The sequence below is a fragment of the Flavobacterium rhizosphaerae genome, assembly GCF_046000445.1.
GTDB lineage: Bacteria > Bacteroidota > Bacteroidia > Flavobacteriales > Flavobacteriaceae > Flavobacterium > Flavobacterium rhizosphaerae.
This window is the reverse complement of the sequence record NZ_JBELPZ010000001.1, coordinates 1-57,671: the sequence shown is the minus strand read 5'-3', so window position 1 is coordinate 57,671 and position 57,671 is coordinate 1. Positions and strand designations below refer to the sequence as shown.

The following is a 57,671-nucleotide window of genomic DNA, read 5'->3' as shown; positions in this document are numbered from 1 at the left end:
AATTGGTAAGCCATGCCATAGATCGTTTACGTAAGTATAAAATATCACAAATACCTGTGGTAGATACTACAGGCATTGTAGGCTCGCTAGATGAAACAGATCTTTTCAGGAGTTTTATTGCCGATAAAAATATAGCTGATAAACCTGTGAAAGAAGTTATGGGTAAGCCATATCCTATAGTTAAGGCTGGTACTTCTGTAGATGAAATATCAAAATTGTTCAGTAAAGATAACCAGGCGGTATTGGTACACCTGAGTGAGGATAAATACCATATTATTACCAAACATGATATTATAAGTTCAATGAAATAAAAAATATTAAAAGGGCCGTAAGGCTCTTTTTTTATGATAAAAGCCTTTACGCTATAGATTTTTGAAGGCATATAAGTACATCTGCATTGTGCCTGTATGGTTGATGCTATAATTGTTTATTGCTATAGTTTTTTAGCTTATAAATAAAATGGCTGCCGAGAGGCAGCCATTTTTAGTTAAAATAGTATTAGTAAAAATTAATTCTTTATAATTTTTATCGTTTTAACAGCATTTGCTGTTTTAATCCTTACCATGTAATTTCCTTCAGAAAGCTGGGATAAATCTAATTCAACTTCATCAGCGTTAAAGCTATTGCTATAAACTTCCTGCCCAAGCATATTGAATACAGAAACATCTTCTATTTGATTTTGGCCTGATATAGTAAGTGTACTAATAACCGGGTTTGGATAATACCTAAACTTATCTGCTGCAAAATCATCTCTGTTTAATACAAGATTAGCCGTTACTGCCAAAGCTTCGCTGGCACACTCTCCTACAGTTTGTGTAACATAGTAGGTAGTTCCGTCAACAAGTACAGTGGTCTCAGGTAAAGCATTCGTCAATTCAGCATCAGTATACCACATTAAGTTATCACCTGTTACATCAAGGTCTGCTAATGTCTGGCCTGCTGTAAAGTCTTGTTCAGTATCTCCTACAGGAACTGTAATTCCTGCACAAGGATCAGTTACAGTTACCGTTATGGCTAAAGCTTCACTTATACATGTGGCTACAGTTTGTGTTACATAATAAGTAGCACCGTCAACTGCCACGGTAGTAGCATCAACTTCAGTAGTCAATTCTGCATCAGTATACCATGTCAGGTTATCGCCTTCAACCTCAAGGTCAGCAAGTGTCTGGCCTAAACTTAATTCCTGTTCAGTATCACCTGTAGGTGCTGTAACTCCTGCACAAGGGTCAGTCACAGTTACTGTAACAGCAAGGGCGTCGCTTTCGCAGGCAACTTCAGTTTGTGTTACATAATAAGTAGCGCCGTCAACTGCTGTTGTAGTATCAGGTATTTCATTTGTTAGTTCCGCATCAGAATACCATGTAAGATTATCGCCATCAACTTCAAGGTCGGCAAGCGTTTCACCAAGAAGCAAGTCCTGAGTCATTTCTCCATCAGGGGCTTCCACATCACAAGGTTCAGCATATGCTGCAATATCAAATGCGCCAAAAACACCGTTATAGCCCCAGGTCCTTACGTAAATTACAGAACCAGGATCAAGATCAGAAAGCTCTAATAGTGAGAAGTTGCCTTCGCCGTCATCAGCATCACATTCTAGTGATGTTAAATCACCACAAGTGCCGGTATATGCTGCAAGCCCGGTATCTTCTATATCTTCATCTCCATTGCTTCTTGTTTCCAGTGTTAGTTCACCTGTTGGTGGCACCACAACCGTAAACCAGATATCTTTACCGTTTGTATCAAAGTTATATGCATCACAAGATGGTGTTTCATCGTCATCATTGTGCGAAGCGCCAGCGTTTGTAGTAGCTACTGCGGCACTTTCAAAATCAAGGCCTACTGTAAGTGCTATAGCATTTGCACACTCATCATTTGCCGGCGGCGGCGGGAATGTACCTATGCAAATAGTAAAGTTTTGGTTTGAAGAACTGCCGTAGCTATATACCCTTAAGTAATATGTTTCTCCAATAGTAAGTCCGTTTACGGTATTGCTGTCGGCATCAGAACAAAGCAGGCTGCTGAAATTACCACAGCTTCCGCTTAATACCTGAAAATACATATCAGTGCTTGTGCCAATCATAGCCTCAACATCTGATAAGGTTATTAGGTGTGATGTTGCACCGGCAACAAAAGAGAACCACACATCATCATCAGGGTTTCCAGAACAAGGATCAGCTTCCATAGATTCAGTAGCTGATAGTGTAGTTCCTGCAATAGTGTTTGTACATTCTAAATCATCATTCACAGTAATAGCAATGGCACCTGTACAATCATCATTTACAGGCGGTGGCGGTGGCGTACCTACGCAGATAGTAAAAGTATCCATTGAGGTAGCTCCATAACTATAAACCCTTACATAATAAGTGTTTCCCGTCGTGAGTCCACTCGCAATTGCACTGTTCGGGTCAGAACAAAGCAAGCTGGTTGTTGTGCCACAGCTTCCGCTTAATACCTGAAAATACATATCGGTACTAGAGCCTATTACTGCAGCAACATCAGAAATTGTAATAGTATGCGCATTATTAGTGGCTACAAAAGAGAACCATACATCATCATCAGGAGTACCATAACATGGGTCTGCTGCCATAGACTGCGTAGCACCGGCAGTAGTAGCCTGTGTACTATTAGTGCAAGTAAGGTCTGGGTTAACTGTAAGTGCAATTGCACCAGAACAATCATCATTTGCTGGCGGAGGAGGAAAACTACCTACACAAATATCAAAAGTCTGACTTGATGTACTACCATAGCTGTAAACCCGTATAAGATAAGTTTCCCCAACTGTTAGTCCCTGAGCAGTATTAATATTAGGATCAGAACAAAGCAGGCTGGTTGTAGCACCGCAGCTTCCGCTTAATACCTGAAAATACATATCGGTACCTGAGCCTGATACAGCGGTAACATTAGAAAGCTTTATTTGATGCGAGGTCGCAGTAGCCACAAAAGAGTACCATACATCGTCATTAGGTGTTCCATAACATGGGTCTGCTGCCATAGATTGCGAGGCATATTGTGTAGTGCCTGATGTAATATTGGTACAGCTCAAGTCGCTGTTTACAGTAAGTGCTACAGCACCGCTACACTCATCATTTGCTGGTGGTGGCGGTGGCGTACCTATACAAATATTAAAAGTCTGGCTGGATGTAGTACCATAACTATAAACCCTTACCAAATACGTTTCACCTATTGTTAGCCCTCCAACATTATTAGTGTTAGGGTCTGAACACAGGAGGCTGTTGGTATTGCCACAGCTTCCGCTTAATACCTGAAAATACATATCCGTACTTGTTCCTGCAACTGCAGTAATATCAGAAAGCGTAACGTTATGTACTGTGCTTGTTGCCACAAAAGAGTACCATACATCATCATTAGGATTTCCGTAGCATGGAGCCGGAGCCATAGTGTAACTTGCATTTAATGTAGTGCCAGCTGTAACATTAGTACAGCTTAAGTCATTATTTACGGTAAGTGCTACGGCAGCAGCACACTCATCGTTTGCAGGACCTGCAGGCGGTGTACTAACACAGATATTAAAATTATTTACAGATGAAGAACCGTAGCTGTAAACCCTTACAAAATACGCTTCGCCAATAGTAAGGCCTCCTACAGATAGTGAGTTAGGGTCTGAACATGCTTTGCTTACTGTATTACCACACGTGCCGCTTAGTACCTGGAAGTACATATCGGTACTTGTGCCTGCCACTGCAGTAATATCAGAAATTGTAATAGTGTGGGCTACTGCAGTTGCTACGAAAGAAAACCACACGTCGTCATCAGGTGTTCCATTACATGGTGCAGCTTCCATTGACTGGGAAGCGCCTGCTGTTGTCCCTGCTGTTACATTAGCACAAGAAGTGTCAGGGTTAACAGTAAGCGCAATTGCATTAGCGCAGTTGTCATTTGCCGGTGCAGCAGGCAAACTACCTATACAAACATCAAAGGTTTGTCTTGAAGAGGTATAGTAGCTATATACACGTAATAAATATGTATTGCCAACTGTTAAACCTGATGCAAGATTAGAGTTAGGGTCTGAACATAAAAGGCTGGTAGTACTGCCACAAGTACCGTCAAGCACTTGAAAATACATATCAGTGCTTGTTCCTTGTACAGCAACAACATTAGAAATAGTTATTTGCTGGGTAGTACTTTGTGCTACAAAGCTAAACCATACATCATCATTTGGTGTTCCAGAACATGGTGCTGCAGCCATAGATTCGGTTGCATTAACAGTGGTACCAGATGTTACAGAAGTACATGTAAGGTTGCTGTTTACTGTAATGGGTATTGCACCACTACAATCATCATTTGCTGGTGCCTGCGCATAAGAATCTGCACAAACACTTAGTGACAATATAAAAAACAATGCTTGGAAACATCGTAATGATGCTTTCAAATAATTGTCACCAATAAATAAAGTATTGTTCATCATAAGATAATAATTAGATAATATTACACGTAAATGTAATTATACAAATGTTAAGTTCATAACAAGTGTGGTGTGTAATGTTATATTATTTATATTTTGTGATGTTAAATGATCTTTTTTTATATTAAAAAACAAATTATTTATATGGTTTTTTGTGTAAAAAAAGTATATATAAAAAATTTAATGTTAAACTATTAGTTAAAAATATAAAAGTTATATATTGATTAATGCATCTCAATGCAATTAGGGCAGATAATATTTTTTAACAGGATAAAGCTGTAAGGTTTATTATTTTTGTTTCTCAAAATTTCTTATGAAAGAAGATTTACTTCATTATATATGGCAATTTAAAAAGTTTGCTGTAAAAGAACTGAAAACCGTGCAGGGGGATTTAGTAGAGATTATTACAGTTGGGCAATACCTGCAGCAACAAGGCCCGGATTTTTTTAATGCTCAAATTAGTATTGGCGGCCAAAAATGGGCCGGAAACGTAGAGATACACATTAATTCGTCTGACTGGTATGTACATCACCATGAAACCGACAAAAATTATGATAGTGTAATACTCCATGTGGTATGGGAGCATGATGTAGAAGTGCTGCGCAGTAATAACTCTGAACTACCCGTGCTGGAGTTAAAGAAGTATGTTGATACAAAACTACTTGAAAGCTATAGCAAACTTGCAGCTTCAAAATCATGGATATATTGTGAGAAAGAGTTGAATAGCCTCAATTCTTTTGTGGTTGATAACTGGAAAGAGCGTTTATTTTTTGAACGCCTTGAGCGTAAGGCAAAACCTGTTTTAGAATTGGCAGATGCCACAAATAATGATTGGGAGGCGGTGTTGTTTTGTTTTTTGGCGCGCAATTTTGGGCTTAATAGCAACGGAGAGGCATTTTTTGCGTTGGCTAAATCAGTTCCGTTTTCTATAATACGTAAAGAAAGCCATAACCCGGAACATATTGAAGCTTTACTCTTTGGCAGGGCTGGTTTATTGGATGGGGATTTTGAGGAGAACTATCCTAAAGCCCTACAGGCACATTATGCTTACCTAAAGCATAAATATACCTTTGATGTGTATCATCCTGTTCCGGTTGAATTTTTCAGGCACCGCCCGGATAATTTCCCAAGCATAAGGCTTTCGCAACTTGCTATGTTATACAATACCGTGCAAAACTTATTTTCAAAAATAATAGCAGCACAAACCCCGGATCAAATATATGATGTTTTTAAAACACAGGTGTCGCCCTATTGGATAAACCATTACCGCTTTGATAAGGTTAGCCCGCCAAAGCGTAAGCCGCTTTCGGTATCTTTTATCAATTTACTGATTATAAATACTATTGTGCCTTTTAAATTTGCTTACGCCAAGAATAGGGGCAAACAAAATCACGAAGAACTTTTAGGGCTTATGCAGGCCCTTGCGCCGGAAAAAAACACTGTTATAGATAAGTTTAGATATTTTAATATGCAGGTTAATTCTGCTTATGACAGCCAGGCACTACTGCAGCTTAAAAAAGAATACTGCGATAACAAACAATGTATGAAATGTGCTTTTGGCCTAGAAATTATTAAGAATTAAGTATATTATTTTTACCTTTGGTTTTCATTATTCTATAATAATAAAACTAGTTTTATATGTCTTTTATTACCAAAATAAGGCATTTTTTTGAGCGTAATGGCTTTGAGGTGGCGCAACGCCTTGCAGACAGGCTTGGTATGCGGGCCACAAATGTACGTTTGTTTTTTATTTACATTAGTTTTGTTACGGCAGGGCTATGGTTTGGGGTATACCTGACTTTAGCATTTTGGCTGAAACTCAAAGATATGATATATACCAAGCGCAGTTCTGTATTTGACCTTTAGCAGCGTATGAAAGCATTCCGGTTTTTTTACCGTTTTACAAAAGGCCAGCAAAAAGGTATTTTAGCGCTGTTTTCTATAATTATTATTTTTCAGGCGGGATATTATGTTATTTCACGAAATACTATTGTAAATCCTGTTTCAGTTCAAGCCGAAGAATGGCTGTCTTTACAGGCAATTATAGATTCACTTAAACAACAAGCGGTTGTTGGTATTGTAGAAGATACTGTAGCGTATACGACAAATAAAGCTGTTGTTTATCCATTCAACCCAAATTATATTACCGATTATAAAGCTTATGTACTGGGGCTTTCTTCAGAAGAATTTGCAAAATTACAGGTTTACAGGGATGAAGGCAAATTTATAGAATCTGCGGAAGATTTTAAGAGGGTTACCGGTGTGCATGATACACTGTTAACTAAAATATCACCGTTTTTTAAATTTCCTGATTGGGTTGAATATAAACACAGGGCGGAAGAAGCCCGCGCGGCTTACGAAAAACTGGTTACACTGCCTATAGATATTAATGAGGCTGTAGAAGAAGACCTGGTATATGTTAATGGCATCGGGCCCGTTTCTGCAAAAAAAATACTGCGCCGAAGGGCACAGCTTGGTGCTTATGTAAGCATGGAGCAGTTGGAAGAGTTTAAATTTTCTGATAATGCTGTTAAAGGCCTTAAAGAACGTTTTGCCATAAAAGGCAGGCCTGATATAAAAAGACTCAATATCAACACGGCAACGGCGGAACAATTAAGCAATTTTCCGTATTTTAATGAAGCTGCTGTTGAGGTTATACTAAAGCGCCGTCTGGATGGTAAAATCACTGATTTTGATGAATTATCAGAAATAAACATTTTTAATGATAAAAAATCAAAAATAATTCGCTTATATTTGGAATATTAAAATTATAAGTATGGATTTTGAATATATGGAGGCCGATAACATTGTAGCGGCTTCAGTTAAAGACTTTGCAGAACAGTATATACGCCCACATATAAACGAGTGGGATGAAAAGCAGCATTTTCCGGTAGATTTATTTAAAAAACTCGGAGAAATGGGTTTTATGGGTGTTTTAGTGCCCGAAGCCTATGGTGGATCGGGTATGGATTATAATGAATATATCAATGTAATTGAAGAAATATCTAAAGTAGACCCTTCTATAGGGTTATCTGTTGCCGCGCATAATTCGCTTTGCACTAACCATATTCTTATGTTTGGTAATGAAGAACAAAAATCACGCTGGCTGCCGGAACTTGCATCCGCAAGATATATTGGTGCTTGGGGTCTTACTGAACATAATACCGGTAGTGATGCTGGAGGTATGAATACAACCGCTGTAAAAGATGGTGACCACTGGATATTAAAAGGGGCTAAAAACTTTATTACACATGCTATATCCGGCAATATTGCCGTAGTAATTGTGCGTACCGGAGATAAGGGAGATTCGCGGGGCATGACTGCTTTTGTTGTAGAAAAAGGTACACCCGGCTTTGCCAGTGGAAAAAAAGAAGACAAGCTGGGTATGCGCGCCAGTGAAACGGCCGAGCTTATATTTACAGATTGCCGCATACCCGATGCCAACCGACTTGGAGAGGTTGGAGAAGGATTTATACAGGCTATGAAGGTATTAGATGGGGGACGCATTAGTATAGGGGCATTATCTCTGGGTATTGCTAAAGGTGCTTATGAGGCGGCGCTAAAATATAGTAAAGAGCGTCATCAGTTTGGGAAAGCTATAAGCAGTTTTCAGGGTATAAGCTTTAAACTTGCCGATATGGCTACAGAAATAGAAGCCAGTGAGCTCTTGCTGCGCAAGGCAGCCTGGTTAAAAAACAATAATAAACCTGTAACTACAATAGGGGCTATGGCAAAAATGTATGCCAGCGAAGCCTGTGTGCGTATTGCTAATGAGGCGGTACAAATTCATGGAGGGTATGGGTATATAAAAGATTACCCAGTAGAGAAGTTTTACCGTGATGCAAAACTGTGTACTATAGGAGAAGGTACTACAGAAATTCAGAAAGTGGTAATATCACGTAATCTATTGAAGGACTAATATTTAAATAGTAAATACAACTTTTAAGCCTTACAGTAACATGTAAGGTTTTTTTTTGATTATTTATTAACACTATAACGATGTAGTAGTTGTTTTGGTTATTGAATGTAAAATTTTTGATATAGTATTTTATAAATTAGATAAAAATCAAACCTTTTAATTATGAAATACTTATTTTACTCAGTAGTTTTAAGTCTTGGGTTTTGCAGCTGTACCACCGATGCAGAAATTCAGGATGAAACACAACCGCAACAACAGGTGCCGGCACAAAGCGGCCCATATAACGCTACGCGTTCGGCAGGGGGCAAAGTAATGATGCAGGCTTTTTATTGGGATTGCCCCGGTGGCGGCACCTGGTGGAATACCATTAAAGGCAAAGCACCCTCTTGGGCATCTGCCGGTATAGATGCAATATGGTTGCCCCCGGCAACAAAAGGCTCCAGCGGGGGCTACTCTATGGGATATGACCCTTTTGATTATTTTGATTTTGGTAATTATAATCAAATGGGTAATACCGAAACCCGTTTTGGCTCTAAAACAGAGTTGCAGAGCCTTATTGCTACAGCGCATAGTAATGACCTTAGTGTTATTGCCGATATTGTGATAAACCATTGTAGTGGCGGGGCTTCAGAATATAACCCGTTTACGGGAGGTAATACCTATACTAACTTCCAGCCGGCTTCGGGTTTATTTAACCGCTCTTATTATGATTTTCATCCAAACGACTACCATAGTAATGATGCCGGTACTTTTGGAGGATACCCGGATATGTGCCATGATAAATTATATGTGCAAAACTGGCTGTATAACAACAGTAATTCCATTGCTAAATACTATAAAAACACTATGGGTTTTGATGGTTGGCGCTTTGATATGGTTAAAGGCTTTGATCCATGGGTGGTAAAAAATTTTAAAAATGCCGTAGGCGGTTTTACAGTTGGGGAGTATTGGGATGGAAACGCTGCTACGCTTGAAAGTTGGGCAAATGGTGCAGAAGCAAGCGCGTTTGATTTTGCCTGCTATTATAAAATGCGCGATGCCCTTGCTAATAACGATCTTACACAGCTTAACGGAGATATGTTGTTAAAGCGCAATGCTTACAGGGCAGTTACCTTTGTAGCCAATCATGATACTGACGAAATTTATAATAACAAATTACTGGCGTATGCTTTTATACTTACCCATGAAGGTTATCCTTGCATATTTTACAGGGATTATGAGGAATGGCTGGATAAAAATAAACTCAACAACCTGATATGGGTGCATAACACCCTGGCAAGTGGCAGTACCACTTACCTTTATGCCGATGCTGATGAGTATGTGGCACGCCGAAACGGCAGCCCGGGCCTTATAGTGTATATAAATAATAGTAACACCTGGCAGGAACGCTGGGTGGATACCAACTGGGCCAACACGGTAATAAAAGATTATACCGGCAGTAGCGGGTGGGAGCCAACCACTCAAAACGATACCTGGGTTAAGGTTGAAGCGCCACCACACGGCTATACAGTATGGTCTGTAAAATAATAAGTTATTGTTTGCAGGGTTTAAAAAATATATCTATGTTTGCACCCCAAACGAAAGGAGGTGTTAGACTATGTTAATTATACCAATTAAAGACGGAGAAAATATTGATAGGGCGCTAAAACGTTACAAACGTAAATTTGACAGGACCGGGACGGTACGTCAGCTTAGGGCACGTCAACAATTTACAAAACCATCAGTAGTCAGAAGGACTGAGATACAGAAAGCGGCTTATATCCAAGGATTAAGAGACGCTGCTGAAAACTAATATATTTCAGTAAATCATATTGAACCGTTAGCAGTAAAAGTATAACTTTGCTGCTAATGGTTTTTTTATGCCTGATACTAAACAATCATACAGCGACTATATGTTGAAAGAGAAAAACTATTCCCTTTTAACCCTGCGTGCTTATACTGATGATGTGGCTGCCTTTGAAAGGTTTATCAAAGAGCGTGATGAAGGGGCTGAACTTTTAGAGGTAAATTACAGCCAGGTGCGTAGCTGGATTGTGCACCTTGTAGAAACAGGGCTTTCTAACAGGTCGGTTAACCGTAAAGTATCTTCGCTTAAATCCTTTTACCGTTTTTTGCTAAAGGTCAGGCAAATTGAAGTAAATCCACTGCAAAAACATAAGGCGCTTAAAACAGAAAAAAAGGTGCAGGTGCCTTTTAGTGAAAAAGAATTACGCGATGTAATTGACTATAATTCTTTTCCGGATGATTTTGAAGGCGTACGCAACAGGCTTATTATAGAACTTTTTTATACTACAGGCATGCGCCGTGCCGAACTTATTAATTTAAAAATGTCAGGTTACCAGGGTAAAACCCTTAAAGTTTTAGGTAAACGTAATAAAGAACGTATTATGCCCTTGCTTGATTGCACTATATTGTTAATAGATAAATACTTACAGTATAGGGCAGCGCTACAACAGCTACACGATGCTGATATGTTAATTTTAGGCAACGGTGGAAAAAAACTTAGCGAAAGCTTTGTGTACAGGTTAATAAATAGTTACTTTAGTGTTATCTCTGTAAAGGTGAAAAAGAGTCCGCATGTGTTGCGGCATACTTTTGCAACACATCTTTTAAATAACGGAGCCGATTTAAATTCAGTAAAGGAATTGCTGGGCCATGCAAGTTTGTCGTCTACCCAGGTTTATACACATAGTAGCCTTGCAGAACTGCAGGCAGTATATAAGGGGGCGCATCCGCGGAGCCAGGGTAATTCCTGAAATGTTCAACCTAAATTATTTTTATTATGAAAGTAAATGTTCATGCAGTCAACTTTGCAGTTGACAGAAAACTTGTTGGCTATGTTCAGGGCAGATTGGATAAGCTTGAAAAGTACTATGACAGGGTGGTTTACTCCGATGTTTTTTTTAAACTGGATAATACCAGTAATAAAGAAAATAAAATTGCAGAAATCAAAATCAATGTACCCGGCGATGAGTTTATTGTGAAAAAGCAGTGCAAAACATTTGAGCAAGCTGTAGAGCTTGCGGCAGATTCAATGGAACGTTTACTTATGAAAAGAAAGCAAAAAATCAGGGCAAGTTCTTAGAAAGAAAAAATTTTCAGGAAAATGTTTTGATTAAAGAATAAAATCTATACATTTGCAGTCCGTTAGAAATAACGGGCTTTTTTGTTGTAAACGCCGGTGTAGCTCAGCTGGCTAGAGCAGCTGATTTGTAATCAGCAGGTCGTGGGTTCGAGTCCCTCTATCGGCTCAAGTGAAGCGTTTTTTTGTAACATACTGAAATTAAGGCGGGGAGATACTCAAGCGGCCAACGAGGGCAGACTGTAAATCTGCTGACTATGTCTTCGCAGGTTCGAATCCTGCTCTCCCCACAAGGTTTCAAGTTGTAGGTTTTGTTTATTGAAATCGGTAATTTGAGGCTGAGAATTCAAAAGCCGGTGTAGCTCAGGGGTAGAGTGCTTCCTTGGTAAGGAAGAGGTCACGGGTTCAAATCCCGTCATTGGCTCAAGTTTTTGAAAAATTTTTGAACACTAATTATATAACTAAGATTAAATTATTAAATCATGGCAAAGGAAACATTTGATCGTTCCAAACCCCACTTGAATATTGGTACTATTGGACACGTTGACCACGGAAAAACTACCCTTACTGCAGCTATTACTAAGGTGTTGGCTGACGCAGGTCTTTCTGAAGCAAGATCATTTGATCAAATTGATAATGCTCCTGAAGAAAAAGAAAGGGGTATTACTATTAATACTTCTCACGTAGAGTATGCTACTGCAAAACGTCACTATGCTCACGTTGACTGTCCTGGTCACGCGGATTATGTGAAGAACATGGTTACCGGTGCTGCCCAGATGGACGGTGCTATACTTGTGGTTGCTGCGACAGACGGTCCTATGCCACAAACACGTGAACACATCCTTCTTGGTCGTCAGGTAGGTGTGCCTCGTATTGTTGTTTTTATGAATAAAGTAGATATGGTTGATGATGCTGAGCTTCTTGAGCTAGTTGAGATGGAAATCCGTGACCTGCTTTCTTTCTATCAGTATGATGGTGATAATGGTCCTGTTATCCAGGGTTCTGCTCTTGGTGCTCTTAACGGTGAGCAAAAATGGGTTGATACTGTAATGCAGCTTATGGATGCAGTTGATGAGTGGATTGAAGAGCCTGTACGTGACAGGGAGAAACCATTCCTTATGCCGATAGAAGACGTATTTACAATTACTGGTCGTGGTACTGTTGCTACAGGCCGTATAGAAACTGGTGTTGCTAACACTGGAGATCCTGTTGAAATTATTGGTATGGGTGCTGATAAGCTTACCTCTACTATTACAGGTGTTGAGATGTTCCGTAAAATCCTTGATAGGGGTGAAGCTGGTGATAACGTAGGTATTCTTCTACGTGGTATAGATAAAGCTGATATCCGTCGTGGTATGGTTATCTGTAAACCAGGTACTGTTAAACCACATGCTAAATTTAAAGCTGAGGTTTACATCCTTAAAAAAGAAGAAGGTGGACGTCACACTCCATTCCACAACAACTACCGTCCTCAGTTCTATGTTCGTACAACTGACGTAACTGGTACAATTTCTCTACCTTCAGGTGTTGAGATGGTTATGCCTGGTGATAACCTTACTATTGAGGTTGAACTACATAGCCCGATTGCACTTAGCGTTGGTCTTCGTTTCGCTATCCGCGAAGGTGGCCGTACAGTTGGTGCTGGTCAGGTAACTGAAATATTAGACTAATTTTTTATAAGATAAAAAGCCAGCCGGGCATGCTATGTATGTCTGCTGGCTTTTAAATAAACGGGTGTAGTTCAAGGGTAGAATAGCGGTCTCCAAAACCGTTGATGGGAGTTCGAATCTCTCCACCCGTGCAAAAAAGAGAAATACAATGGCAAAGATTACCAATTACGTATCGGATGCTTTTACAGAACTAAAAGAAAATGTTACCTGGCCAGAGTGGGCCGAGGTGCAGCGCCTTACTATTATAGTGGCGGTGTTCTCTATACTATTTGCTCTCATAACTTTTGGTGTAGACAGAGGCTTTGAGGTAATTGTTGCCAGGATATACAGTACTTTGTTAAACAGTTAATTTTATTTGAAATGACAGACAACAATGTCAAAAAATGGTATGTGGTCAGGGCGGTAAGCGGTCAGGAAAATAAAGTTAAAAACTACATTGAAACTGAAATCGGCAGGCTTGGCATGTCAGATTATATATCGCAGGTGCTTGTGCCTACTGAAAAAGTAGTACAGGTACGCGATGGAAAAAAAATAAGCAAGGATAAAGTTTATTTTCCCGGTTATGTAATGATAGAAGCTAATTTAACCGGTGAAGTTCCGCATATTATAAAATCTATAACGGGTGTTATAGGTTTTTTAGGTGAAACTAAAGGTGGAGATCCTGTGCCTTTGCGTCAAAGCGAGGTAAACCGTATGCTGGGTAAAGTAGATGAACTTTCGGTTAAAACTGATAATGTTTCTATACCTTTTAACCTTGGCGAAACTGTAAAAGTTATAGACGGGCCTTTTAATGGCTTTAACGGTACAGTAGAAAAAGTTAATGAAGAAAAGCGTAAGCTGGAGGTAATGGTGAAAATTTTTGGAAGAAAAACACCGCTTGAACTCAGTTTTATGCAGGTTGAAAAAGTATAATTTTTGTTACACTTATTATAAAAATCACATCCTCGCTTCCAATTGGAGAATGTGCTAATCTTTTAAAGAAATGGCTAAAGAAATTAGTAAAGTAGTTAAACTACAAGTTAAGGGAGGTGCTGCGAATCCGTCGCCACCGGTTGGACCTGCTTTGGGAGCTGCTGGGGTTAACATTATGGAGTTCTGTAAGCAATTTAATGCCAGAACCCAAGATAAACCCGGCAAAGTTTTACCGGTACAAATTACCGTGTACAAAGACAAGTCTTTCGATTTTGTTGTTAAAACGCCGCCTGCTGCTGTTCAATTACTGGAGGCTGCTAAGCTTAAGGGAGGCTCTGGAGAGCCAAACCGTAAGAAAGTAGCAAGTGTTACCTGGGATCAGATCAAGGCTATAGCCGAAGATAAAATGGCTGACCTGAATGCTTTTACGCCTGAAAAGGCTATGAGTATGGTAGCAGGTACTGCACGATCTATGGGTATAACTGTATCAGGAGACGCTCCTTTTTAATTGTAAAAAGACAAGGAAATGGCAAAATTGACAAAGAAACAAAAAGAAGCTGCTTCTAAAATTGAAAAGAATAAACTGTATAGTCTGAAAGATGCTTCAGAGCTATTAAAAACAGTTGCTTCTGCTAAATTTGACGAATCAGTAGATATTGCAGTGCGCCTGGGTGTAGATCCAAGGAAAGCAAACCAGATGGTAAGGGGTGTGGTAACACTACCTCACGGTACAGGTAAAGATGTAAAAGTGCTTGCACTTGTTACTCCTGATAAAGAGGCTGATGCTAAAGCTGCAGGTGCAGACTATGTAGGCTTAGATGAATACCTTCAAAAAATTAAAGATGGCTGGACAGATGTTGATGTAATTATCACTATGCCTGCTGTTATGGGTAAGCTTGGCCCTCTTGGTAGGATATTAGGTCCCCGTGGCCTTATGCCAAACCCTAAAACCGGTACAGTAACTATGGATGTGGCTAAAGCCGTTCAGGAAGTTAAAGCCGGTAAAATAGATTTTAAAGTTGATAAAACGGGTATCGTTCATGCAGGTATAGGAAAAGTATCTTTTGATGCTGATAAGATAGCAGAGAACGCTCACGAAATTATCCAAACATTAATTAAAATGAAACCAGTTGCGGCAAAAGGTACTTATATAAAAGGTATTCACCTATCAAGCACCATGAGCCCTGCTATTGCTTTAGACCCTAAAGCGGTATAATTGGTAGTTAAAAATTTTTTATTATGACTAAGGAAGAAAAATCAAGGGTTATTGAAGATTTAGCTGCACAGTTAGCCGGTACAAATGTTGTTTATGTAACAGATATTTCGGGACTTAATGCAGAAAGTACTTCTAACTTAAGAAGGGCTTGCTTTAAAGCGGGCATCAAACTTGAGGTTGTAAAAAACACACTGCTTGAAAAAGCAATGAATGGTGTTGAAAACAACTATGGTGAGTTACCTTCTATATTAAAAGGAAGTACTTCTATAATGATTTCAGAAAACGGTAATGCCCCTGCAAAAATTATACAGGAGTTCCGTAAAAAATCTGATAAACCTGTACTTAAAGGAGCTTACATCCACGAAGCAGTATTTATTGGAGATAACCAGATTGAGGCACTTGTTGCCCTTAAATCTAAAGATGAAGTTATTGGCGATATCATCGGCTTACTTCAGTCTCCTGCCAAAAATGTTGTTTCTGCCCTTAAATCAGGTGGTGGCAAAATTGCTGGTATCATTAAAACATTATCCGAGAGAGAAGGATAATCATTGCGCGTACGCACTAAATAAATTATATATTACAAACTTGTTAAAACGATAGAAAAAATGGCAGATTTGAAACAATTCGCAGAACAACTTGTTAACTTAACAGTAAAAGAAGTTAATGAACTTGCAACAATATTAAAAGAGGAGTATGGCATTGAGCCTGCAGCTGCAGCTGTTGCTGTTGCTGGTCCTGCTGCCGGTGGTGGTGCTGGTGAGGCTGCTGCTGAGCAAACTGAATTCACTGTAGTACTTAAAGAAGCTGGTGCTTCTAAACTTGCAGTAGTTAAAGCCGTTAAAGAACTTACAGGTCTTGGACTTAAAGAAGCTAAAGATCTAGTTGACGGTGCTCCTGCCAATGTTAAGGAAGGCGTTTCTAAAGATGAGGCTGAAGGTCTTAAAAAATCTTTAGAAGAAGCCGGTGCTACTGTTGAGCTTAAGTAAGCTCCTTCCGGTTAAAAAAACCAGGTTTAGGCCTTGAGAAGTACTCTCAAAGGCCTAAACCATTTTTCGTATAATAACATTTGTACGTTCCTTTTTACATTTTTTTAATCAAAATTTTGTCCATTGATGATAACAAATCAGACTGAAAGATTAAATTTTGCCTCAACAAAAAACATCCCGAGCTACCCGGATTTCCTGGATATACAGGTAAAATCTTTTAGGGATTTCTTCCAGCTCGAAACCAAATCGGATGAAAGAGGCAACGAAGGTCTTTATAACACCTTCATGGAAAACTTTCCGATTACTGATACCCGCAATCAGTTTGTATTGGAGTTCCTTGATTACTTTGTTGACCCACCACGATATACAATTGAAGAGTGTATTGACAGGGGGCTTACTTACAGCGTACCTTTAAAAGCCAGGTTGAAGCTGTATTGTACTGACCCCGAGCATGAAGATTTTGAAACAATTGTGCAGGATGTTTACCTGGGAACCATCCCATACATGACACCAAGTGGTACTTTTGTTATCAATGGGGCAGAGCGTGTGGTTGTATCACAGCTTCACAGGTCGCCCGGTGTTTTCTTTGGCCAGTCGTTCCACGCTAACGGAACCAAACTGTATTCGGCCAGGGTTATTCCATTCAAAGGTTCATGGATTGAGTTTGCTACTGACATTAACAGTGTTATGTATGCTTATATAGACAGGAAGAAAAAACTTCCTGTAACTACGCTTTTCCGTGCTATTGGTTATGAAAGAGATAAAGACATCCTTGAAATATTTGACCTTGCCGAAGAAATAAAGGTTTCTAAAACCGGACTTAAAAAATATATTGGCAGAAGGCTTGCTGCACGTGTGCTAAACACATGGCATGAAGATTTTGTTGATGAGGATACAGGAGAAGTAGTATCAATAGAGCGTAATGAAATTATATTAGACAGGGATACCATTATTGATAAAGACAATGTGGAGGAAATTCTTGATGCTAATGTAAAAACTATATTATTGCACAAAGAGGATAATAACCAGGCAGATTATGCCATTATCCACAATACGCTGCAAAAAGATCCTACCAACTCTGAAAAAGAAGCCGTAGAACATATTTACCGCCAGTTGCGTAATGCCGAACCGCCAGATGAGGAAACCGCACGTGGTATTATAGATAAACTGTTCTTCTCAGACCAGCGTTACAACCTTGGAGATGTTGGACGTTACAGAATGAACAAAAAACTTGGCCTTGATATTGCTATGGAAAAGCAGGTGCTTACCAAAGAAGATATCATTACCATAGTTAAATATTTAATTGAGCTTATTAACTCTAAAGCAGAGATTGATGATATTGACCACCTTTCTAACCGTAGGGTAAGAACTGTGGGCGAGCAACTTTCTGCGCAATTTGGTGTAGGGCTTGCCCGTATGGCACGTACCATCCGTGAGCGTATGAATGTAAGGGATAACGAGGTGTTTACCCCGATTGACCTTATTAATGCTAAAACATTATCATCGGTTATTAATTCATTCTTTGGTACCAACCAGCTTTCACAGTTTATGGACCAAACGAACCCGCTTGCAGAGATTACACATAAAAGGAGGCTATCAGCATTAGGACCAGGTGGTCTTTCAAGGGAGCGTGCAGGTTTCGAGGTTCGAGACGTTCACTATACCCACTACGGGCGCCTTTGCCCGATTGAAACGCCTGAAGGGCCAAACATTGGTCTTATTTCTTCTCTTGGTGTATATGCCAAAGTAAACGGTATGGGCTTTATTGAAACCCCTTACCGGAAAGTAACCAATGGTAAAGTAGATTTAGAGAGTACCCCTATTTACCTTAGCGCAGAAGAAGAAGAAGGTAAGATGATTGCCCAGGCAAATATTGCTATGGATGATGACGGTACTATTACGGCAGACAGGGTTATTGCCCGTGAGGAAGGCGACTTCCCAGTGGTAGAGCCTTCTGTGGTAGATTATACAGACGTTGCACCTAACCAGATTGCTTCTATCTCGGCTTCACTTATCCCGTTCCTTGAACATGATGATGCGAACCGTGCGCTGATGGGAAGTAACATGATGCGCCAGGCCGTACCATTGTTACGTCCTGAAGCACCAATTGTAGGTACTGGTCTTGAGCGTCAGGTAGCGTCAGACTCTCGTGTGCTTATTAATGCCGAAGGGCATGGTACCGTTGAGTATGTAGATGCTAATAAAATTACTATAAAGTATGACAGGACTGACCGTGAAAGGACAGTAAGTTTTGACCCGGACGAGAAAACATACCAGCTTATCAAGTTTCGTAAAACCAACCAGAGCACCAGCATTAACCTTAAGCCTATTGTACGCAAAGGCGACAGGGTGCAACCGGGCCAGGTACTTTGTGAAGGTTATGCTACACAAAATGGTGAACTTGCTCTGGGTCGTAACCTTTTAGTGGCATTTATGCCATGGAAAGGGTATAACTTTGAGGATGCAATTGTTATCTCAGAAAAAGTGGTGCGCGATGATATCTTCACCTCTATACATATAGATGACTATTCGCTTGAAGTAAGGGATACTAAACTGGGTAATGAGGAACTTACCAACGATATACCAAACGTATCTGAAGAAGCTACAAGAGAGCTTGATGAAAACGGTATGATTCGTATTGGTGCCGAGGTTAAACCCGGCGATATCCTTATCGGTAAAATTACTCCTAAAGGAGAAAGTGACCCAACTCCGGAAGAAAAACTGCTTCGCGCCATATTTGGTGACAAGGCAGGTGATGTTAAAGATGCTTCATTAAAAGCATCTCCATCGCTAAACGGTGTGGTTCTTGATAAAAAACTTTTTGCGCGTGCTGTGAAAGATAAGCGTAAGCGTACTAAAGATAAAGATGATTTGAGCAAGCTTGAACTTGAGTTTGAAGTGAAATTTAACGAGCTTAAAGAAAAGCTTATTGATAAGCTGTTCAACATCATTAACGGAAAAACATCTCAGGGTGTTATGAATGACCTGGGTGAGGAAGTATTGCCCAAAGGCAAGAAATATACCCAGAAAATGTTATATGCAGTTGAGGATTTTGCACACCTTACCAAAGGGCAGTGGACTACAGATGATGAGACCAATGCTATGGTGAATGACCTTATCCACAACTATAAAATTAAGCTTAATGACCTGCAGGGGGCGCTAAGGAGAGAGAAATTCACCATTACGGTGGGTGATGAACTACCAAGCGGTATTCTTAAACTTGCCAAAGTTTACATTGCTAAAAAACGTAAACTAAAAGTGGGTGATAAAATGGCAGGACGCCACGGTAACAAAGGTATTGTTGCCAGGATTGTACGCCAGGAGGATATGCCGTTCTTAGAAGACGGAACGCCTGTTGACATTGTGCTTAACCCGCTGGGTGTACCTTCTCGTATGAACATTGGGCAGATATATGAAACCGTGCTTGGATGGGCAGGTATGAATTTAGGCAAGAAATTTGCAACACCTATTTTTGATGGTGCAAGCCTTGATTCTATCAACAGCCTTACAGATGAAGCAGGCATACCGCGTTTTGGCCATACATACCTGTATGATGGTGGTACGGGAGACCGTTTTCACCAGCCGGCAACCGTTGGTGTTATTTACATGCTTAAACTGGGCCACATGGTTGATGATAAAATGCACGCACGTTCTATCGGTCCGTACTCACTTATTACGCAACAGCCTCTTGGAGGTAAGGCACAGTTTGGTGGCCAGCGTTTTGGTGAAATGGAGGTGTGGGCGCTTGAAGCCTACGGTGCATCAAGCACACTTAGGGAAATACTGACTGTTAAATCGGATGACGTAATAGGAAGGGCTAAAACTTATGAAGCGATTGTTAAAGGTGAAACCATGCCAGAACCTGGCCTGCCGGAATCTTTCAACGTATTAATGCATGAGCTTAAAGGCCTTGGCCTTGACATCAGGTTAGAAGAATAAATTTTTTCTGTGGGAATGGCGTTTTTCGCCATTCCCTTCTATACTTTTCAATAAATTGGTAGATTATATATCATGACGAGATTAAAAGATAAAAATACCGTAAAAAGATTCAACAAGATTTCTATAGGGCTTGCATCGCCCGAGGCTATCCTGGCAGAATCAAGAGGTGAGGTGTTAAAGCCTGAAACCATTAACTATCGTACTCACAAACCAGAAAGGGACGGCCTTTTTTGCGAGCGTATTTTTGGTCCTGTAAAGGATTTTGAATGTGCCTGCGGTAAATATAAAAGGATTAGGTATAAAGGAATTGTTTGTGACCGATGCGGTGTTGAAGTTACTGAAAAGAAAGTACGCCGTGACAGGGTGGGCCACATTAACCTTGTGGTGCCCATTGCCCATATATGGTATTTCCGCTCACTACCAAACAAAATAGGTTACCTGCTTGGACTTCCTTCTAAAAAGCTGGACATGATCATATACTATGAAAGGTATGTGGTTATACAGCCAGGTATTGCCAAAGGCCCTGATGGAGAAGCGTTAAAAGAACTTGATTTTCTTACTGAAGAGGAATATATAAACATTGCAGACAGCCTGCCAATGGAAAACCAGTATCTTGATGATACTGATCCTAATAAATTTATCGCCAAAATGGGTGCTGAATGTATTATGGACTTATTGGCCAGAACTGATCTTGATGCGCTTTCGTATAAACTGCGTCACAGTGCTAACACTGAAACCTCCAAACAACGTAAAACTGAAGCTCTTAAAAGGCTGCAGGTTGTAGAGTCGTTCCGTGAAAGCAATATTGGTAAAGAAAACAGGCCGGAATGGATGATACTTAAAGTAATTCCTGTTATTCCGCCAGAACTTCGCCCATTGGTGCCGCTTGATGGTGGACGTTTTGCCACGTCTGACCTTAATGACCTTTACAGGAGGGTTATAATCCGTAATAACCGCCTTAAAAGGCTTATGGAGATTAAAGCTCCGGAGGTTATCCTTCGTAACGAAAAGCGTATGCTACAGGAATCTGTAGATTCACTTTTTGATAATACAAGGAAAGCTTCTGCTGTTAAAACAGAAAGCAACAGGCCGCTTAAATCACTTTCAGATTCATTAAAAGGTAAACAAGGACGTTTCCGTCAGAACTTACTTGGTAAACGTGTTGACTACTCGGCGCGTTCGGTAATTGTTGTTGGGCCAGAAATGAAATTGTTTGAATGCGGTTTGCCAAAAGATATGGCTGCCGAACTGTACAAACCGTTTGTTATCCGTAAGCTTATAGAACGCGGAATCGTTAAAACGGTAAAATCGGCTAAAAAGATAATTGATAAAAAAGAGCCTGTAGTTTGGGATATTCTTGAAAATGTAATTAAAGGACACCCGGTATTACTAAACAGGGCCCCAACCCTTCACAGGCTGGGTATACAGGCATTTCAGCCAAAACTTATTGAAGGTAAAGCAATTCAGTTACACCCATTAGTGTGTACGGCGTTTAATGCCGACTTTGATGGTGACCAGATGGCAGTACACCTTCCGCTTGGGCCAGAGGCTATATTAGAGGCACAGCTTTTAATGCTTGCTTCTCACAATATACTTAACCCGGCAAACGGTGCGCCTATTACCGTACCTTCTCAGGACATGGTACTTGGGCTTTATTATATGACAAAAGAGCGCCTTTCTACCGACACGCTTAAAATTCCAGGCGAAGGCCTTACATTTTATTCGGCAGAAGAAGTTAATATTGCTATTAATGAGAACAAGCTGCACCTTAATGCCCGCGTTAAAATACGTGCTAAAGACTTTAATGAAAACGGAGAGCTGGTTTGGAAAATAATTCAGACAACAGCCGGTAGGGTATTATTTAATGAAGTTGTGCCGGAAAAGGCAGGATATATTAATGAAGTACTAACCAAAAAGTCGTTAAGAGACATTATAGGCAGGATATTAGGCGCTACAGATGTGCCTACTACTGCCGCTTTTCTTGACGGTATAAAAGATATGGGGTACCGCTTTGCATTCCGCGGTGGTCTTTCCTTCAGCCTTGGGGATATTATTATCCCTGAAAGGAAGCAGGAACTTATTGCCGATGCTAACGAACAGGTTGAAGGTATTACCATGAACTATAACATGGGGCTTATTACCAACAACGAGCGTTACAACCAGGTAATTGACGTGTGGACCTCTACCAACGCATTGCTTACAGAGCTTGCCATGAAAAACATCCGCGAAGACCAACAGGGCTTTAACTCGGTGTTTATGATGCTTGACTCCGGAGCGAGGGGTAGTAAAGAGCAGATCCGTCAGCTTACCGGTATGCGTGGTTTGATGGCTAAGCCTAAAAAATCAACTGCAGGTGGCGGTGAGATTATTGAGAACCCGATTCTTTCTAACTTTAAAGAAGGCCTTTCGATTCTTGAATACTTTATCTCTACCCACGGTGCACGTAAAGGTCTTGCGGATACAGCCCTTAAAACGGCCGATGCCGGTTACCTTACCAGGAGGCTTCATGATGTTTCTCAGGATGTAATTGTAAACTCTGTGGACTGTGGTACACTTAGGGGTATTGAGGTTACAGCGCTTAAAAAGAATGAGGAGATTGTTGAAAGCCTTGGAGAAAGAATTTTGGGCCGTGTAACGCTTCAGGATGTTATTAACCCGCTTACCAATACCGTAATTGTAGCTGCCGGAGAACAAATAACCGAGGCCGAGGTAAAAGCTATTAACGCTGCCCCTATAGAGAGTGTAGAAGTACGTTCGCCATTAACTTGTGAGGCTAAAAAAGGTATATGTGCCAAATGTTACGGACGTAACCTTGCTACCGGTAAAATGACCCAAAAAGGTGAGGCAGTAGGTGTAATTGCTGCACAGTCTATTGGTGAGCCTGGTACACAGCTTACATTGCGTACCTTCCACGTGGGTGGTACTGCAGGTAACATTTCTGAAGAGTCAAGCATTGTTACCAAGTTTAAAGGAAGGCTTGAGATAGAAGACCTTAAAACGGTTAAAGGTGAAGATAACGATGGCAACTCTGTTGATATTGTTATATCACGTTCTACCGAACTTAAACTTGTAGATGAAAATACAGGTATTGTACTTAATACACACAACATACCTTACGGTTCAAGTTTTTACGTAAAAGATGGGCAGGTTGTAGACCAGGGCACAGTTATATGTAAATGGGACCCGTATAATGGTGTAATTATCTCTGAGTTTACCGGTAAGATAGCTTATGAAGATATTGAACAGGGACAGAGCTTTATTGTAGAAATTGACGAACAGACAGGTTTCCAGGAAAAAGTAATTTCTGAATCAAGAAATAAAAAACTTATTCCAACCCTGTTAATATATGGTAGTGACGGAGAGCTTATCCGTTCTTATAACCTGCCGGTGGGTGCACACCTTATGGTTGATAACGGTGAGAAAATTAAGTCAGGTAAAGTACTGGTTAAAATACCAAGACGTTCATCTAAAGCAGGTGATATTACCGGTGGTTTACCAAGGATTACCGAACTTCTTGAAGCACGTAACCCAAGTAACCCTGCCGTAGTTTCTGAAATTGACGGTGTGGTATCATTCGGTAAAATTAAGAGGGGTAACCGCGAGATTATTATCGAATCTAAATTTGGTGAAATTAAGAAGTATCTTGTAAAACTTTCTAACCAGATATTAGTTCAGGAAAATGATTATGTAAAAGCAGGTTTACCGCTTTCTGATGGTGCTATTACTCCAGAGGATATTTTGAGGATACAAGGGCCAAGCGCTGTACAGCAGTACCTTGTAAACGAAATTCAGGAGGTATACCGTCTTCAGGGTGTGAAGATTAATGATAAGCACTTTGAAGTTGTTATCCGCCAGATGATGCGTAAGGTACAAATTCAGGATCCGGGTGATACCCTGTTCCTTGAAGGCCAGCTTGCACATACCTCAGACTTTATTGAGGAAAATGACAAACTATATGGTATGAAGGTGGTTGAAGATGAAGGAGATTCTGCAAACCTTAAAGCGGGCCAGATTATTACGCCACGCCAGTTAAGGGATGAAAACTCTATACTGAAACGTAATGACCAAAACCCAGTAGTAGCAAGAGATGTAGTTCCGGCAACGGCTACACCTATACTTCAGGGTATTACCAGGGCTTCACTTCAAACTAAGTCGTTCATTTCGGCAGCATCATTCCAAGAAACTACAAAAGTACTTAATGAAGCCGCTGTAGCCGGTAAAGTAGATACACTTGAAGGTCTTAAAGAAAATGTTATTGTAGGTCACCGTATTCCGGCTGGTACTGGTATGAGGGATTATGATGACATACTTGTAGGCTCTAAAGATGAGTATAATGAATTATTAACACCTGAAAGGGAATATAATTATTAATAGTAATGAGTGACCAAAAGCAGCAACCGGGACAAATAAATATTGAACTGGATGAGAAAACAGCCGAAGGTACCTATTGCAATCTGGCCATCATCAACCACTCTGCTTCAGAGTTTGTGGTAGATTTTGTAGCCGTAATGCCCGGGGTACCAAAAGCTAAAGTAAAGTCGCGCATTGTATTAACGCCCCAGCATGCCAAGCGCCTGCTGAAGGCTTTAGGCGAAAACATCCACCGCTTTGAGGCTGCACATGGCCCCATAAGCGATACGGAACAACCGCCGTTACCTTTAAACTTTGGGCCTACAGGACAGGCTTAAATATAATACCCGAAAAGCCCCGCCATTGAGCGGGGCTTTTTTGTTTACAATTGGTTGCCGTATGTTTAATGCGTTGAAAATAAGTTGATAAATACCTATAGTTAGGGATTGCTAAATATAATTTACTAATATAACTTTAGTACCGTTTTCAGCATTTTGGTAACCATTAAATACAATATTATATGTTCGGGTCTAATACTCTTGAAATTGTTATCGGGTTAATTGTAATTTTTATCCTGATAAGCACTATATGCTCTGCCATTCGCGAAGGCATTGAGTCTATATTAAAAACACGCGCTGCATACCTTGAACAGGGCATTCGTCAACTCCTTAATGATAAGACCGGTACCCGGCTTGCCAAAGATTTTTTTAATCATCCGCTTATATCGGGGCTTTTTAACGGATCATATACCCCGGGTAGCGGCTGGGATAAAGCTAATGTGCTAGCCAATGGTAAAAGCCTGCCTTCATATATTCCGTCTAAAAACTTTGCAAGGGCATTAATGGATATAGCGGCCAAAGGGGCCGATATGGATGTAAATAATGGCAGCACCTCTCCTATAGTATCTTTAGCCAGCATTAGGGAAAATATTTCCAAGATAGAAAACCCTGATGTGCAAAGGGTAATTTTAAATGCTATAGATATAGCCCAGGGCGATCTTAATAAAGCACAACAAGCGCTTGAAAGCTGGTTTAACAGCGCTATGGACCGCGTATCGGGCTGGTATAAACGTTCTACCCAATGGATTATATTGGTCATTACTCTTTTTGTAGCGGTTGGTTTAAATGTAAACTCTATAGCTATTATAAATTACCTCAATAAAAATGACACCGCCCGCAAAGTATTGCTTGAAAAAGCCGAACAGCTTAATACTGCTAATATGGCTGCAAATGGCGCACCGTTAGACTATGAAAAAGCACAGGAATACCTTGATGAAATGAAACTGCCCATTGGATGGGATATCTATGGAAAGAAAGGCGACACAGGCGGGAAAAAATTTACGCTTACGTTTACGGTGATATTAGGGTGGCTTATTACGGCATTAGCGGCAACACTGGGTACACCTTATTGGTTTGACCTGTTAAACAAGGTAATGGTTATCCGTTCTACTGTAAAGCCGCATGAAAAAAGCCTTGAAGAGGCCTCGCAGGATGCACAGCCGCCAGCGCCCAAAAAAGTATATGTAACGCCGCAGGAATATGAAAATCCGCCAAGTGGGGGCGGTGGCAGCGGCATTTCAAATGCAGTAACTGCACAAGCGCAGAGTCATGATGATATTGATGGCTGTGGGGTTGCTTTTAATGATATAACGCCGGATGAAGACCTTCCGGAAGCGAAAGGAGGAGTGGCATAATGGCGTACTCACTAATCTGGCTGTCAGATGTCCTGAAGGATGCGGGCCTTAAAGTTGCCGAGTGCCAGGGATGGAAAACCAGCGGTGTAGGCGAAATGGTAAGGGTAGAAGGGGTGATGTGCCACCATACTGCTACTACCAATAAAAATGGCAATATGCCATCATTAAACACTATTATAAACGGCAGGCCGGATTTGCGTGGGCCATTATCACAACTTGGCCTGGGCAGGGACGGCACATTTTATATAATAGCAGCCGGACGTTGCAACCATGCTGGCCGTGGCGAATGGAATGGTGTTAGCGGGGGCAATAGCCATTTTATAGGCATTGAAGCCGAAAACATGGGTACAGGCCAGGAACCCTGGCCGGAAGTACAAATGGATGCGTACAGGCGGGGCGTTGCTGCCATATTAAAGAAAATAGGCAAGGGTGTTGAGGCCTGTGCCGGGCACAAAGAGTATGCACAGCCTGCCGGGCGAAAACCCGACCCTAATTTTGATATGGATGCTTTCCGTGCAGAAGTGGGGCGTATTATGCGTGGTGAAAACAATGCGGTACTCATACCTGCTGAAGAGTGTGTAGCAGTAAACCCGCGCGCTACCCTAAGGCGCGGTATAGCCAATGATGCTGCTTTGGTTAAAATAGTACAAAGCAAAGTAGGCGCTGTGGCAGACGGCTTTTTCGGCCCCAAAACCGAAGCTAAAGTAAGGGAGTTCCAAAGGTTACATGGCGCGGTACCCGATGGTATAGTAGGCCCTAAAACATGGAAATTGATTGATAGTAATTAAATAATTGCAATAGCATTGCCCTGAGGCCCATATAGTGAATGTTCTCCTGTAAAAACATAACATTCTCCCCTTAAGCCAGCTTTTGAGGCAGTTATGGCAGGTAATATTTTATTGATTTGATTAGCTGTTTATACTAATATACAAAGTTTAGCATAAAGGTGTTTTCCGCATCCCGTAAAATTTATGTAACTTTGATGTTCCAAAAAAACAACAGCTTTACTTCCAGAAATGTCCAGTATTATTCAGCTTCTTCCAGACCATGTTGCCAACCAGATAGCCGCCGGCGAGGTAGTGCAACGGCCTGCCTCTGTAGTAAAAGAACTATTGGAAAACGCTGTTGATGCCCGTGCTACAGATATTAAACTGATTGTAAAAGATGCGGGTAAAACCCTTATACAGGTTATAGATAATGGTGTGGGTATGAATGTTACCGATGCCCGCCTGTGTTTTGAACGCCATGCTACCAGTAAAATTCGCCATGCAGAAGATTTGTTTGCCCTGCACACCAAAGGTTTTCGTGGTGAGGCATTAGCTTCTATCGCGGCTATTGCCCATGTAGAAATGAAAACAAAGCAAGATCAGGATGAGCTGGGCACGCATATAGTAGTTGAAGGAAGTAAATTTGCAAGCCAGGATGTAGCCGTATTGCCTAAGGGCACATCATTTTCGGTTAAAAATCTTTTTTTTAATATACCTGCCCGGCGTAACTTTTTAAAGAGTGATACGGTAGAATTTCGCCATATTGTTGATGAGTTTGAGCGTGTAGCGCTGGCACACCCCAATATTGGTTTTGTGCTGTACCATAATGGCAGTGAAATGTTTAACCTGCCTATGGGTAATATGAGGCAGCGTATTGTAGGTATTTTTGGTTCGCGTACTAATGAAAAACTGGTTCCCGTAAAAGAAAGCACCGAAATAGTGGCTATAGAAGGTTTTGTAACCAAGCCGGAGTTTGCTAAAAAGAGCAGGGGCGAGCAGTTTTTTTTTGTAAACAACCGTTTTATAAAAAGCGGCTACCTGCACCATGCCGTTATGGCGGCCTATGAGGGCTTGCTGAAAGACGGTTGCCAGCCCGGCTATTATATTTACCTTGATGTACCGCCACATACTATAGATATAAATATTCATCCTACAAAAACTGAGATCAAGTTTGATGATGAGCATGCATTGTATGCCATTTTACGTTCGTCTATAAAACACAGCCTGGGGCAGTTTAACGTAGCACCGGTGCTTGATTTTGAACGCGATGCCAACCTTGATACGCCCTATGATTATCAAAAACGCGAAGCGGTAGTGCCCAATGTAGAAGTAGACCGCAATTTTAACCCCTTTGCTGATGAAGCAATCAAAGGGACAGCAACAGCATCACGCCCGGCAGGGAGTAGTGGCGGGTTTGGTAATACGCACTTTAAGCGCGAACGGCAACCGGCTTGGGAGAGCCTTTATATTGGTACAAACCCTGCTTCGGAAGAAATTGCCGATATTAACTTTGAATCGGAGGAAGTAACAGGTTCGCTTTTTAATGATAATGAAGTTGAAGATACCGACTATAAAACCTATCAGATACACCGTAAATATTTAGTAAGCCCTATAAAATCAGGCCTTTTGGTAATAGACCAGAAACGGGCACACCAGCGGATACTATATGAGCAGTTTTTGCGTAATATTACAGTACAGCACGGCGCAAGCCAGCAATTGCTGTTTCCGTTAGTGCTGCATTATAATAAAACCGAGCTTGACCTGATACGCGAAATGAAGGAAGCCCTGCAAAATACAGGTTTTGTTTTCGCTGAAATAAATGATGACCATATTGTGGTAAACGGGCTGCCGGTTAATGTACCGGAGAGTGAGGTTTCTATATTGCTTGAAGAGCTTATAAGCGACCTGCAACAGGAAGTGCCGGGCAGTAGTTTTAGCCAGAGTGACCGTATAGCCAAATCTATGGCGCGCAGCCTTGCAGTAAAAACAGGAACAGCACTTTCGGGCAAAGAACAGGAAAACATGGTTAATGCACTTTTTGCCTGTAAAGAGCCTGATGTATCACCTTTTAACAAACCAACTTTCATTACGGTAAGTGTGGAAGACCTCGATAAACGTTTTGCTATATGATGCGTATTACAGATACTGTTAAGCAGTTAATTATAATTAATATAATTTTTTTTATAGGTACTTATATAATTGGCACCCCCATAGCCTATAAATACCTTGCACTGCACTATCCCCAAAATCCTGATTTTAAATTTTGGCAAATAATTACCCACATGTTTATGCATGGGGGTATACCCCATATTCTTTTCAACATGCTTGGATTATGGATGTTTGGTAGTCCGCTTGAACATTTTTGGGGTACAAAAAAGTTTTTATTCTTTTATTTTTCCTGTGGTTTGGGCGCTGCGGCACTTCACCTTGCGGTAAGCTATTTTTCTTTTGAGCATACATTAAATATGTTGGTCGAGAACGGGTTTAACAAGCAGGATGTCCTCAATACGCTTAATAGGGGCATGTTTGACCAGAGATGGTTAGAATATATATCAGAAAGTCAACTATCACCATATTTTGCGCCTATGCTAGGCGCCTCGGGTGCTATATATGGTATAATTGTTGCTTTTGCCTTTATGTTTCCTAATGCCGAACTCATGCTTATTTTTTTACCTATCCCTATAAAAGCAAAATATTTTGTACCCGGGCTTGTGGCAATAGACCTGATTTTAGGAGTACAGGGGCAATCAATTTTCGGAAGCCGGTTTGATGATGGAATAGCCCATTTTGCTCACCTTGGAGGGGCACTGATAGGCTTTTTAATGATGTGGTACTGGAATAAGAATAAATTTAATCATAACCGTTGGAATTGATATAAATGGGTATTATTGACGATTTAAAAATGGAATACCGCGTAGGCGGAATAACACAGAGGCTCATTTTCTGGAATGTAGGCCTGTTTGTTATTCCGCTTATAGTATTCAGCCTACTGAAGCTTGGGGGGATTTATTTGCCGGCACTGGACTGGAATATCGGGGGTACCCAAAACTGGTTTAGCCTTTCTTCAAATCCCGCTGATTTGCTCTGGAAGCCCTGGTCGCTTATAACGTATGCATTTTTACATGCCAGCTTTGGGCATATATTTTTTAATATGATCATGCTGTATTTTTCCGGCAGGTTGTTTCTTACCTTTTTTACCCAGAAACAGCTTTTTGGTGTATATATACTGTCAGCTATATTCTCCGGCCTTATATTTATCGCCGGTTACCAATTTATCCCAATGTTGAGGGGGGCATCAAGCCCAATGGTTGGGGCTTCGGCAGCTATTATGGCTATTTTATTTGCAACAGTAGTATATGCACCGTATTACCCAGTACGCTTATTGCTTATCGGCACGGTAAAATTGTGGTACATAGCCGCTTTTTTCCTAGCTATAGATATGATTAATGCTTCGGTTAGTAATTATGGCGGGCACATAGCGCACCTGGCCGGTGCCCTATTTGGCTTTGTTTATATAAAATTACTGCAAAATGGTACCGACCTAAGTACTGGTGTAACAGTGGTAATAGATTTTTTTGCTAACCTGTTTAAACCTAAAAAATATACACCCTTTAAAACTGTGCACCGTAACACAACACCGGCCAAAGGGCGCACAGCAGCATCGGCTAAACCCAAAGACCTTACCCAGCAGCAGATTGATGATATACTAGACAAGATAAGCAAGTCGGGCTACGACAGTCTTACTAAAGAGGAAAAAGAATTTTTATTTAAAATGAGCAAATAATAAGTGGCTACGGCAAAAGGCAGGGTATGAGGAAACTTTCATGGTTTAATAAAGTCATGTACTTTTTTAATATAGTACTTACGCTATTAACGGTATTTGCCTATTTGCTGCCGTTTATGGCGCCACGGCTTTTCCCTATACTGTCTGTATTTACTTTGGTGCTGCCGCTTATGCTGGTATTCAATTTTTTATTTTTTATTTACTGGCTGTTTCAGGCCAAAAGGCAAATGCTGCTTAGCGGTCTTATATTGCTGCTGGGCATTACTTTTGTAAATAAATTTTTTAAGTTTTCATCTACAACATTGCCCGATGCGGCTGATGATGTAACCCTGATGAGCTATAACGTGCGCCTGTTTAATTTATATGAATGGTTGCCGGATAATGATATTGCCCAGAAAATACCTGCCTTTGTAAAAGAGAAAAACCCGGATATAGTATGCCTGCAGGAGTATAACAAAGTAGGGGATAACTCATTTAGCCAATATAAGTACAGTTATATTTTTTCCCCAAAAGGACAGACGGGGCAGGCAATATTTTCGTATTTCCCTATTATAAACCGGGGTAGCATTGAGTTTCCCGAATCGGCCAATAATGCTATTTATGCTGATATTAAAAGGGGTAACGATACCCTGCGTATTTATAGTATGCATTTGCAATCTATTAAAATAAGCCCTGATATACATGAAAATATAGATGAGGAAAAATCTAAGCTTATTTTCAGGCGTATTAGCAATGCATTTGAAAAGCAACAGTTACAGGCCGACTTAGTAGAGAAACATAAAAGCGAATGCCCATATGCCATGGTTATTTGCGGCGACCTTAACAACAGTGCTTTTTCTTATGTATACCGCAGCATACGGGGAGATATGAATGATGCTTTTGAAGAGGCCGGGGGTGGCTTTGGAAAATCGTACAACTACAAATACTATCCTGCACGTATTGATTACTTTTTTGCAGATGAAAAACTGGAAGTGAAAGAATTTAACACATTTAGTAATTTTGTGAATTCTGACCATTTTCCCATTATGACCCGCCTTAATTTTATTAAGGACAAAGAGTAAATGTGCCTGCTATAATAACTGTTGTTTTTTAAGGTAATCTAACGCATAGCGGCCCTCGTTAAAAAGCAGGTCTACTATGCTGAGGTTGTTGATGTACCCGTGTTTGTCTCCAAAAACCTGTGTGTAAGGCTCAAATTGAGAGGCATCTTTTTTTCCGTTGGTTAAGGGACGTAGGTCGGTTATATTTTCAACTTTATGAAAATACTCTTCGGTTTTTGTATAGGAAAAATCCATACCGAGACAGTGCGCCACAATTTCCATAACCTGAAAATTAAGATCCATCATCCAGGTGTGCTTTTTTTCAAATACCGGACGAATATAGTCTTCAAAATACTCAAAGAAGGGTGATGTGCGGTAGGCTGCCTCAAGCGATTTAAAATGCTGTTTTTGCCAGTCAAAAGCCTGCTCTATTTTTACCTCTTTAAACTTTTGGTGAGAAGATTTATCAGTGCTGTGTTTTACCGGTATGTTTAGCAACTGTATGCCGTTTGGGCTGTAAATATACATGCGGTTACGGTTGGTTTGCTTCTGGAAATTATCTTCTGCCTCAAACACAATACTGTCAGCTTGTGCCATAGCTACATAATGGCTGACGGACGGAAAGTAAGTTGGATGGATTAATATATCTTTCATTAATTTGAAAATTATTCAATTTGGAAATTTGAAAATGGTTAAACTACTCTCAAATTTCCAAACTTTCAAATTACTGTATTATTCAGCAGCTTTGTTTTTCTTTTTCTTCCTGAAATAGTCAAATACAAGCCACGCAAAAAGAATAACTAAAAAGGGTATTAAGTATGATACCGGTTTGCCTTCGCCGCCAACGGTGGTAAACATCCTGTCCCAGCGTATTTTTTTCATTGGGTTGCCCCACGATACGTTCTGGTCAAGGCTCAGCCATATAAATACGGGTTTACCCACTATATGGTCTTCGGGTACAAAGCCCCAGTAACGGCTGTCTTCAGAGTTATGACGGTTATCACCCATCATCCAGTAATAATTCTGCTTAAAGGTATATGATGTGGCTACTTCGCCGTTTATACGTATTTCATTACCGGTTACTTTTAGGTCGTTATGCTCATAAATAGTAATGAGCCTTTTATACAAGGGAAGATTTTCCGTAGTAAGTTCCACGGTTTTGCCCTCTTCCGGCATTGTAATAGGCCCCATGTTATCCTGCGTCCACTCCGCATTATTTTCGGGGAATACTTTTGGCGCTATATAAGGGGTAGCTATTACTTTTTCTACATGCGCAACCTGCGGGTCGCTTTTTAATTGTTGGGCTTCGGCAAGTGTCATGTTTATTGCCAGCCTGTTGTCTATAGGTGTTACGCCTAATTGCATAGCACGGTCAGCGGGCAAATATCCCCAAACCTGTACAGCAGTGCTATCTCTTGAGGCTTCATATAAAAATCCTGCTTTTTTCTCATTAAGGTCGTTAAGAAACTCTTTAATAACATTATTCTCCCATTTATCTGCCGGAAAGTTATAAAAACGCCAAAAACTTGTAAAGCCGTGGCTTCTTACAAAAGCATCATTAATTGGTTGTTTCGTTTCAACATCGTGATAGTATTGCACACGTGCCCTGTCAGAAAGTTTGAGTTCACTGCCGTTTATGTATACAAAGCCGTTTTTAATTTCCAGCACATCGCCGGGGGTTCCCACACATCGTTTTACATAGTTAGACCTTTTATCCAGCGGTTTATTAACGCCGGGAACACCTTGCTCAAAAAATTTATGTACCGTGTCGGCAGGCCAGTTAAATACTACAATATCATTTTTTGATACTTTTTCAAACCCGGGTAGCCTCATATAAGGCAGTTGAGGCCAATTGCTGTAAGAGCGTTTGTTAATAAACGGAATAGTATCATGCACCATGGGCGCTGCAACGGTGGTAAGCGGCACGCGGGCGCCATAATTAAGCTTGCTTACAAAAAGGTAGTCGCCAATAAGCAATGTTTTTTCGAGTGAGGCAGAGGGTATGGTAAAAGGCTGTATTACATACGTATGTACCAAGGTAGCTACTACTATGGCAAAAAGCAGCGAACTAATTGTATCGCCCCCTTTTTTTTCTACACGGTCTTCCCTGTTGGGGATATAGGTCACATCCTGGGTGTAATTTATATAATAAATATATAGACCGCAGGTTATGATGCCCAAAATAAGGTCTGACGTTTTGTTTTTGCCGAATGCCCTGAGGATGTCTACCCATATAACCGGAAACATAATAAGATTTACTACCGGCACAAACAATAAAATTACCCAATATACCGGCCTTTTTAAAATACGCATTAATACTACGGCATTATATATAGGTATGGCAGCCTCCCAGCGTTTTCTTCCGGCTTTTTCATATAATTTCCAGGTGCCTAAAAAATGGATTACCTGTACTACCAGGAAAAATACAAACCATTGATATAGTGTCATTTTTTAAATGTTTTCTTTATTGGTATTAAAATATTTATTTTGTTACAGCCCAAGTACATCTTTCATGCCGTATACCCCGCTTTTGCCCAATAACCATTCGGCGGCAATTACGGCGCCAAGTGCAAAACCTTCCCGGCTGTGGGCAGTATGTTTTATCTCGATGCTGTCAATATCAGAATCATATTTTACGGTGTGGGTACCGGGCACGCCTTCTATGCGTTTGGCATCAATAAAAATATCATCATCTTTTGGGTTGCCTATGGCCCAGCCTGCATAATCTGAATATTCTATAATATCTTTTGCAAGGGTAATGGCGGTACCGCTTGGTGCATCAAGTTTTTGGGTATGGTGCACTTCTTCCATGCTTACTTTATACTCTTTAAGCCGGGTCATCATTTTAGCCAGCTGTATGTTGAGCTCAAAAAATATGTTTACCCCGAGGCTAAAGTTTGAGCCATAAATAAACGCACCATTTTTTTCTTCGCATAGTTGTGCCATTTTATGGTAATCTTCCAGCCAGCCGGTAGTGCCGCTTACTACAGGGATATCTGCAGTAAGGCAGGCCGAAATATTTGCAACAGCCGAAGAAGGTACGCTAAAATCTATAGCGGCATCGGCATCGGTTAGTCCTTCAAAGGTGCCGGAACTGGTTTTGCGTAGCACAATTTCATGTCCTCTTTCAAGCGCAATACGCTCAATTACTTTTCCCATTTTTCCGTAACCCAAAAGAGCAATTTTCATAGTATTAAAATTGAAGGCAGAGGTTAAGCCCCAGGTTGTGTTTATAATCAATGGAGTTTTGTTGCAGCTCTGGCCGTAACGAAAGGTTTTCATTTACGTTAAACTGCAAAAGGTGCGCGTCAACATTGGCATCCACTATATTTAGTATGTAAATACCTACAGTAATAAGCATAGAGAGGTCGCGGTTGCGCTGATGAAATTTTTGTGCCCGTATAAGTACATCGGCATTAACACCTTCCAGCTTGCCGGTAAGGGGTTTGCCAGCCAACAGGTCTTTATAGGCATCGCGATACTCGTGGTATTTGTTGTTGTTAAAGCTATAGGAGTATATACTTACTGCAAGCCCGCCGTAAACCAAAGGCAGTTTCCAGTATTTTTTATTATATATCTGCCCCATGCCGGGTACCAGCGCAGAGTAAAAAGCGGCCCTGGCGGGCGCCAGCGGATCTATTGTATAAGGCTTTAACAAGGTAGAGTCTTTTACAATAACTACTGTATTCAGTTCTTCGTCCTGAGCAAATGCTTTTGGTGAAGAAAAAAATAATACAGCAATAAGTATAGAGAATATATGTTTCACTAACCTCCTATAAGTTTAATGATCCGGTTAAAATCTTCTTCTGAATGAAAGGGGATGCTTATTTTACCTTTCCCTTTGGCATCTACTTTTACATCTACTTTTGCGCCAAAAAAACTGGTAAATGCTTTTTTTTGTGTTTCACCTACTTCAAAACTGTTGTTTTTTGCTGAGGGTTTAGCCGTAGTGGGGTTAAGGCTTTCGTGGTAGCTTTTTACCAACGCCTCGGTTTCACGGACTGAAAGGTTCTGGCTTACAATATTGTGGTAAATGTCTGCCTGTGCTTCCTGGTTTTCTATATTAATAATGGCACGGCCATGGCCCATTGTAATGAACCCGTCGCGTATGCCGGTTTGTATAACAGGATCGAGTTTCAGCAGCCTCAGGTAGTTGGCAATTGTAGAGCGTTTTTTACCCACACGGTCGCTCATTTGCTCTTGTGTCAATTCTATTTCATCAATAAGCCTTTGGTAAGAAAGTGCAATTTCTATGGGATCCAGGTCATGGCGCTGAATGTTTTCTACCAGGGCCATAACCAGCGAGTCATTATCATTGGCTATACGTATATAAGCCGGTATTGTTTGCAGCCCTGCCAGTTTAGAGGCACGCAGCCTGCGCTCTCCTGATATAAGCTGGTACTTGCCATAATCCTGTTTGCGTACGGTTATAGGCTGTATAACCCCCAGCTCTTTTATAGAAGTGCTTAACTCCTGTAGCGTCTCCTCGTTAAAATTACTCCTTGGCTGAAAAGGGTTTATTTCTATAGCATCAATGTCAAGCTCTATAATGTTTCCTACTACTTTATCGGCATTTTTATCCTCAACCGACTTGATGTCGTTTTCAGGATCTTTTAATAGTGCCGATAATCCCCTGCCAAGGGCTTGCTTTTTTACTGCTTTTGCCATAAGCCTGCTTTACTGTTTTTCTTTATAATTTCTTCTGCAAGGTGCAGATAATTGCTTGCGCCTTTACTCGTAGCATCATAATTTATAATGCTTTCGCCATAGCTTGGCGCTTCGCTAAGTTTAATATTGCGTTGTATGATGGTGTTGAAAACCATATCGTTAAAGTGTTTTTGCACTTCTTCTACCACCTGGTTACTAAGCCTGAGCCTTGAATCGTACATGGTAAGTAATAAGCCTTCTATATCTAACGCCGGATTGTGTATTTTTTGTACACTTTTAATAGTATTTAATAACTTGCCCAAGCCTTCGAGTGCAAAATATTCACATTGTATGGGTATTACAACACTGTCTGCAGCGGTTAGTGCATTAAGTGTAAGCAGCCCGAGCGATGGGGCACAGTCAATAATAATATAATCATACTTTTCCCTTACACCTTTAAGGGCTTCTTTAAGCATATATTCCCTGTTCTCTTTATCTACCAGTTCAATTTCAATGGCAACAAGGTCTATATGTGCGGGTATAATCCAAACATTGGGCGCGCTGCAAGCCACCGTAGCTTCGTCTGGTGTGATACTGTGCTCCAGCAACTGGTAAGTACCTAACTCTACTGATTCCACATCAAGCCCAAGGCCGGAACTGGCATTGGCCTGTGGGTCAGCATCTATTAAAAGCACCTTTTTTTCCAGTACGCCCAGCGCTGCGGCAAGGTTTACGGATGTGGTTGTTTTACCAACGCCGCCTTTCTGATTGGCAACAGCTATGATTTTACCCATTTATAGTTGTAATTTTTGAACCGTAAAAATACAATTATTTATATTTACTGAAAACGTAATTTGTTAACAAACGTAAATAAAAAAGCCGCGGCTTTCGCCACGGCCTTTCCGTTTAGTTAGTTGGATGCTATTTTACAATAAGCTTTTGTGTAGCAGTTGCATTACCTGTGGTAAGGGTAACAATATATATACCTGCGTTTAATGAGGACAGGTTTATTGCCTGCATGTTTGATTGCATTTGTGCAGTAAACACACGTGCGCCTGTTATGCTATATATATTTACTGTAGCATTTTGACCGCTGTTATAGCTTACAGTAATATTTTTATCATCAGATGGGTTAGGGTAGATGCTGAAAGACAGTGCTTTGTTAACATCATTACTGCCTGCTGTGGTTTGCCATTTAACGTTATCTAATATTGCGGCAACATGCTGGCCGCTTGCGCTGATTTTGAATGCTACATACGCATTAGTTGATTGGGGGAAGGGAACTGAATAGGACGTAACCGTACTTGTTGAAACTGTAACGGCATCGCCAACCGGGGTAAAGGTAGCAGCATTGGCAGGGTTTGTAAGTGTACCTGGCTGTATGGTAGCTATGCCTGGAGCTGAAGCTGCCTGAAGGCCTGCATCAAAAGTAAGGGAATAATTTCCGTTTATGGTAGATAGTTCCGGTGTAACAAAATAGGCGGGGGTATCAACAAAAGTAAAACTATAAAATGAAAGGTATCTGTCAGTACTTTCGTCAGCATTATCAAAATTTATGAATGGCCCTTCAGAAAAGCCGCTCCAGCAATTTTGTGGAAGGTCATCTGATTCAAAACTGTCAAAATTTTCATCCAGTGTTTCCATTGCTTCACAAACAGTTGGTAATTCTTCCCATACTATGTTGTCTATGGCAATTGCATTGTGGTTAGTGTCGGAGATAATCTTAAACGCTATATGAGTGCCTACAGCATCAGAAGGTAGTATTATATCGGTATTTACAGGTTCAAAAGTTGTTGCACCTTCTTCGCTTGTAAGGGTTACTACATCGCCATAAGCAGTAAATGTTGCTGCATCTGCCGGATTTACCATAGTGCCCACCTGTACGGTAACCGTGCCTGCGGGGATAGAACCTTCCTGGCCAAGTTTCCAACTGCTAAAGGTAAGGTGGTGGTTGCCATCAATGGTAGATACCGGTGGGGTTACAAGGTAGCCTGCCACATTAGCTCCCATAGCAGCATAGAAATTTGCATACTGGTTTGCAGGGTCACCATCCTGGGCGGTATAGATTAATACACCTGTAGGAAAGCCTGTTGCTATAGTACTCCAGCAATTTTGTGGAAATGCATCGGTTGTGGTTATGGTAAAATCACTAAAATCTTCGTTTATGGTTTCAACTGCATCACATTGTGCCTTTGTAGTAAGTGCGCTAAAGGCTATAATTGCAGAAAGTACAATTCTCTTCATGTTTGTTTATTTAGACTGGTTAAAAATTATGCTGCAAATATAAAAGTTTTATTTATACCAATTCTAAATAAAATCAAAAAGATGAGAAAATTTCTCATCTTTTTGATACAAATATGTGTAAGTGATTATTTGTTTTTGTTGGCCTTTATCATAGCTTCAAGGGCATCCCACATATCATTAGGTATGGCTTCCAGCAGGTTAAACTGTCCTGCGCCTTTCAGCCATTCGCCTCCATCTATCGTAATAACTTCGCCGTTTACATAAGCAGAAAAATCAGAAACCAGATAAGCGGCAAGGTTGGCCAGTTCCTGATGGTCTCCTACACGTTTAAGCGGCACTTTTTTGGCAAGATCAAACTTATCTTTAAGATCTCCGGGTAAAAGCCTGTCCCAGGCACCTTTGGTAGGAAAAGGCCCTGGTGCTATGGCATTGGTGCGTATTCCGTATTTTGCCCACTCTACAGCCAGGCTGCGCGTCATGGCCAGTACACCGGCTTTTGCAGTTGCGCTGGGCACTACATAGGCACTGCCTGTCCAGGCATAGGTTGTTACTATGTTTAGTATAACATTATTTTTCTGGCTGGTATCTATCCAGTGTTTGCCAAAGGCAAGAGTGCAGTTTTTACTCCCTTTTAGTACAATATCTATAATGGTATCAAAGGCATGTGCCGAAAGCCTTTCGGTTGGCGAAATAAAATTACCTGCTGCATTATTAAGTAAAACATTTACATCACCATATGTATCCAGTACTTTGGTAAGCATACTTTCTACTTCTTCATAATGGCGTACATCACATTTTATGGCCATGCATTGACCACCTGTTTCGGTTTCCAGTTCTTTGGCAGTGTTTTGCAGTTTTTCTATATCGCGAGAGGTAATGGCTACCTTAGCGCCAAGTTCCATAAAATATTTAGTCATGGCTTTGCCCAGGCCGCTTCCACCGCCGGTTATAACAATAATTTTATCTTTCAGCGCATCATCGCGAAGCATTTTTCCGGTATACTCCATGTGCAGGGTTTTATGCTGTTTTATTTGGTACTTATATATTGAACGTATTAATCCTCATATTTTACTATTACCTGTGTAAATGCCAAATCATTAGTATTAGGGTTTACAACAGGTCTCATATGTCCGTAGGGCTGCCAGCCTTTTTTAATTTTATCATTTACCAGTTTCTCTAATTCTGCTGGTGTTGCACAGGAAAAAAGCTCATATTCTGTAATACGTTTCATGTATTTTAGGATTAAAAAAATTACCTCCAAATATACAAAAAACAGCGGCCCTAAAGTATTTTATTTAACAGCTTTTTTGTGGCAATCAAGTAACGCCACCTGCTGTTTAAAATATTCAGAATTGATGTATAATATCAATTCTATTGGGAGTTAGGCAGTTTTTTAATATTATTTTTCCTGTTATAACACGCAACCTTTTAACATTTTGCCATCTTACTAAAAAAACCGATTATTATGAAAAAAAGATTGAGATTTTTGGCATTAATGCCTCTTTTCGTTTTGGCATCATGCATTGGTAATAGCGACGATGCGATATCCCCTAAATACGAAGCTGTAATTATGAAGCGGCAGGCTTTTGAAAATTCAGTTTCGCTTATGCCACAGCAAACAATAGCCAAGGCAGGTAAATTGTATATTAAAGGAAACCTGCTTTTTGTAAACGATGTTAATAAGGGGTTTCAGGTATACCAATATGATAATGATGGTACGCCACAGCCACTTCAGTTTATAAATGTACCCGGGGCTACAGACCTTTCTATGCGGGGCAATACCATTTATATAAACCAGGCGACAGACTTAATAACACTTGCGTATGTTAATAATAATATTACCCTTATTAAACGCAATAAAAATGTTTTCCCTCAAAAGCAGGCTCCTAATGGCAGCTATGGTACTATTAGTGGCGATGAGGTAATTGTAGACTGGCAACAACTTTAAATATACACAATTATGAAAAAAATAGTAACTCTAATTATATTATTTGTAGCTTTAGCATACGGTTGCAATAGCGATAGCGACAGCAGTAGTATTGATACACCAACTGACGGACAGGGTGGTAGCCTTGCCGTATTTGTGCTTAAAGGCGATTATTTGTATACGGTTGACCAGACTGACCTGAATGTTTTTTCGCTTGTAGACCCCTCAGGACCTGTAAAGGTAAATGAACTTAGCGTAGGCTTTAATATTGAAACATTGTATAGTGATGCTGATTATTTGTACATAGGTTCGCAAAACGGTATGTATATTTATAATATTGCCAACCCCGAAAATCCGTTATATGTTTCGGCAGCGCAACATGTAACCGCCTGCGATCCTGTAGTATCTAACGGTACGCATGCTTATGTTACCATACATGCCAGTACCGGATGCGGCGGCTCTACAAATGCTTTGTTGGTGTATGATTTAACAAATCCGTCTGATCCGCAACTTGTTCACCAGCGCAACCTTACATCGCCCAAAGGGCTTGGGCTGTATGGAAATTACCTGTTGGTGTGTGATGATGAAATCAAGATATTTGATATTACAAACCCGGATGAACCTGTATTATCTGCGGCTATAAATAAATATTGTAATGACATTATAATAAGAGATAATACCTTATTTGCTATTGGCGACCAGGCCATATACCGCTACACACTTAACCCTAATGATATTGGCAATGCGGTTTTTGTAAGTGAATTATTTTTTTAGGTTTTTATATTTAGGCCGGAAGTGGTGGGCAGATTATTTTTGCCTGCCACTTTCTTTTTGGTTATTCTTCACCTAAATTTTTTATTTTTTCTTCGGCGAAAGCTTTTTCATCTTCATCGCCATATTTTTTTACCAGGTTATAATATTTTACAGCGTTGGCTTTATCCTTTTTTAATTTATAGGCATGGGCAATATTGCCCAGCACTATGGTATCTTCCGGGGCAAGTTTTTCGGCTTTCAATAGTGCTTCAAGTGCTTTATCTGTTTTATTCTGCATCATATAAGCAATAGAAAGGTTTGAGAGGCTTTCTACATGGTCCGGATAATGTTTTAGCACAGCCTCGGCAATGCGCCTTATATTATCAAACAATGCATCCTGCCCGGTATTATACAGCTGTACTACATAGTCCTGAACAGAGCCCAGCATAAAGGCTTTAGCGTCATCAAGGGGTTGATTGCCCTTCCATAACCATGCATTTTTAATGGTGGCGCTGTAATCTATTGTTTTTATAATGCTGCCGGTAAATTTTTCATACTCTTCAAGTTTACCTAAAAAATAAACTTCTCCAAACCGCATATCCAGCCTTTCAGGAAATTTATCTATGCCTTTATCAATATATTGTAATGCCTTTTTGGCATCTTTTTCATTATATATTACCCTGCTGTTTAAATATCCTGCTTTGTTATTTAATGAATCTAAAATCACAAAAGATTCCCCTTCTCCCTCATCGTTTTGAAAGGTTATATTTTCTTTCCTGCTTTTATTTACATAATAGTTAAAGCAGGCCACATAAAAATCGGGGTTATCAGTACCGGTTTTCTCCCATTTTTCAAGAAATTGTTTCTGGGCAATGCTGTCTCCATCCTTAAGTAACTGATTAAATTCCGTTAAATTTTGTGCCTTGCCGGTATAGCAAAGTAAGAGGAGTGCAATTAGTATAAAAGTCTGTTTCATAAACTATTTGGTTGCGTTTATCAAACTTATGAAAAAAGCATGTTAAATAGATTGCAATAAGTTATTATTTTGACTGGTAGTGTTTTATAAAAAAAGCCGGGCAATAATGCCCGGCAAAAAAAATCAACTACACTTAACATTAATTAATAACCCATATTTTGAGTGATCTCTTTGGTAACATCTATAGTAGCCTGTGGGATAGGGAATACCCTTTTGTATGGTTCTGTAGCGGGTTTTGCAGTATATGGCAGGTCAAACTTGCCAAAGCGTATCATTTCCGGACGCCTGTGCATTTCCCAATACATTTCAAAACCCCACTCTTTGTGAAAGGTGTCGGCATCAATACTGCTTATGGCTGCGCCGGGGGTACTGCCATAAAGCGCTTCTCTTGTGCGTGAAGTACGCAGCATGTTTATGTCGGCCAGTGCAGCAGCAGTTTCGCCTTTGCGCAGGCTGGCCTCTGCCCTCATCAGGTAGATGTAGCCTAACCTGTATAGTGGTATGTCTACTTTACTGGCACCGTTACCACCTTCCGGGTCGTACTCAAATTTAAATATGCGTACACCACGGTTTATCTGGTCCTGTGCAAGAACAGCCTGTGAAGGATTGTCAAAATCAAGTTCGGGGGTAAATACCATTGCGGTACCGGCACTTTTTTCCATAAACAATTGCGAAACCTTTATACGGCCATCGTTTGTCATTTCAAAGCCCCCGCCAGATGTTAGCTTTGGCCCGTACTGCTGCCCGTAAAGCAGTCCGCTGTTAAAGTGGAACCAGGGCAGGTTATCGCTATTCGGCACAATATCTGATGCCGGAACGCTTGCCGTTGTGCCATCATTCATAAACCAGGTGCCATCGCCATACTGGTATTTACGGCTAAACCTTGGGTCATCATGGTTGCCCTCCCAGCTGTTAAAGAATTCAGGAGTGGTACAGGAACCATTGGTTCCCCTGTTGCTTGGAGAAGGCCTTTGGTTACGTGCTACACACATATATCCCATGTCGTTATCTCCGTTGTGTATGTTATCAATTTTCTGAACCACCACAAAAATAAGTTCAGACCCACCACTGTTATTAATAGAAAAGTTATCAAAAAAGTTGGTAGCCAGCTGGAATTTACCGGAGTTGATTATCTGGTTAGAGTAATAAATAACCTTATCCATATCAGTACCGTTACCACCTACGGCAGTCTCGTTAAAGTTAAAGCCTGAACCTGCATTATAACGGTCTTTGTAAACAGCACGGTTAAGATACATTTCGGCAAGCATGGCATAGGCAGCTTCGCGTGTAAACCTTCCGTTATGTGTAGACTGCTCTCCAAGCGATGCAAGGTTAGGCAGTAAAGCTTCAACCTGAAGGATAAGGTCATCAATAGCGGTTTCGGCATATAAAATCTGAATAGGCGCATTGGTATCCATTGGGTCGCGGTACGGTGCCTGCCCAAAAAGGTCAAGCACTTGGTAGGTATAAAATGCCAACAGGCCTTTTGCTTCTGCAAGAAGCAGGTCTTTATCGGCAATTTCGCTTTCATCTATAGCTTTAATAGCTGTTAAAGAGCGGGTAATACCATCGGTAAGGTTGCTCCAGTTACTGGATACCACCGGGCTTGTTGAAGTCCAGCTGAATTCGTGCATGGCGCGCCATTTACCACCGTCTCCCCAGTCACTACCCCTTGTGGGCAGCAGGGCAATATCTGTGGTATACTCCTGCATGGCAAACATACCACCATTATCTACAAAGGTACCTTCGCCAAGGCGGCTATACGCGGCTGCCAGTGCACCGGGTGCATTAGATCCGCCGTCGCTTACAAGTACTTCGTCAAGCACTTTCTCGTCAAGGTTGGTACATCCTGTTAAGGCTAATACTGCACAGGCCAGGACGGTTATATTTTTCAGGTTGAATTTTAAATTATAGTTCATAACAGATTAAAGTTTTAAGGTTGCACCTAAAATATATGTTTTAGAAGAAGGGTAGCTTGTGTAGTCTATACCTATAGACTGGTTACCGTCACTTGATTTAGGGCTGTTAATAAGCGGGTCATAACCGCTGTATGGTGTAATGGTAAGCAGGTTTTGGCCAGTTACATATACTGTTAACCCCTGTAGCCAGTTAGCATTTTTGCTTTTAAAAGTATACCCTAAGCGGGCGGTATTAAGACGAATAAAGTCAGACTTTTCAAGATACAGTGTGCTTAGCAGCGGTGAGTTGGCCGGGTTAGCACCAGAATCAAAATATCTTATAGAAACGTTTCTGTCTGATGCCAGGTTGTTAATGTTAAGGGCGTTAAGGCCGGTGTTGTTAAGGTTGTAACCACCTGTCTGGCCGATAATAGAGAATGAAAAATCGAAGTTTTTATAGCTCATCTGGCTATTGATGCCATAAGTAAATTTTGGTAAAGCACCCTCAATAACTACCCTGTCTGAGTTATTTATAACTCCATCGCCATTTATATCTCTATAGGTGTCGGCGCCGTTTTCATCAAAGCCTGTATGTTGCAGCAGGTAGAAAGAACCGGCGGCATAACCACTTTTGTAAATGTTTGCCATTACACCCGACTGACCGGGACCTGAAATTACACCGGAATATATTTCTGATACCGGCAGGTTTTTAATCTCATTATTAAGCGTGGCACCGTTTACATCGGCAGACCATGTGAAATTATCTGTCTGGATGATGTTAGAGCCTAAGGTAAACTCAAAACCTTTGTTTACAATTTCACCATCTATATTAACCCATACATTTGGTGTTGGGCTAAGCGGTTGAGAAGGGATGTAAAGTATAGCATCGGTAGTAGTTTTGTTGTAATATTCTAACGTACCGTAAAGTTTACTTTTCCAAAGGCTGAAATCAACCCCAAGGTTAAACTGTGTAACTACCTCCCACTTAAGGTCCGGGTTTGCAGTACGTGTTATATTAAGTCCGTTTACAAGGCTAAGGTCATCATACAGGTAGTAACCGTTTGGCCCTTTTAATGAGTAGCTTGCCTGGGTAATTTTGTTAGGAACCTCCTGGTTACCGGTTTGACCCCAGCTTGCCCTTATCTTTAAGTTATCTACAGTGCGCGATGTTGCTGCCATAAAGTTTTCTCTATCCATGTTCCATCCCAATGCAAATGAAGGGAAGTAACCGTATTTATTGTTTTCACCAAAACGGGTAGAGCCGTCTGCCCTCATAGAGGCTGTAACAAGGTATTTATCATTATAAGCATAATTTACTCTTCCAAAATATGACTGTAGTTCGTTTTCCTGTGCATAACCGCTAAGGCCTGCCTGGTCTCCCGATGAGCCTGGGTTAATGTCTGGGCTTACACCTTGTCCCATATCATCTATATTGATGGTTTTAAAGCTGGTACCACTCCTGTAGAATTTCTGGTAAGAGAAACCGGCAAGGGCATCAAACTTGTGTTTATCTGCCATAAAATTGTAGGTAAGGTAGTGCTCTATAAGTGATGAGCTGGACTCCAGGTTGTTCTGAACATACTGACCTGTAGTACTAATATCGGTAAGGTTAGGGTAAACGGTTGTGTTACGTTCTGATATAGAGCGGTCTATGCCAAAGTTAAGTTTGTAATCCAATCCTTTTACCAGCCTGAAAGAAGCTTCAATATTACCAAGAACCCTTAGTGTACGTGTTTCGTCTTTATAAACGCTTAACAGGTAGGCCGGGTTATAGTGGGCATTCATGTTAAAGTTGGTGTAATCACCGTTTTCATCATGTACCGGCCATGTAGGGTTGGCCATAAGGGTGTGTATTATCAATTGGCCGTTAGAACCGCCATCATCACTGGTTGGTACACCGTTATCTCTTGTTTCGCTGGCAGTAAGGTTCATTTTAACCCTTAGGCGCTGGTCATCTAAAAATGATTCGGCTGCGTTTATACGGCCTGTGGTGCGCATAAATTTACTGTTGTTAACCACACCTTCCTGGTCCATATGCGAAAGCGAGGCATAGTAGTTACCAGTGTTGGTTTGTTTGGCAAACGAAAGAGAGTTGTTGTTAGTAACTGCAGTACGGTATATAACATCCTGCCAATCGGTATTTCCCCCATGGTCAAAAGCAGGGTCTGAAAGGTTTTTGCGGTACTGGTTTGCAGAAAGCACATCAAGCTTTTTAATAACGTTAGAATAACCCACGTAAGAGTCTGCCGTAAATGTAGCTTCGCCTTTGCGGCCTTTTTTAGTAGTAATGATTACCACACCGTTAGAACCCCTGGCACCGTATATGGCTGCTGCAGAAGCATCTTTTAATACCGTCATTGACTCAATATCGCTGGTGTTAAGAAAGTTAAGTGGGTTTTTAGCTCCTGATGAACCAAAACCTACATTAGAACCTTCGGGGCTAACATTATCATTAGTAAGCGGCACGCCGTCTACAACAAACAGGGGAGTACTACCGCTACGGATAGAGCCTACCCCACGGATGTTAACATTTATACCTGCACCGGGTTCACCACTGGTGGGCACTATACGCACACCGGCAACCTTACCCTGTAAAAGCGCATCGGGAGAGGTATTAACCCCTTTCCTGAACTGTTCTTCGTTAAGTTGTGTTACAGAACCTGTGACATCTCTTTTAGACTGGTTACCATAACCTACCAAAACCAGTTCGTTTAGCGTGGCGGCATCGGCTTCCATCTGTACTGTAACCTGTGGGCCATCTACAATTACTGTTGCTGTTTTATACCCCACATACGATATTTCTAATGTAGCACCCTGTGCAGCTTCTATTATAAATTCGCCGTTAATATCAGTAGCTACTGAAGTACTGGTACCGGCTACAGTAATTGTAGCACCGGGCAGCGGTAAGCCTTCTTCGTCCGTAACGGTACCACGTACATTTTGCTGTAGTACTGTGGCATTATTTTTTATTAAAACCAGTTTATTGGTAATGTTATAGCTAAACCCTGCTTTTTTAGACAGGTCTTTTAAAGCAATATCCAAAGGTTTATTACTGTAAGAAACAGAGTACACTTTGGTATTGTTGATGATGGCTTCACCATAACTGAATTTATATTCAGTTTGGTGGCTGAGGTTTGAAAAAATATCAATTAAAGTAGCATTTTGTGAACTAATGCTTACTTTTGGCATATCTACAGCCACATTTTTGCTGTGTCCGTAAAATGACGTGAGAGATAAGAGGGCTAAAAACACAACGTTTTTTAGCATACTGCATGTAATTTTAAGATTCATTGATTAAGTTATTGTGTTAACGATGCTTAATTTTTCTGCCGTAGTTGTTCGCACCAACTGCGGTTTTTTTTAAGGGGTATCAATTATTTTTATAGTTTCGGCATAGTGTTCAAATTTTAAGTTTGTTATATAGTTTATTTGTTGTAAAACATCATTTAGCGCTGCATCTTTAAGAATGTATACTGTAAGCTTTTTATCGAGTATCTTATCATTTTCGGGCTCAAAACCAACGCCGTATTTGTAGCGCAGTACCCTTATAACTTCATCCAGCGTAACATTGTCAAGATTGATATCTTGTGTATACCAGTTAACAAGTTTTCTTTTATGGGCGTTTCTTTTTGTAAGGCTGCCTGTTTTAAATAAAGCTTCTTCGCCGGGCACCAGGTTAACATGTTGGGTAGGGGAGGTTACCTTTACACGCCCCGTAAGCACTACTACATTACACCTGTCTTTAAGGAGGCGGATATGGAATGATGTGCCCAGCACGCGGGTTTTTAGTTTTCCCGATGTTATTATAAACGGATGCTGGGGGTTTTTGGCAACATCAAAAAAGGCATTGCCCTTAAGTAGTGTAACATTACGCTCATTACCTGTAAAGTATTCCGGGTACTTTAGTACCGAATTAGCCGAAAGGTATATGGATGAGCCATCCTGAAGGTGTATAGAATCAACTGCATTACCGGTTTTAAAACTAAGCATCTTTACTTGTGGCTCATGCAGCGTAAAAAAACTGATGCCAAGTACTAAAGCTATTGATGCCGCCGCGATGTATATATAAGAACGTTTTAATCTCTTTTTGCGCTGGATACGTTTTTGTATACCGGTTAATATTTTTTCTGATGCTGCCTGCCTGCTGCCCATAGTAGCATCATCCCAACCGGCATTACGGTATTCTGATGCCATAAAGTTTTCCAGCAGCTCTTCTTCAGTGCCTGTTTTTTTGCCTGCATTTTCTATAAGCTTGTGCAGGTAATGCTTTTGTTGGTTTGCCATCTTGTTATAATTCACTTATAAGTACCGTATGGGGCAAAAAAGTACTATGGTGAATTATTACCAAACTGTTAAAGAAATGTTATGAGTAAAAAGAGTATCCAGTGGAGGTCTTTCAGTTCAAAGCGCAACTGTTTAAGCGCCATTGATAACTGGTTTTTTACGGTTTGTTTAGAAATTTCGAGCTCTTTGGCAATCTGCTCGGTATTCATTTCCTGCAGCTTGTGCATGAGCAAAATTTCTTTTCTTTTTTCCGGAAGGTTGTTCAGTAAAGTATGCAGCTTACCGTAAAGCGGATTTTCTTCGTCCTGTAGGTTTTCTATAATATAAGTGTCAAAACAATCTTCCAGTACTACAGTATTAAAACTGTTGTTGCGGTAGTGTTTAAATATTTGGTTTTTTACAGCCCGGTACAAATAATGTTCTGCCGAGAGTATTTTTACCTCACGCCGCCTTTCCCAAAGGTCAATAAATACATCCTGCACTATATTTTGTGCAAGTTCTTCGTCTCGGGTTAATTTAAAAGAAAACGCTGTTAACTTTTCCCAGTATGTATTATAAACATTTTCAAAGTCTTTACGCTCTTTCATTGGTAAAAAGGGGGCATTATATTCTGAAATGCTAAGTAATGAAATGTAATGCTTTTGTGTTTTTCGGTAAGGTTATTATAAAATTAATTCAAGGGAAATTATAGGTAAAATAATCACGAAATAATTGTTATTTATTGTGTAATACCTCTTTCTTCAAGGTTTGTTTTACTTGTAATAACGCAAACTTAACTTGTGTTATTTACTTTTGGCAACACAGGCAGAGTTCGCACATCAGCCTCATGTATCCTTAATACCGGTTACTATGCCGGGCACCTCTTTTTATACCATTAATTTAATAATCATAAACTTTATGAAACAGTTTATTTTGGCATTTGCCTTTATATTTTGCGGTTTGGCAACATGCCGGGCCCAAATACAGGACGATAACCTTAAAATTAACAAGATACAGGTTATAGGCTCTCACAATAGTTACCGTTATGCTATAGAGCCTGCACTTTTTAAAGCCATACAGGCAGAAGATACCACGCGTGACCTTAGCGGTTTGGAGTATGAGCATATAGCTATAAACAAGCAACTTGATATGGGGCTGCGGAGCCTTGAAATAGACGTTTACCCGGATAGCAAAGGCGGAATGTATGCCCACCCTAAAGGACTTGACCTTGCCAAACCTGAACAACCGTATGACCCGCAAGGTAAAATGCTTAACCCCGGCTTTAAAGTATTCCATATGCCCGATGTAGATTTCAGGACACAGTTTTACACTTTTGAAGATGCCTTAAAAGCCTTAAAAACATGGTCTGACGCTAACCCTGATCATGTACCTGTGTTTATTACCCTTGAGCCTAAAGGAGGCGAGACCAACCACTTTGGTACGGTTGTAGAACCAATGACATCTGAGCGTTTTGATGAGCTTGACAATGTTATTAAAACCAACCTTGGCACAGATAAATTAATTACCCCTGATATGGTGCGAGGCAACTATAAAACACTGGAAGAAGCGGTGCTGCATAACAACTGGCCTACACTGGGGCAGGCTAAAGGTAAATTTATGTTTATACTGGATAACCATGGCGAAAAAAGGGATTTATATATAAAAGGCCATCCATCACTAAAGGGGGGTGTGATATTTGTAAATGCCGATCCCGGCACGCCGGAAGCTGCAACACTTTTTCGCAATGAACCGGAGGATGCTGCTATACCGGAACTGGTAAAAAAAGGTTATTTTGTGCGTACCCGGGCTGATGCCAACACAGAAGAGGCTCGTAAAAATGATTACAGCCGTTTTGAACTGGCTGAAAAATCGGGGGCACAGGTTATCACTACCGATTATTATCAGCCAAGCAAGATGTTTAAATCATCATATCATATTAAATTTGATGATAAGGTTCCTTACGTAAGGCTAAACCCCGTGCTGGTGAAAAAATAGTGGTTATACTATACTTGTTTTATCAGTATAGATGAAATAAAATGGAGGCATGCGCCTCCATTTTATTTTGTTATTGTTTTTACCTGGCCGGTATTGGTATTAAAGGTGAAATGATTTGCAGGCGCACCGCTAAGAAATTTTTGAAAGATGGTAAAGAATAGCTGCAACTGCCGGTTTTCTTTACCATCTGTACTGCCGGGAGGATTACAATACTGAAATGTATCTATAAGAAACAGGTATTCTTCAATTCTTTGTTTGCCAATATCGTCAATAGCCAGTACATCGGCATTGCGCAGGCGGTAAAAGTCAACAATCATATCGTAGGCGGGCCATTCCCCAAAACTTTTGTAATTAAAGCCGTTCAGCTCAAGAAGCTCTTCAATGTCTACAGTACATGAATATTTCAACAGTTCTTTACCGTTTTTTTGCCTCATAAATTTTATAAATTCTGTTGGCCAGTCGTCTGGTATAAAGCGCAGCCGTACCAGTTCCTGCAAATGCATGTTGGTAAACTCACGGTAGTTTTCAGCCTTGAGCAGCTCAGCATTCCAGATATCTTTTTTACCCTGTTGTTTGAGGTAATCGTATTCTATGCGGTAAAGCCCAAACAACTCATCAAAACGGGGCACATCAGCAATTGTGATGGTTTCAATTTCCAGTTCCCCGGCAGGTTTTATGGTAAGCAGTTTGTATGCGGGTATATAAGCCGCGAGCGATGGTGTTTGTACATTTATAAGGGTATTACCGTTTTTAGAAGTACGTATACCGGTATCGTTTATATGCATGTGCCCCGCAAAGTGTATTTGTATGCCTGCATCAGCAAATACCTGTGCTACATCTTCATCGGGTACGCGTTCCAGTTGCCACTTATCAGGCCCCATAAGCTGTGCAATTTCAGGTGAGGCGTCATCATTAAAATCTACCATAGGGTAATGGCTAAAAGCAATAAGGGTTTTATTGTATTTTTTAGCCTGCTGTGCAATTTGGGCAACCCAGCTGATTAAATATTTTTTATTGGTAAGTACCTGGTTATAGCCAATACCTGCCCCCTTATAATTTTTTGGGTCGGTTGCACTTGCATTTGTGTTTTTGGGTATATACACATTGCCGTCTATAGCCAGCAGCCAAAGGCCTTCAACAGGTTCGGCAAGGTAACTGGCATCTGGCACGGTATAACCCGGGGCAACCTCATACCTCCTGTGGTTTAATGCAGATTGTTCTGTTGCCTTTTTAAATGAATAATCTCCCGGGCTATAATCACTGAAAGGCGTAGCCCAGTACTGATAGGTTTTTTGCGGATAGAAGCCGAAATTTTTTAGTGTCTCAGTAATTTCAAGATAGCCCATTTTGGCAATGTCTTTAGTGATAATAACAGGCAACGCGTTTTCTTTCTGACTAAAAATGTCTGCTTTGCTAAATATAGCCTGTGGCTTACCATCCTCGCCTAAAAAATCATCTTTCCCCGCATCCTGCGCAAAAGGGCCTACAGGATCATGGTTGCCCGTAGTTATAAAAAACTGTATACCGTATTTTTTGCTGTATTGGTTTAAAATGTGTTGCAGCCCTCTAAGGTGCAGCGGCTGTCCGTCATCGGTATAATCACCGGGCAGGGCCACACATTTGATGCCTCGTTTTGCAATATCATCCAGTGCTGCCAGAAAGGCGAAGTAATTTTCATTAAAAATGCGTGTTGAATGCATTTGCGACTCCATAGTACGCAACAGGGTGTATTTGCCTGTGCCTGGGTTTAGTACGCCTTTGTAATTATTATCAGAAAGGCTGCCATATAAGTCCTGCAAGTGAACATCGGCCAAAAACGCCACCTGTATGCCGGGGGGGGCAGGTTGCTGTGCAAGGCTATTTTGAGCCAATACGGTAAATAATAAGGCCAGCTGTATAAGTAGTTTGTGTTTTTTTATGGGCATAAATTGATAAATAGGGATATTAACCCGCTAAGTAAATAAAAATTGACTAAAATTATTTTAAGGTAATATTATTATTTAAAAGGATTAGAAAGGGTTGATTTATATGGTGAATTTGTTAAGTATTTCAAAAACTAAATAGGTGATAATACAATATGCCGTATATTTATTGGATAACTTATTTGCCTTTTGGTTATCGCCGGGAGGCTGAAATGTAAACATGTATGATATTAAATGCCTGCAAAACTGCTACAACCATGCAGAAAACAGATGAAAATCAAAATGATAAATTTTACAAGGAGGTTGTTGAAGGTTTAGGCAGCCCACAAAAATATTTACAGCCAAAATATTTTTATGATAAAACAGGCGATGTGTTATTTCAGCAAATTATGGCCATGCCCGAATATTACCTTACCCGTTGCGAGCTGGATATATTTAAAAATAAAACAGCCGGGCTGGCAAAAGCCATAACTGCTCCCGGTGGTGCTTTTGACCTTATTGAGCTTGGTGCCGGCGATGCCACAAAGTCGTCTTACCTCTTGGAATACCTTGTAGAGCAACAAACCGATTTTACCTATATGCCCATTGATATTTCGGGTAATATTTTAACAGTACTTGATGAAAACCTGAAAGCCAAAATGCCGCAACTGGATATTGTATGCCTTGAAGGCGAATATTTTGATATGCTGGGCAAAGCGGCTGCATTATCGCCAAGACGAAAGGTGGTTATGTTTTTAGGGGCTAATATTGGTAATATGGAATTGGAAGAAGCACATAACTTTTGCCATGACCTGTACCGTAATTTAAACCCGGGCGACCTTTTGTTTATTGGCTTTGACCTGAAAAAGCACCCTGATACCATATTACAGGCTTATAATGATAAAGCCGGGATTACCAGTAAATTTAACCTGAACCTGCTTACCCGTATTAACCGTGAATTGGGAGGTGATTTTAACCTTGAAGATTTTGAACATTACCAAATGTATGACCCGCAAACCGGGGCCTGTAAAAGTTTTTTGGTTAGCTTAAGAGAGCAGGAGGTAAGCATAGGTGATAAAACGGTACACTTTAAAAAAGATGAAACCGTTTTTATGGAAATATCACAAAAATTTTCTGAAGCCGAAATAGCGCTTATTGCTGAAGAAACCGGTTTTAAAGCTTTACAAACCTTTACTGATGACAAAGGATGGTTTATGGATGCCGTTTGGGAAGTAGTGTAATATAAATTTGGAGAGTAATGCAAAACAATACGTTAGATGTTTATAAAGCTGAGGTTTTAATTAAAAAATATAGAGAAGTACGAAAACATTCTGAAAGTATTTGTGCTCCGCTGGAAATTGAAGATTATGTGGTACAGCCCGTGGTAGATGTGAGTCCGCCAAAGTGGCACCTTGGGCACACTACCTGGTTTTTTGAAACGTTTATACTTAAATCATATTTTAAGGGGTATGAGGAATATGATGCCCAATACAATTTTGTCTTTAACAGTTATTATGAAACTGTGGGAGCACGTGTTGTTCGTACAGACCGCGGAAACCTGAGCCGCCCCTCTGTTGCCGACGTGTATAGTTATCGTGACTATGTTGATGAAAATATGCTGGCCCTGCTGCAAACCGATGAGGTTACTGATGATATGTGCACCTTGTTAGAACTGGGCCTTAACCATGAGCAGCAACACCAGGAACTACTGCTTAGCGATATAAAATATATACTGGGACACAACCCGCTTTTTCCATCATATTCTAAAGAAAAAACAGTACCGTTACAACCTGTTACAAACAAACATTTTATACCTATAGGTGAAGGGATTTATGAAATTGGCTATAAAGGTAATGGTTTTTGCTTTGATAATGAACTGGGTTCCCATAAAGTATACCTTGAAGCCTTTGAAATATCAGACGCCTTGATTACCAATGCCGAATACCTTGAGTTTATAACCGCTGGCGGCTATCAGGATTTCAGATTTTGGCATAGTGAAGGGTGGGACTGGGTACAGCAAAATAATGTTTCTGCACCGCTGTACTGGCATAGTATTGACGGACGCTGGATGTATTATACCCTTACTGGTTTAACAGAAATAGCACCGGATGAGCCTGTGTGCCACATTAGCTTTTATGAGTCTACCGCCTTTGCCGCATGGAAAGGCATGCGCCTGCCTACCGAAGCCGAGTGGGAAGTAGCCTCTGCCCACTTTAACTGGGGTACACGCTGGGAGTGGACAGGCAGCGCCTATTTGCCCTATCCGCGTTATAAAAAGGATGAAGGCGCTATTGGGGAGTATAACGGTAAATTTATGGTGAACCAGATGGTGCTGCGCGGTAGTTCTGTAGCAACGCCACAGGGGCATAGCCGTACTACCTACCGTAATTTTTTTCATCCCCGGCTGCAATGGCAGTTTACAGGGATACGATTGGTTAAATAGCTTCTTACTTTATTAAACCTGTATTTATATACGTAATTCAACTTTAAATATTACTATAACGCCCCCGCATTGCAGGGGCGTTTTTTGTTACTTATATTATTTTATAAAATATCGTAAAAAATCAGTGTACAGTAAAATTTGATAAATCAACACGAAAACGATTTCGCATTTTTGAACTGGTAATTATCCTGGTCAGTTTTTGAATATATAACTTAGTCATTAGTTAAAGCATAATGATAATCAAGTGAGTGTCGTAAAGGCAAACGTTTTGTTTTTTTATGTTTTTGCTAACCGCTTATATTAAAACTATAGGTTATACAAGCCACTAGTTTTACTTACAACTAAACCATATTAAAATTCTATAACATGAAAACAAAGTTTACTTTATTTGCGTTTGTGGCTGGTATGTTTGCTATAAACACTACTTATGCCCAAACACCACCGCTGGTGTATGGCGAAGAAAATACTGGTGCCGATTGTACAGCGCCAGTGTTGCCGGAAGCAGGCGACCTGATTGCCTACCCCATGTTGCCCGACCCATTTAGCTGGTCTGATGGCAGTGGCAGGTCTACCGACTTTGCCGACTGGGAATGCCGGAGAAATGAGATAAAAGCCGAGATTGAAGCCTATGAAATAGGGCCCAAACCTGTAGCGCCGGAAAACATAACCGCTACTTATGCTGATGGCGTGCTTACCGTAAATGTTACTGAGAACGGGCAAACGCTTACATTAACCTCTAATGTAACTATGCCAACAACAGGCACAGCGCCGTATCCCGTAATAATTGGGATGAATAGTGGTACGGGGAGCATACCGGCCAGCCTTTTTGAGGGCGCTATACAAATACCATTTATGCACAACCAGGTAGTTACCTACAGTAACACAAGCACCAAAGTACCCACCGATCCTTATTATTCACTATACCCGGAATTAATAAATTCAGGTAATTACAGTGCGTGGTCATGGGGTATTAGCCGTTTGATAGACGGTTTGGAAATAGTACAGGCACAAATAAATGCCGACATGAATCATATAGGAGTAACGGGTTGCTCTTATGCCGGTAAAATGGCTTTGTTTGCAGGTGCTTTTGATGAGCGTATTGCCCTTACTATTGCGCAGGAATCTGGTGGCGGTGGTGCTAATTCATGGCGTGTGTCAGAAACTATTGGTAATGTTGAAAAGATAGACAACACTAATTATTCATGGTTTATGACAAGCATGGGTACCAATTTTGGAGGGAGGGCAGAGGTACTTCCTCATGACCACCATGAACTGATGGCTATGGTAGCCCCACGCGCACTGTTTGTTTTGGGTAATACTGATTATGAATGGCTGGGAGACGAATCTGGTTATGTGTCTGACAGGGCTGTAGAAAAAGTATACCAGACATTTGGTATAGAAGACCGCTTTGGATTCTCGATAAGGGGAGGCCACCCCCATTGTAACCTGCCGGAAGTATCTTATCCGGAAGTTGGCGCTTTTATAGACCGCTTTTTATTTGGAGATACCGAAGCTGATACTGATATACATGTGCATCCTTTTCCTGATACTGATTACCAAATGTGGATTGAAGACTGGGATATAACTGCCGACCCTAATACCCCAACAGTATTTATAGACAGCCCTGCAGATTATTCAAGCTATGAAGAACCGGTGAGCGTTACCATTACCGCTTCAACAACAGATGCTGATAACAATATAACTAAAGTAGAATTTTATAATGGCGAAATACTTTTAGGGGAAGATACCTCTGCGCCATACAGCTTTACATGGGAAGATGTTACCGGCGGCACCTATTTTATTTGGGCAAAAGTTATAGATGCACAAAATCTGGAAGGCATGTCAAACGTACGTAAAATCCAGGTTTTGCAACCTACACCAGTAATTTACAGAGTGAGTACACCACCTACAATAGATGGAGCCATAGATGATGTATGGAATGACCCGATGATACAGAGTTTTAATGCCCAAACCGTATTAGTAGGAGATGACATTGATGCTGCAGACCTGAGCGGCTGGGCAAAAGCAGTTTGGGATGATACCTATATTTACCTGTTGGCTTATATTACTGATGATGTGAAAAAGAATGACAGTCCTAATGCGTATGAAGATGATAGTATAGAGTATTATTTTGACGGTAACAATGGTAAAACAGATACCTATGAAGATGATGATGTACAGTATACACTGGCCTGGAATGATAATAACAGTATAGCCAGTTCTCCTGCAAGCATACCTACTACAGGTATAGAATCGGTTATGGCTGATACAGAAGACGGTTATATTGTTGAAACTAAAATCCCGTGGGCCAATTTTGGAACCTCGCCTGCTGATGGTGTATTAATAGGGTTTGACTTTATGATTAATGACGATGATGATGAAAATGCAAACAGGGATGGCAAAATATCATGGAATGCCACAGCAGATTCAGCATATCAAAATACGTCTGTTTTTGGTACTATACAATTATCAGGTACTGTATTGGGGTTTAACCAGTTTACTAATAACTCCGTTAAAGTATATCCTAATCCTGCACAAAATACCATTTGGGTAGCAGGACTTACTAATGAGTTTGAATATAAAATTATAGATGTATCAGGTAAGCTTTGCCTTTCTGGCAGGGCAACCAACGCTATTTCATTAGAAAACCTTCCTAAAGGGTTTTACTTTTTGAATATAAGTGACGGCGCTAACGGCACCTATAAAAAGATCATTAAAAATTAATGCTTTCGCGTATATAATTTTCTTTTCATAGCTATTTAAAAAGGGGCTGTCTCAAAAGTGAGTCAGCCCTATTTTTTTTAAACAAATAAGGGAGCCCGCGGGTTCCCTTTATTCTGCAA

The 57,671-nt window shown here is 40.6% G+C and carries 47 protein-coding genes and 4 tRNA genes (1 of these 51 running past the window's edge); 35 read left to right on the top strand and 16 right to left on the bottom strand.

The window, feature by feature from the left end; all coding sequences use genetic code 11:
- Positions 1-311, top strand: the 3' portion of a protein-coding gene (locus ABS766_RS00255) for a pyridoxal-phosphate dependent enzyme (RefSeq protein ID WP_408083062.1). It extends 1,051 nt beyond the left edge of the window; 311 of the gene's 1,362 nt are visible here — the last part of the coding sequence; its start codon lies beyond the left edge, outside the window; it ends in the stop codon at positions 309-311.
- A gap of 197 nt (positions 312-508) precedes the next feature.
- Here the strand turns inward: ABS766_RS00255 and ABS766_RS00250 are convergent, their stop codons facing one another.
- The gene (locus tag ABS766_RS00250; RefSeq protein ID WP_408083061.1) at positions 509-4,426 is read right to left on the bottom strand and encodes a T9SS type A sorting domain-containing protein; all 3,918 of its coding nucleotides are present in this window, start codon (positions 4,424-4,426) and stop codon (positions 509-511) included.
- A 310-nt stretch (positions 4,427-4,736) separates the two neighbouring features.
- On the opposite strand from ABS766_RS00250, the gene ABS766_RS00245 reads away from it, so the two are divergent.
- The 28 genes from ABS766_RS00245 to ABS766_RS00110 all read left to right on the top strand — a co-directional run bounded on the left by ABS766_RS00245 (position 4,737) and on the right by ABS766_RS00110 (position 31,802).
- On the top strand, positions 4,737-6,005 hold the full coding sequence (locus ABS766_RS00245) for a DUF2851 family protein (protein ID WP_408083060.1): 1,269 nt from the start codon (positions 4,737-4,739) through the stop codon (positions 6,003-6,005).
- Positions 6,006-6,061: 56 nt separating this feature from the next.
- Complete coding sequence (locus ABS766_RS00240) at positions 6,062-6,289, top strand: PspC domain-containing protein (RefSeq protein WP_408083059.1); 228 nt, start codon at positions 6,062-6,064, stop codon at positions 6,287-6,289.
- Between the two features lie 6 nt (positions 6,290-6,295).
- A complete protein-coding gene (locus ABS766_RS00235) occupies positions 6,296-7,189 on the top strand; it encodes a helix-hairpin-helix domain-containing protein (RefSeq protein ID WP_408083058.1) in 894 nt (297 codons plus the stop codon).
- 10 nt (positions 7,190-7,199) lie between these two features.
- The gene (locus ABS766_RS00230; RefSeq protein WP_408083057.1) at positions 7,200-8,342 is read left to right on the top strand and encodes an acyl-CoA dehydrogenase family protein; all 1,143 of its coding nucleotides are present in this window, start codon (positions 7,200-7,202) and stop codon (positions 8,340-8,342) included.
- Positions 8,343-8,504: 162 nt separating this feature from the next.
- Positions 8,505-9,869 (top strand): alpha-amylase, encoded by a 1,365-nt coding sequence (locus ABS766_RS00225; protein WP_408083056.1) that lies wholly within the window; start codon positions 8,505-8,507, stop codon positions 9,867-9,869.
- 70 nt (positions 9,870-9,939) lie between these two features.
- The gene (gene rpsU, locus ABS766_RS00220) at positions 9,940-10,134 is read left to right on the top strand and encodes a 30S ribosomal protein S21 (RefSeq protein WP_408083055.1); all 195 of its coding nucleotides are present in this window, start codon (positions 9,940-9,942) and stop codon (positions 10,132-10,134) included.
- Between the two features lie 67 nt (positions 10,135-10,201).
- On the top strand, positions 10,202-11,098 hold the full coding sequence (locus ABS766_RS00215; protein ID WP_408083054.1) for a tyrosine-type recombinase/integrase: 897 nt from the start codon (positions 10,202-10,204) through the stop codon (positions 11,096-11,098).
- Positions 11,099-11,124: 26 nt separating this feature from the next.
- Positions 11,125-11,427, top strand: coding sequence for a ribosome hibernation-promoting factor, HPF/YfiA family (gene hpf, locus ABS766_RS00210; protein WP_408083053.1), 303 nt, complete (start codon positions 11,125-11,127; stop codon positions 11,425-11,427).
- Positions 11,428-11,519: 92 nt separating this feature from the next.
- Positions 11,520-11,593 (top strand) — tRNA-Thr (locus ABS766_RS00205).
- Between the two features lie 39 nt (positions 11,594-11,632).
- A tRNA-Tyr gene (locus ABS766_RS00200) sits at positions 11,633-11,714 on the top strand.
- Between the two features lie 62 nt (positions 11,715-11,776).
- Positions 11,777-11,848, top strand: a tRNA-Thr gene (locus tag ABS766_RS00195).
- 58 nt (positions 11,849-11,906) lie between these two features.
- A complete protein-coding gene (gene tuf, locus ABS766_RS00190; protein ID WP_408083052.1) occupies positions 11,907-13,094 on the top strand; it encodes an elongation factor Tu in 1,188 nt (395 codons plus the stop codon).
- Between the two features lie 60 nt (positions 13,095-13,154).
- A tRNA-Trp gene (locus tag ABS766_RS00185) sits at positions 13,155-13,225 on the top strand.
- A gap of 17 nt (positions 13,226-13,242) precedes the next feature.
- Positions 13,243-13,443 (top strand): preprotein translocase subunit SecE, encoded by a 201-nt coding sequence (gene secE / locus ABS766_RS00180; RefSeq protein ID WP_408083051.1) that lies wholly within the window; start codon positions 13,243-13,245, stop codon positions 13,441-13,443.
- Positions 13,444-13,454: 11 nt separating this feature from the next.
- On the top strand, positions 13,455-14,006 hold the full coding sequence (gene nusG / locus ABS766_RS00175; RefSeq protein WP_408083050.1) for a transcription termination/antitermination protein NusG: 552 nt from the start codon (positions 13,455-13,457) through the stop codon (positions 14,004-14,006).
- Positions 14,007-14,076: 70 nt separating this feature from the next.
- Positions 14,077-14,514, top strand: coding sequence for a 50S ribosomal protein L11 (rplK, locus tag ABS766_RS00170; RefSeq protein ID WP_408083049.1), 438 nt, complete (start codon positions 14,077-14,079; stop codon positions 14,512-14,514).
- Between the two features lie 18 nt (positions 14,515-14,532).
- Complete coding sequence (rplA, locus tag ABS766_RS00165; RefSeq protein WP_408083048.1) at positions 14,533-15,222, top strand: 50S ribosomal protein L1; 690 nt, start codon at positions 14,533-14,535, stop codon at positions 15,220-15,222.
- A 23-nt stretch (positions 15,223-15,245) separates the two neighbouring features.
- Positions 15,246-15,767: a 50S ribosomal protein L10 gene (rplJ, locus tag ABS766_RS00160; protein ID WP_408083047.1), complete on the top strand. Its 522-nt coding sequence runs from the start codon at positions 15,246-15,248 to the stop codon at positions 15,765-15,767.
- A 60-nt stretch (positions 15,768-15,827) separates the two neighbouring features.
- Positions 15,828-16,208, top strand: a complete 381-nt coding sequence (rplL, locus tag ABS766_RS00155) for a 50S ribosomal protein L7/L12 (RefSeq protein ID WP_408083045.1) — start codon at positions 15,828-15,830, stop codon at positions 16,206-16,208.
- Positions 16,209-16,334: 126 nt separating this feature from the next.
- Entirely contained in the window at positions 16,335-20,147 is a 3,813-nt protein-coding gene (gene rpoB, locus ABS766_RS00150; RefSeq protein WP_408083044.1) for a DNA-directed RNA polymerase subunit beta, read from the top strand.
- A 72-nt stretch (positions 20,148-20,219) separates the two neighbouring features.
- The gene (rpoC, locus tag ABS766_RS00145; RefSeq protein WP_408083042.1) at positions 20,220-24,518 is read left to right on the top strand and encodes a DNA-directed RNA polymerase subunit beta'; all 4,299 of its coding nucleotides are present in this window, start codon (positions 20,220-20,222) and stop codon (positions 24,516-24,518) included.
- 5 nt (positions 24,519-24,523) lie between these two features.
- Positions 24,524-24,835, top strand: coding sequence for a DUF3467 domain-containing protein (locus tag ABS766_RS00140; protein ID WP_408083041.1), 312 nt, complete (start codon positions 24,524-24,526; stop codon positions 24,833-24,835).
- Positions 24,836-25,017: 182 nt separating this feature from the next.
- On the top strand, positions 25,018-26,190 hold the full coding sequence (locus ABS766_RS00135; RefSeq protein WP_408083040.1) for a hypothetical protein: 1,173 nt from the start codon (positions 25,018-25,020) through the stop codon (positions 26,188-26,190).
- Positions 26,190-26,978: a peptidoglycan recognition protein family protein gene (locus tag ABS766_RS00130; RefSeq protein ID WP_408083039.1), complete on the top strand. Its 789-nt coding sequence runs from the start codon at positions 26,190-26,192 to the stop codon at positions 26,976-26,978. Before ABS766_RS00135 ends, ABS766_RS00130 begins: the two co-directional genes overlap by 1 nt.
- 228 nt (positions 26,979-27,206) lie before the next feature.
- A complete protein-coding gene (gene mutL, locus ABS766_RS00125) occupies positions 27,207-29,087 on the top strand; it encodes a DNA mismatch repair endonuclease MutL (protein WP_408083038.1) in 1,881 nt (626 codons plus the stop codon).
- Positions 29,084-29,830: a rhomboid family intramembrane serine protease gene (locus ABS766_RS00120; RefSeq protein ID WP_408083037.1), complete on the top strand. Its 747-nt coding sequence runs from the start codon at positions 29,084-29,086 to the stop codon at positions 29,828-29,830. Before mutL ends, ABS766_RS00120 begins: the two co-directional genes overlap by 4 nt.
- Before the next feature lie 5 nt (positions 29,831-29,835).
- Entirely contained in the window at positions 29,836-30,741 is a 906-nt protein-coding gene (locus tag ABS766_RS00115; RefSeq protein WP_408083036.1) for a rhomboid family intramembrane serine protease, read from the top strand.
- Between the two features lie 26 nt (positions 30,742-30,767).
- Positions 30,768-31,802 (top strand): endonuclease/exonuclease/phosphatase family protein, encoded by a 1,035-nt coding sequence (locus tag ABS766_RS00110; RefSeq protein WP_408083035.1) that lies wholly within the window; start codon positions 30,768-30,770, stop codon positions 31,800-31,802.
- A 9-nt stretch (positions 31,803-31,811) separates the two neighbouring features.
- Here the strand turns inward: ABS766_RS00110 and ABS766_RS00105 are convergent, their stop codons facing one another.
- The 9 genes from ABS766_RS00105 to ABS766_RS00065 all read right to left on the bottom strand — a co-directional run bounded on the left by ABS766_RS00105 (position 31,812) and on the right by ABS766_RS00065 (position 39,903).
- A complete protein-coding gene (locus tag ABS766_RS00105) occupies positions 31,812-32,435 on the bottom strand; it encodes a WbqC family protein (protein WP_408083034.1) in 624 nt (207 codons plus the stop codon).
- Positions 32,436-32,513: 78 nt separating this feature from the next.
- On the bottom strand, positions 32,514-34,229 hold the full coding sequence (gene lepB, locus ABS766_RS00100; protein WP_408083032.1) for a signal peptidase I: 1,716 nt from the start codon (positions 34,227-34,229) through the stop codon (positions 32,514-32,516).
- Between the two features lie 42 nt (positions 34,230-34,271).
- Positions 34,272-34,970 carry a 4-hydroxy-tetrahydrodipicolinate reductase gene (dapB, locus tag ABS766_RS00095; RefSeq protein ID WP_408083031.1) on the bottom strand — a complete coding sequence of 233 codons (699 nt, stop codon included), beginning with the start codon at positions 34,968-34,970 and terminating at the stop codon, positions 34,272-34,274.
- Positions 34,971-34,974: 4 nt separating this feature from the next.
- On the bottom strand, positions 34,975-35,547 hold the full coding sequence (locus tag ABS766_RS00090) for a DUF5683 domain-containing protein (RefSeq protein WP_408083030.1): 573 nt from the start codon (positions 35,545-35,547) through the stop codon (positions 34,975-34,977).
- Positions 35,547-36,449, bottom strand: coding sequence for a ParB/RepB/Spo0J family partition protein (locus ABS766_RS00085; RefSeq protein ID WP_408083029.1), 903 nt, complete (start codon positions 36,447-36,449; stop codon positions 35,547-35,549). Before ABS766_RS00085 ends, ABS766_RS00090 begins: the two co-directional genes overlap by 1 nt.
- A complete protein-coding gene (locus tag ABS766_RS00080) occupies positions 36,434-37,222 on the bottom strand; it encodes a ParA family protein (RefSeq protein ID WP_408083028.1) in 789 nt (262 codons plus the stop codon). Before ABS766_RS00080 ends, ABS766_RS00085 begins: the two co-directional genes overlap by 16 nt.
- A 127-nt stretch (positions 37,223-37,349) precedes the next feature.
- Complete coding sequence (locus ABS766_RS00075; RefSeq protein ID WP_408083027.1) at positions 37,350-38,672, bottom strand: T9SS type A sorting domain-containing protein; 1,323 nt, start codon at positions 38,670-38,672, stop codon at positions 37,350-37,352.
- A 125-nt stretch (positions 38,673-38,797) separates the two neighbouring features.
- Positions 38,798-39,679: an SDR family oxidoreductase gene (locus tag ABS766_RS00070; protein WP_408083025.1), complete on the bottom strand. Its 882-nt coding sequence runs from the start codon at positions 39,677-39,679 to the stop codon at positions 38,798-38,800.
- Positions 39,680-39,726: 47 nt separating this feature from the next.
- Complete coding sequence (locus ABS766_RS00065; protein ID WP_408083024.1) at positions 39,727-39,903, bottom strand: DUF1737 domain-containing protein; 177 nt, start codon at positions 39,901-39,903, stop codon at positions 39,727-39,729.
- Positions 39,904-40,137: 234 nt separating this feature from the next.
- Here ABS766_RS00065 and ABS766_RS00060 point away from each other — a divergent pair, with 234 nt between their 5' ends.
- Together ABS766_RS00060 and ABS766_RS00055 are read left to right on the top strand one after the other, a co-directional pair.
- Positions 40,138-40,620, top strand: coding sequence for a hypothetical protein (locus ABS766_RS00060; RefSeq protein WP_408083023.1), 483 nt, complete (start codon positions 40,138-40,140; stop codon positions 40,618-40,620).
- Between the two features lie 12 nt (positions 40,621-40,632).
- Positions 40,633-41,373: an LVIVD repeat-containing protein gene (locus ABS766_RS00055; RefSeq protein ID WP_408083022.1), complete on the top strand. Its 741-nt coding sequence runs from the start codon at positions 40,633-40,635 to the stop codon at positions 41,371-41,373.
- 61 nt (positions 41,374-41,434) lie between these two features.
- Here the strand turns inward: ABS766_RS00055 and ABS766_RS00050 are convergent, their stop codons facing one another.
- From ABS766_RS00050 to ABS766_RS00030, 5 genes are all read right to left on the bottom strand, one after another.
- On the bottom strand, positions 41,435-42,328 hold the full coding sequence (locus ABS766_RS00050) for a tetratricopeptide repeat protein (protein ID WP_408083021.1): 894 nt from the start codon (positions 42,326-42,328) through the stop codon (positions 41,435-41,437).
- Between the two features lie 143 nt (positions 42,329-42,471).
- Entirely contained in the window at positions 42,472-44,247 is a 1,776-nt protein-coding gene (locus tag ABS766_RS00045) for a RagB/SusD family nutrient uptake outer membrane protein (RefSeq protein WP_408083019.1), read from the bottom strand.
- A gap of 6 nt (positions 44,248-44,253) precedes the next feature.
- Complete coding sequence (locus ABS766_RS00040) at positions 44,254-47,493, bottom strand: SusC/RagA family TonB-linked outer membrane protein (protein ID WP_408083018.1); 3,240 nt, start codon at positions 47,491-47,493, stop codon at positions 44,254-44,256.
- Between the two features lie 93 nt (positions 47,494-47,586).
- Complete coding sequence (locus tag ABS766_RS00035) at positions 47,587-48,510, bottom strand: FecR family protein (protein ID WP_408083017.1); 924 nt, start codon at positions 48,508-48,510, stop codon at positions 47,587-47,589.
- 68 nt (positions 48,511-48,578) lie between these two features.
- Positions 48,579-49,097, bottom strand: a complete 519-nt coding sequence (locus tag ABS766_RS00030) for a sigma-70 family RNA polymerase sigma factor (protein WP_408083016.1) — start codon at positions 49,095-49,097, stop codon at positions 48,579-48,581.
- A 310-nt stretch (positions 49,098-49,407) separates the two neighbouring features.
- Between ABS766_RS00030 and ABS766_RS00025 the strand changes: the two genes are divergently transcribed.
- On the top strand, positions 49,408-50,484 hold the full coding sequence (locus ABS766_RS00025; protein WP_408083015.1) for a phosphatidylinositol-specific phospholipase C1-like protein: 1,077 nt from the start codon (positions 49,408-49,410) through the stop codon (positions 50,482-50,484).
- 62 nt (positions 50,485-50,546) lie between these two features.
- On the opposite strand, the gene ABS766_RS00020 is transcribed toward ABS766_RS00025, so the two are convergent.
- Positions 50,547-52,409 carry a metallophosphoesterase family protein gene (locus ABS766_RS00020; RefSeq protein ID WP_408083014.1) on the bottom strand — a complete coding sequence of 621 codons (1,863 nt, stop codon included), beginning with the start codon at positions 52,407-52,409 and terminating at the stop codon, positions 50,547-50,549.
- A gap of 254 nt (positions 52,410-52,663) precedes the next feature.
- Between ABS766_RS00020 and egtD the strand changes: the two genes are divergently transcribed.
- The 3 genes from egtD (at position 52,664) to ABS766_RS00005 (ending at position 57,552) form a co-directional block, all read left to right on the top strand.
- Positions 52,664-53,626: an L-histidine N(alpha)-methyltransferase gene (gene egtD, locus ABS766_RS00015; RefSeq protein ID WP_408083013.1), complete on the top strand. Its 963-nt coding sequence runs from the start codon at positions 52,664-52,666 to the stop codon at positions 53,624-53,626.
- A 17-nt stretch (positions 53,627-53,643) separates the two neighbouring features.
- Positions 53,644-54,828, top strand: coding sequence for an ergothioneine biosynthesis protein EgtB (gene egtB / locus ABS766_RS00010; RefSeq protein ID WP_408083012.1), 1,185 nt, complete (start codon positions 53,644-53,646; stop codon positions 54,826-54,828).
- A 366-nt stretch (positions 54,829-55,194) separates the two neighbouring features.
- Positions 55,195-57,552 carry a glucuronyl esterase domain-containing protein gene (locus ABS766_RS00005; RefSeq protein WP_408083011.1) on the top strand — a complete coding sequence of 786 codons (2,358 nt, stop codon included), beginning with the start codon at positions 55,195-55,197 and terminating at the stop codon, positions 57,550-57,552.
- Positions 57,553-57,671 lie beyond the last annotated feature (119 nt).

What these genes read in the sequence shown, in the direction of transcription:
- ABS766_RS00035 (WP_408083017.1), bottom strand. Translation starts at nt 48,510, where the DNA reads ATGGCAAACCAACAAAAGCATTACCTGCACAAGCTTATAGAAAATGCA.
- rplK (WP_408083049.1), top strand. Translation starts at nt 14,077, where the DNA reads ATGGCTAAAGAAATTAGTAAAGTAGTTAAACTACAAGTTAAGGGAGGT.
- ABS766_RS00045 (WP_408083019.1), bottom strand. Translation starts at nt 44,247, where the DNA reads ATGAACTATAATTTAAAATTCAACCTGAAAAATATAACCGTCCTGGCC.
- ABS766_RS00040 (WP_408083018.1), bottom strand. Translation starts at nt 47,493, where the DNA reads ATGCTAAAAAACGTTGTGTTTTTAGCCCTCTTATCTCTCACGTCATTT.
- egtD (WP_408083013.1), top strand. Translation starts at nt 52,664, where the DNA reads ATGCAGAAAACAGATGAAAATCAAAATGATAAATTTTACAAGGAGGTT.
- ABS766_RS00060 (WP_408083023.1), top strand. Translation starts at nt 40,138, where the DNA reads ATGAAAAAAAGATTGAGATTTTTGGCATTAATGCCTCTTTTCGTTTTG.
- lepB (WP_408083032.1), bottom strand. Translation starts at nt 34,229, where the DNA reads ATGACACTATATCAATGGTTTGTATTTTTCCTGGTAGTACAGGTAATC.
- ABS766_RS00245 (WP_408083060.1), top strand. Translation starts at nt 4,737, where the DNA reads ATGAAAGAAGATTTACTTCATTATATATGGCAATTTAAAAAGTTTGCT.
- nusG (WP_408083050.1), top strand. Translation starts at nt 13,455, where the DNA reads ATGACAGACAACAATGTCAAAAAATGGTATGTGGTCAGGGCGGTAAGC.
- ABS766_RS00025 (WP_408083015.1), top strand. Translation starts at nt 49,408, where the DNA reads ATGAAACAGTTTATTTTGGCATTTGCCTTTATATTTTGCGGTTTGGCA.
- ABS766_RS00240 (WP_408083059.1), top strand. Translation starts at nt 6,062, where the DNA reads ATGTCTTTTATTACCAAAATAAGGCATTTTTTTGAGCGTAATGGCTTT.
- ABS766_RS00120 (WP_408083037.1), top strand. Translation starts at nt 29,084, where the DNA reads ATGATGCGTATTACAGATACTGTTAAGCAGTTAATTATAATTAATATA.
- ABS766_RS00140 (WP_408083041.1), top strand. Translation starts at nt 24,524, where the DNA reads ATGAGTGACCAAAAGCAGCAACCGGGACAAATAAATATTGAACTGGAT.
- rplL (WP_408083045.1), top strand. Translation starts at nt 15,828, where the DNA reads ATGGCAGATTTGAAACAATTCGCAGAACAACTTGTTAACTTAACAGTA.
- ABS766_RS00135 (WP_408083040.1), top strand. Translation starts at nt 25,018, where the DNA reads ATGTTCGGGTCTAATACTCTTGAAATTGTTATCGGGTTAATTGTAATT.
- dapB (WP_408083031.1), bottom strand. Translation starts at nt 34,970, where the DNA reads ATGAAAATTGCTCTTTTGGGTTACGGAAAAATGGGAAAAGTAATTGAG.
- ABS766_RS00050 (WP_408083021.1), bottom strand. Translation starts at nt 42,328, where the DNA reads ATGAAACAGACTTTTATACTAATTGCACTCCTCTTACTTTGCTATACC.
- ABS766_RS00230 (WP_408083057.1), top strand. Translation starts at nt 7,200, where the DNA reads ATGGATTTTGAATATATGGAGGCCGATAACATTGTAGCGGCTTCAGTT.
- rpoC (WP_408083042.1), top strand. Translation starts at nt 20,220, where the DNA reads ATGACGAGATTAAAAGATAAAAATACCGTAAAAAGATTCAACAAGATT.
- ABS766_RS00215 (WP_408083054.1), top strand. Translation starts at nt 10,202, where the DNA reads ATGCCTGATACTAAACAATCATACAGCGACTATATGTTGAAAGAGAAA.
- tuf (WP_408083052.1), top strand. Translation starts at nt 11,907, where the DNA reads ATGGCAAAGGAAACATTTGATCGTTCCAAACCCCACTTGAATATTGGT.
- mutL (WP_408083038.1), top strand. Translation starts at nt 27,207, where the DNA reads ATGTCCAGTATTATTCAGCTTCTTCCAGACCATGTTGCCAACCAGATA.
- ABS766_RS00105 (WP_408083034.1), bottom strand. Translation starts at nt 32,435, where the DNA reads ATGAAAGATATATTAATCCATCCAACTTACTTTCCGTCCGTCAGCCAT.
- ABS766_RS00250 (WP_408083061.1), bottom strand. Translation starts at nt 4,426, where the DNA reads ATGATGAACAATACTTTATTTATTGGTGACAATTATTTGAAAGCATCA.
- secE (WP_408083051.1), top strand. Translation starts at nt 13,243, where the DNA reads ATGGCAAAGATTACCAATTACGTATCGGATGCTTTTACAGAACTAAAA.
- egtB (WP_408083012.1), top strand. Translation starts at nt 53,644, where the DNA reads ATGCAAAACAATACGTTAGATGTTTATAAAGCTGAGGTTTTAATTAAA.
- ABS766_RS00235 (WP_408083058.1), top strand. Translation starts at nt 6,296, where the DNA reads ATGAAAGCATTCCGGTTTTTTTACCGTTTTACAAAAGGCCAGCAAAAA.
- ABS766_RS00130 (WP_408083039.1), top strand. Translation starts at nt 26,190, where the DNA reads ATGGCGTACTCACTAATCTGGCTGTCAGATGTCCTGAAGGATGCGGGC.
- ABS766_RS00030 (WP_408083016.1), bottom strand. Translation starts at nt 49,097, where the DNA reads ATGAAAGAGCGTAAAGACTTTGAAAATGTTTATAATACATACTGGGAA.
- ABS766_RS00065 (WP_408083024.1), bottom strand. Translation starts at nt 39,903, where the DNA reads ATGAAACGTATTACAGAATATGAGCTTTTTTCCTGTGCAACACCAGCA.
- rpoB (WP_408083044.1), top strand. Translation starts at nt 16,335, where the DNA reads ATGATAACAAATCAGACTGAAAGATTAAATTTTGCCTCAACAAAAAAC.
- ABS766_RS00110 (WP_408083035.1), top strand. Translation starts at nt 30,768, where the DNA reads ATGAGGAAACTTTCATGGTTTAATAAAGTCATGTACTTTTTTAATATA.
- ABS766_RS00070 (WP_408083025.1), bottom strand. Translation starts at nt 39,679, where the DNA reads ATGGAGTATACCGGAAAAATGCTTCGCGATGATGCGCTGAAAGATAAA.
- ABS766_RS00085 (WP_408083029.1), bottom strand. Translation starts at nt 36,449, where the DNA reads ATGGCAAAAGCAGTAAAAAAGCAAGCCCTTGGCAGGGGATTATCGGCA.
- rplJ (WP_408083047.1), top strand. Translation starts at nt 15,246, where the DNA reads ATGACTAAGGAAGAAAAATCAAGGGTTATTGAAGATTTAGCTGCACAG.
- ABS766_RS00055 (WP_408083022.1), top strand. Translation starts at nt 40,633, where the DNA reads ATGAAAAAAATAGTAACTCTAATTATATTATTTGTAGCTTTAGCATAC.
- ABS766_RS00080 (WP_408083028.1), bottom strand. Translation starts at nt 37,222, where the DNA reads ATGGGTAAAATCATAGCTGTTGCCAATCAGAAAGGCGGCGTTGGTAAA.
- rplA (WP_408083048.1), top strand. Translation starts at nt 14,533, where the DNA reads ATGGCAAAATTGACAAAGAAACAAAAAGAAGCTGCTTCTAAAATTGAA.
- hpf (WP_408083053.1), top strand. Translation starts at nt 11,125, where the DNA reads ATGAAAGTAAATGTTCATGCAGTCAACTTTGCAGTTGACAGAAAACTT.
- ABS766_RS00115 (WP_408083036.1), top strand. Translation starts at nt 29,836, where the DNA reads ATGGGTATTATTGACGATTTAAAAATGGAATACCGCGTAGGCGGAATA.
- ABS766_RS00005 (WP_408083011.1), top strand. Translation starts at nt 55,195, where the DNA reads ATGAAAACAAAGTTTACTTTATTTGCGTTTGTGGCTGGTATGTTTGCT.
- rpsU (WP_408083055.1), top strand. Translation starts at nt 9,940, where the DNA reads ATGTTAATTATACCAATTAAAGACGGAGAAAATATTGATAGGGCGCTA.
- ABS766_RS00020 (WP_408083014.1), bottom strand. Translation starts at nt 52,409, where the DNA reads ATGCCCATAAAAAAACACAAACTACTTATACAGCTGGCCTTATTATTT.
- ABS766_RS00225 (WP_408083056.1), top strand. Translation starts at nt 8,505, where the DNA reads ATGAAATACTTATTTTACTCAGTAGTTTTAAGTCTTGGGTTTTGCAGC.
- ABS766_RS00075 (WP_408083027.1), bottom strand. Translation starts at nt 38,672, where the DNA reads ATGAAGAGAATTGTACTTTCTGCAATTATAGCCTTTAGCGCACTTACT.